Source organism: Flavobacterium granuli, assembly GCF_900129705.1.
Taxonomy (GTDB): Bacteria; Bacteroidota; Bacteroidia; order Flavobacteriales; family Flavobacteriaceae; genus Flavobacterium; species Flavobacterium granuli.
The window spans coordinates 115344-173014 of sequence record NZ_FQWO01000007.1; the positions used below are offsets into that span (position 1 = coordinate 115344).

At 34.0% G+C, this 57671-nt stretch carries 59 protein-coding genes (2 of these 59 cut by a window edge); 46 read left to right on the forward strand and 13 right to left on the reverse strand.

What is annotated here, in order from left to right; translation table 11 throughout:
* From BUB25_RS10670 to BUB25_RS10745, 16 genes are all read left to right on the forward strand, one after another.
* A protein-coding gene (locus tag BUB25_RS10670) for an efflux RND transporter periplasmic adaptor subunit (protein WP_072944095.1) crosses the window boundary here: on the forward strand, nucleotides 1-435 show its 3' end. 663 nt of this gene lie to the left of the window's left edge; the window shows 435 of its 1098 coding nt (coding positions 664-1098); its start codon lies off the left edge, out of view; it ends in the stop codon at nucleotides 433-435.
* Nucleotides 435-1676, forward strand: coding sequence for an ABC transporter permease (locus BUB25_RS10675; RefSeq protein WP_072944098.1), 1242 nt, complete (start codon nucleotides 435-437; stop codon nucleotides 1674-1676). The genes BUB25_RS10670 and BUB25_RS10675 overlap by 1 nt, the downstream gene beginning before the upstream one ends.
* Nucleotides 1673-2353, forward strand: coding sequence for an ABC transporter ATP-binding protein (locus BUB25_RS10680; RefSeq protein WP_072944100.1), 681 nt, complete (start codon nucleotides 1673-1675; stop codon nucleotides 2351-2353). Before BUB25_RS10675 ends, BUB25_RS10680 begins: the two co-directional genes overlap by 4 nt.
* Nucleotides 2354-2471: 118 nt before the next feature.
* On the forward strand, nucleotides 2472-3677 hold the full coding sequence (locus tag BUB25_RS10685) for an NAD(P)/FAD-dependent oxidoreductase (RefSeq protein ID WP_072944103.1): 1206 nt from the start codon (nucleotides 2472-2474) through the stop codon (nucleotides 3675-3677).
* A 108-nt stretch (nucleotides 3678-3785) separates the two neighbouring features.
* Nucleotides 3786-5930: a cbb3-type cytochrome c oxidase subunit I gene (locus tag BUB25_RS10690; RefSeq protein ID WP_084089522.1), complete on the forward strand. Its 2145-nt coding sequence runs from the start codon at nucleotides 3786-3788 to the stop codon at nucleotides 5928-5930.
* Between the two features lie 6 nt (nucleotides 5931-5936).
* Nucleotides 5937-6950 carry a cytochrome c gene (locus BUB25_RS10695; protein ID WP_072944109.1) on the forward strand — a complete coding sequence of 338 codons (1014 nt, stop codon included), beginning with the start codon at nucleotides 5937-5939 and terminating at the stop codon, nucleotides 6948-6950.
* A 5-nt stretch (nucleotides 6951-6955) separates the two neighbouring features.
* Nucleotides 6956-7216: a hypothetical protein gene (locus BUB25_RS10700; RefSeq protein ID WP_072944112.1), complete on the forward strand. Its 261-nt coding sequence runs from the start codon at nucleotides 6956-6958 to the stop codon at nucleotides 7214-7216.
* Nucleotide 7217: 1 nt separating this feature from the next.
* Complete coding sequence (locus BUB25_RS10705) at nucleotides 7218-7616, forward strand: cytochrome C (RefSeq protein WP_072944114.1); 399 nt, start codon at nucleotides 7218-7220, stop codon at nucleotides 7614-7616.
* A 7-nt stretch (nucleotides 7617-7623) separates the two neighbouring features.
* Nucleotides 7624-8508: a helix-turn-helix domain-containing protein gene (locus BUB25_RS10710; protein WP_072944116.1), complete on the forward strand. Its 885-nt coding sequence runs from the start codon at nucleotides 7624-7626 to the stop codon at nucleotides 8506-8508.
* Between the two features lie 60 nt (nucleotides 8509-8568).
* Entirely contained in the window at nucleotides 8569-8985 is a 417-nt protein-coding gene (locus tag BUB25_RS10715) for a DUF983 domain-containing protein (RefSeq protein ID WP_084089501.1), read from the forward strand.
* 6 nt (nucleotides 8986-8991) lie between these two features.
* Nucleotides 8992-10344, forward strand: a complete 1353-nt coding sequence (locus BUB25_RS10720; protein WP_072944118.1) for a cytochrome ubiquinol oxidase subunit I — start codon at nucleotides 8992-8994, stop codon at nucleotides 10342-10344.
* Nucleotides 10345-10365: 21 nt separating this feature from the next.
* Nucleotides 10366-11403, forward strand: a complete 1038-nt coding sequence (gene cydB, locus BUB25_RS10725) for a cytochrome d ubiquinol oxidase subunit II (RefSeq protein ID WP_072944119.1) — start codon at nucleotides 10366-10368, stop codon at nucleotides 11401-11403.
* Nucleotides 11404-11454: 51 nt separating this feature from the next.
* The gene (locus BUB25_RS10730) at nucleotides 11455-12051 is read left to right on the forward strand and encodes a class I SAM-dependent methyltransferase (protein WP_072944121.1); all 597 of its coding nucleotides are present in this window, start codon (nucleotides 11455-11457) and stop codon (nucleotides 12049-12051) included.
* Nucleotides 12052-12224: 173 nt separating this feature from the next.
* Complete coding sequence (locus BUB25_RS10735) at nucleotides 12225-12545, forward strand: hypothetical protein (protein WP_072944123.1); 321 nt, start codon at nucleotides 12225-12227, stop codon at nucleotides 12543-12545.
* A gap of 34 nt (nucleotides 12546-12579) precedes the next feature.
* Entirely contained in the window at nucleotides 12580-14688 is a 2109-nt protein-coding gene (locus BUB25_RS10740; protein ID WP_072944125.1) for a TonB-dependent receptor domain-containing protein, read from the forward strand.
* 380 nt (nucleotides 14689-15068) lie between these two features.
* Nucleotides 15069-15506, forward strand: a complete 438-nt coding sequence (locus BUB25_RS10745) for a hypothetical protein (protein WP_072944127.1) — start codon at nucleotides 15069-15071, stop codon at nucleotides 15504-15506.
* A gap of 391 nt (nucleotides 15507-15897) precedes the next feature.
* Here BUB25_RS10745 and BUB25_RS10750 read toward each other — a convergent pair whose 3' ends face one another.
* Complete coding sequence (locus BUB25_RS10750; protein ID WP_072944129.1) at nucleotides 15898-16641, reverse strand: substrate-binding domain-containing protein; 744 nt, start codon at nucleotides 16639-16641, stop codon at nucleotides 15898-15900.
* A gap of 363 nt (nucleotides 16642-17004) precedes the next feature.
* Here BUB25_RS10750 and BUB25_RS10755 point away from each other — a divergent pair, with 363 nt between their 5' ends.
* The 26 genes from BUB25_RS10755 to BUB25_RS10890 all read left to right on the forward strand — a co-directional run bounded on the left by BUB25_RS10755 (nucleotide 17005) and on the right by BUB25_RS10890 (nucleotide 39460).
* Entirely contained in the window at nucleotides 17005-17649 is a 645-nt protein-coding gene (locus BUB25_RS10755; protein WP_072944131.1) for a peroxiredoxin, read from the forward strand.
* A gap of 228 nt (nucleotides 17650-17877) precedes the next feature.
* A complete protein-coding gene (locus BUB25_RS10760) occupies nucleotides 17878-19293 on the forward strand; it encodes an MBL fold metallo-hydrolase (protein WP_072944134.1) in 1416 nt (471 codons plus the stop codon).
* Nucleotides 19294-19419: 126 nt separating this feature from the next.
* Complete coding sequence (locus tag BUB25_RS10765; RefSeq protein ID WP_084089503.1) at nucleotides 19420-20082, forward strand: carbonic anhydrase; 663 nt, start codon at nucleotides 19420-19422, stop codon at nucleotides 20080-20082.
* Nucleotides 20083-20176: 94 nt separating this feature from the next.
* Nucleotides 20177-21568: an MBL fold metallo-hydrolase gene (locus BUB25_RS10770; RefSeq protein WP_072944136.1), complete on the forward strand. Its 1392-nt coding sequence runs from the start codon at nucleotides 20177-20179 to the stop codon at nucleotides 21566-21568.
* A 31-nt stretch (nucleotides 21569-21599) separates the two neighbouring features.
* Complete coding sequence (locus BUB25_RS10775; RefSeq protein WP_072944138.1) at nucleotides 21600-23015, forward strand: MBL fold metallo-hydrolase; 1416 nt, start codon at nucleotides 21600-21602, stop codon at nucleotides 23013-23015.
* Between the two features lie 48 nt (nucleotides 23016-23063).
* Nucleotides 23064-23363, forward strand: coding sequence for a rhodanese-like domain-containing protein (locus tag BUB25_RS10780; RefSeq protein ID WP_244533820.1), 300 nt, complete (start codon nucleotides 23064-23066; stop codon nucleotides 23361-23363).
* A complete protein-coding gene (locus BUB25_RS10785; protein ID WP_084089520.1) occupies nucleotides 23360-23752 on the forward strand; it encodes a rhodanese-like domain-containing protein in 393 nt (130 codons plus the stop codon). The genes BUB25_RS10780 and BUB25_RS10785 overlap by 4 nt, the downstream gene beginning before the upstream one ends.
* An 89-nt stretch (nucleotides 23753-23841) precedes the next feature.
* Nucleotides 23842-24297, forward strand: coding sequence for a DinB family protein (locus tag BUB25_RS10790; protein WP_072944143.1), 456 nt, complete (start codon nucleotides 23842-23844; stop codon nucleotides 24295-24297).
* Between the two features lie 9 nt (nucleotides 24298-24306).
* Nucleotides 24307-24522 carry a hypothetical protein gene (locus tag BUB25_RS10795; RefSeq protein WP_072944145.1) on the forward strand — a complete coding sequence of 72 codons (216 nt, stop codon included), beginning with the start codon at nucleotides 24307-24309 and terminating at the stop codon, nucleotides 24520-24522.
* A complete protein-coding gene (gene trxA / locus BUB25_RS10800) occupies nucleotides 24509-24814 on the forward strand; it encodes a thioredoxin (RefSeq protein ID WP_072944147.1) in 306 nt (101 codons plus the stop codon). Before BUB25_RS10795 ends, trxA begins: the two co-directional genes overlap by 14 nt.
* A gap of 224 nt (nucleotides 24815-25038) precedes the next feature.
* Entirely contained in the window at nucleotides 25039-26013 is a 975-nt protein-coding gene (locus BUB25_RS10805) for a YeiH family protein (RefSeq protein ID WP_072944149.1), read from the forward strand.
* 387 nt (nucleotides 26014-26400) lie between these two features.
* Nucleotides 26401-26601, forward strand: a complete 201-nt coding sequence (locus tag BUB25_RS10810; protein WP_072944151.1) for a YgaP family membrane protein — start codon at nucleotides 26401-26403, stop codon at nucleotides 26599-26601.
* Nucleotides 26598-26903: a DUF202 domain-containing protein gene (locus BUB25_RS10815; RefSeq protein WP_072944153.1), complete on the forward strand. Its 306-nt coding sequence runs from the start codon at nucleotides 26598-26600 to the stop codon at nucleotides 26901-26903. The genes BUB25_RS10810 and BUB25_RS10815 overlap by 4 nt, the downstream gene beginning before the upstream one ends.
* A 190-nt stretch (nucleotides 26904-27093) precedes the next feature.
* The gene (locus tag BUB25_RS10820) at nucleotides 27094-27666 is read left to right on the forward strand and encodes a TlpA family protein disulfide reductase (protein WP_072944156.1); all 573 of its coding nucleotides are present in this window, start codon (nucleotides 27094-27096) and stop codon (nucleotides 27664-27666) included.
* 100 nt (nucleotides 27667-27766) lie between these two features.
* Complete coding sequence (locus BUB25_RS10825) at nucleotides 27767-28492, forward strand: heavy-metal-associated domain-containing protein (RefSeq protein WP_072944237.1); 726 nt, start codon at nucleotides 27767-27769, stop codon at nucleotides 28490-28492.
* A 464-nt stretch (nucleotides 28493-28956) separates the two neighbouring features.
* A complete protein-coding gene (locus BUB25_RS10835; RefSeq protein WP_072944161.1) occupies nucleotides 28957-29322 on the forward strand; it encodes a hypothetical protein in 366 nt (121 codons plus the stop codon).
* A complete protein-coding gene (locus BUB25_RS10840; RefSeq protein ID WP_072944164.1) occupies nucleotides 29319-30920 on the forward strand; it encodes a hypothetical protein in 1602 nt (533 codons plus the stop codon). Before BUB25_RS10835 ends, BUB25_RS10840 begins: the two co-directional genes overlap by 4 nt.
* Nucleotides 30921-30946: 26 nt before the next feature.
* Complete coding sequence (locus BUB25_RS10845; protein ID WP_072944166.1) at nucleotides 30947-31369, forward strand: c-type cytochrome; 423 nt, start codon at nucleotides 30947-30949, stop codon at nucleotides 31367-31369.
* Nucleotides 31370-31621: 252 nt separating this feature from the next.
* A complete protein-coding gene (locus tag BUB25_RS10850; RefSeq protein ID WP_106357538.1) occupies nucleotides 31622-32230 on the forward strand; it encodes a DUF2202 domain-containing protein in 609 nt (202 codons plus the stop codon).
* A 477-nt stretch (nucleotides 32231-32707) separates the two neighbouring features.
* A complete protein-coding gene (locus BUB25_RS10860) occupies nucleotides 32708-32923 on the forward strand; it encodes a hypothetical protein (RefSeq protein ID WP_072944172.1) in 216 nt (71 codons plus the stop codon).
* Nucleotides 32924-33161: 238 nt separating this feature from the next.
* Nucleotides 33162-33731, forward strand: a complete 570-nt coding sequence (locus BUB25_RS10865) for a YeeE/YedE family protein (RefSeq protein WP_394335942.1) — start codon at nucleotides 33162-33164, stop codon at nucleotides 33729-33731.
* A gap of 10 nt (nucleotides 33732-33741) precedes the next feature.
* Nucleotides 33742-34239, forward strand: coding sequence for a DUF6691 family protein (locus tag BUB25_RS10870; RefSeq protein WP_072944174.1), 498 nt, complete (start codon nucleotides 33742-33744; stop codon nucleotides 34237-34239).
* A gap of 7 nt (nucleotides 34240-34246) precedes the next feature.
* Nucleotides 34247-35344, forward strand: coding sequence for a c-type cytochrome (locus tag BUB25_RS10875; RefSeq protein ID WP_072944177.1), 1098 nt, complete (start codon nucleotides 34247-34249; stop codon nucleotides 35342-35344).
* A 5-nt stretch (nucleotides 35345-35349) separates the two neighbouring features.
* Nucleotides 35350-35775 carry a DsrE family protein gene (locus BUB25_RS10880; protein ID WP_072944179.1) on the forward strand — a complete coding sequence of 142 codons (426 nt, stop codon included), beginning with the start codon at nucleotides 35350-35352 and terminating at the stop codon, nucleotides 35773-35775.
* A gap of 450 nt (nucleotides 35776-36225) precedes the next feature.
* Nucleotides 36226-37926, forward strand: coding sequence for a bifunctional metallophosphatase/5'-nucleotidase (locus BUB25_RS10885; RefSeq protein WP_072944181.1), 1701 nt, complete (start codon nucleotides 36226-36228; stop codon nucleotides 37924-37926).
* 103 nt (nucleotides 37927-38029) lie between these two features.
* A complete protein-coding gene (locus tag BUB25_RS10890; RefSeq protein WP_139256907.1) occupies nucleotides 38030-39460 on the forward strand; it encodes an OprD family outer membrane porin in 1431 nt (476 codons plus the stop codon).
* An 8-nt stretch (nucleotides 39461-39468) separates the two neighbouring features.
* Here the strand turns inward: BUB25_RS10890 and BUB25_RS10895 are convergent, their stop codons facing one another.
* Both BUB25_RS10895 and BUB25_RS10900 read right to left on the reverse strand, forming a co-directional pair.
* Nucleotides 39469-40161: a LytR/AlgR family response regulator transcription factor gene (locus BUB25_RS10895; RefSeq protein WP_072944187.1), complete on the reverse strand. Its 693-nt coding sequence runs from the start codon at nucleotides 40159-40161 to the stop codon at nucleotides 39469-39471.
* Nucleotides 40158-41189 (reverse strand): sensor histidine kinase, encoded by a 1032-nt coding sequence (locus tag BUB25_RS10900; protein ID WP_072944190.1) that lies wholly within the window; start codon nucleotides 41187-41189, stop codon nucleotides 40158-40160. The genes BUB25_RS10895 and BUB25_RS10900 overlap by 4 nt, the downstream gene beginning before the upstream one ends.
* Before the next feature lie 163 nt (nucleotides 41190-41352).
* Here BUB25_RS10900 and BUB25_RS10905 point away from each other — a divergent pair, with 163 nt between their 5' ends.
* Genes BUB25_RS10905 through BUB25_RS10915 form a run of 3 tightly spaced genes read left to right on the forward strand, consistent with a single transcriptional unit; the run spans nucleotide 41353 to nucleotide 47116 of the window.
* A complete protein-coding gene (locus BUB25_RS10905) occupies nucleotides 41353-42738 on the forward strand; it encodes a TolC family protein (RefSeq protein WP_072944193.1) in 1386 nt (461 codons plus the stop codon).
* 54 nt (nucleotides 42739-42792) lie between these two features.
* A complete protein-coding gene (locus tag BUB25_RS10910; protein WP_449403989.1) occupies nucleotides 42793-46035 on the forward strand; it encodes an efflux RND transporter permease subunit in 3243 nt (1080 codons plus the stop codon).
* Nucleotides 46025-47116: an efflux RND transporter periplasmic adaptor subunit gene (locus BUB25_RS10915; RefSeq protein WP_072944199.1), complete on the forward strand. Its 1092-nt coding sequence runs from the start codon at nucleotides 46025-46027 to the stop codon at nucleotides 47114-47116. Before BUB25_RS10910 ends, BUB25_RS10915 begins: the two co-directional genes overlap by 11 nt.
* A 181-nt stretch (nucleotides 47117-47297) precedes the next feature.
* Here BUB25_RS10915 and BUB25_RS10920 read toward each other — a convergent pair whose 3' ends face one another.
* The 10 genes from BUB25_RS10920 to BUB25_RS16455 all read right to left on the reverse strand — a co-directional run bounded on the left by BUB25_RS10920 (nucleotide 47298) and on the right by BUB25_RS16455 (nucleotide 56999).
* Nucleotides 47298-47483, reverse strand: a complete 186-nt coding sequence (locus BUB25_RS10920) for a YgaP family membrane protein (protein ID WP_072944202.1) — start codon at nucleotides 47481-47483, stop codon at nucleotides 47298-47300.
* A 12-nt stretch (nucleotides 47484-47495) separates the two neighbouring features.
* Nucleotides 47496-47801 carry a P-II family nitrogen regulator gene (locus BUB25_RS10925; RefSeq protein ID WP_072944205.1) on the reverse strand — a complete coding sequence of 102 codons (306 nt, stop codon included), beginning with the start codon at nucleotides 47799-47801 and terminating at the stop codon, nucleotides 47496-47498.
* 70 nt (nucleotides 47802-47871) lie between these two features.
* A complete protein-coding gene (locus BUB25_RS10930) occupies nucleotides 47872-51063 on the reverse strand; it encodes an efflux RND transporter permease subunit (protein WP_072944207.1) in 3192 nt (1063 codons plus the stop codon).
* Nucleotides 51064-51259: 196 nt separating this feature from the next.
* Nucleotides 51260-52339, reverse strand: coding sequence for an efflux RND transporter periplasmic adaptor subunit (locus BUB25_RS10935; RefSeq protein ID WP_072944209.1), 1080 nt, complete (start codon nucleotides 52337-52339; stop codon nucleotides 51260-51262).
* A gap of 60 nt (nucleotides 52340-52399) precedes the next feature.
* A complete protein-coding gene (locus BUB25_RS10940) occupies nucleotides 52400-53713 on the reverse strand; it encodes a TolC family protein (protein WP_072944211.1) in 1314 nt (437 codons plus the stop codon).
* Nucleotides 53714-53837: 124 nt separating this feature from the next.
* Nucleotides 53838-54197, reverse strand: a complete 360-nt coding sequence (locus tag BUB25_RS10945; protein ID WP_242497113.1) for a hypothetical protein — start codon at nucleotides 54195-54197, stop codon at nucleotides 53838-53840.
* On the reverse strand, nucleotides 54173-54334 hold the full coding sequence (locus tag BUB25_RS16745; protein ID WP_242497112.1) for an NAD(P)-binding protein: 162 nt from the start codon (nucleotides 54332-54334) through the stop codon (nucleotides 54173-54175). Before BUB25_RS16745 ends, BUB25_RS10945 begins: the two co-directional genes overlap by 25 nt.
* Before the next feature lie 111 nt (nucleotides 54335-54445).
* Entirely contained in the window at nucleotides 54446-55321 is an 876-nt protein-coding gene (locus BUB25_RS10950; RefSeq protein ID WP_072944216.1) for a hypothetical protein, read from the reverse strand.
* A 68-nt stretch (nucleotides 55322-55389) separates the two neighbouring features.
* Entirely contained in the window at nucleotides 55390-56061 is a 672-nt protein-coding gene (locus BUB25_RS10955) for a DUF6799 domain-containing protein (RefSeq protein WP_072944218.1), read from the reverse strand.
* A 731-nt stretch (nucleotides 56062-56792) separates the two neighbouring features.
* Nucleotides 56793-56999, reverse strand: coding sequence for a hypothetical protein (locus BUB25_RS16455; protein ID WP_106357549.1), 207 nt, complete (start codon nucleotides 56997-56999; stop codon nucleotides 56793-56795).
* 448 nt (nucleotides 57000-57447) lie between these two features.
* On the opposite strand from BUB25_RS16455, the gene BUB25_RS10965 reads away from it, so the two are divergent.
* Nucleotides 57448-57671, forward strand: partial view of a helix-turn-helix domain-containing protein gene (locus BUB25_RS10965; RefSeq protein WP_072944222.1) — the 5' portion only. 100 nt of this gene lie beyond the right edge of the window; only the first 224 of its 324 coding nucleotides appear in the window; the start codon lies at nucleotides 57448-57450; its stop codon lies off the right edge, out of view.

Genomic DNA, 57671 nt, shown 5'->3' on the forward strand with positions numbered 1-57671 from the left:
GATATTATTGCGGTGATTGCCAATAACCAAAAAATTTATGCCAATTTGAATGTCGATGAAAGTAATATGGGAAAGATAAAATTGAACCAGCAAATCGTGGTAAAACTGAACGTAAACAGCGACAAAACCTACAAAGGCGTTATTTCAGAAATACTGTCCACTTTTGATGAGCAATCACAATCCTTCGTTATAAAAGCCATTTTCACGGAACCTATGGATTTTGCCATTTCCGGAACCCAATTAGAAGCTAATATTTTTGTGAATAAAAAGCAAAATGCCTTAGTTATTCCAAGAAGTTTTTTGGGTTATGGTAACAAAGTTTTGGATGAAGACAGAAAACCAATAGCAGTAAAAACAGGGATTGTTTCCTCTGATTATGTTGAAATACTAGCGGGTTTAAAAGAAAATCAAATCGTATTAAAAGAACTGTACTGATGAAAAACTACAAACACAATATCAATTCTGAAATTGCTTTTATCCATTTGATTTCCAAAAAGAAACAGACGATGGTCGCTGCATTAGGAGTTACGGTTGGGATTGCCATTTTTATTTTTATGAATTCGCTGATGTATGGTTTTGAAGTATATTCTGTTGAAAGTTTATTTAAATCGACGCCACATTTACGCATTTATAAAGAAGAACACATCAGTCAGCCCTTAATTAAAACCAGCAAAACCGATTTAGCTTTGCTCACCAATCCTAAAATCACGAAAGAAAGCAAAAAATTAATCAATCCGAATTTAATCATTGAAGCGCTGAAAAAACAACCTGAGGTAATCGGCGTAACGCCAAATGTTTCGGCAAATGTGTTTTACAATAATGGAGAAGCACAAGTAACGGGAAGAACTTCCGGCGTGAATATCGAAGAGCAAAATACGATGTTTCAATTGGAACAATACATTGTTGAAGGTAAATATTCCGACTTAAAAGCCAATCAAAACGGAATCATTCTAGGAGTTGGAATTGCTGAAAAACTGAATGTTCGGTTGGCTGATAATATTTCGGTGACTACAGCTTATGGCGTTTCTAAAGTGATGAAAGTGGTCGCGTTATTGAAAACCGGAGTTACAAATACCGACAAAACACTATCGTATACCAACATTTCGGCAGCGCAACAACTCAACAAACAGGGCGCGAGTTTCATAACCGATATATATGTGAATATCAATGATTATGAAACAGCTAAAAAACTAATTCCAAAATTCAAACAGTTAAGTGGATATGAAGTTGAAGATTGGGAAACAGCCAACGCTTCGGCAGCGGCAGCGAATAAAATCAGGAAAATGATGGCTATGGCTATTTCTTTTTCGATCATGCTGGTAGCAGCTTTTGGCATTTACAATATTTTGAATATGACTATCATGGAAAAACTGAATGATATTGCGATTCTCAAAGCGATTGGATTTTCAGGCAAAGATGTCATCCGAATTTTTGTAAAAGAAGCCATTGTTATTGGATTAATCGGGATTGCATTTGGTTTGGTGTTAGCGATGCTTTTAGTGAAAGTAATGGGTAATATGTGGGTTGGCGGCGATATTGGTTTTTTCCCGATTCGATTTTTTCCAAAATTCTTTGGCTTAGGAATAGGATTCGGATTAATCGTAACCACATTGGCGGGATATATTCCGGCTAGAAAAGCAGCTAAATTAGATCCTATAACAATTTTTAGAAAATGATACAATCAGAACTATTATTACAAGCAAAAGGAGTTAGTAAATATTTTTACGAACCCGAAAAATTTAAGGTATTGAATGATATTTCTTTTGACATTCACAAAGGAGAATTTGTAACTATGGTAGGAAAATCAGGTTCGGGAAAATCGACTTTATTATACCTTCTCTCAACAATGGATACAGATTATGAAGGGAATATTATTTTAGACGGTGAAAATTTAACCAAAAAAACAAAAGAACAGTTAGCTGCCATTCGCAATGAAAAAATAGGTTTTGTTTTTCAGTTCCATTATTTATTACCTGAATTTTCAAGTTTAAAAAACGTGATGATTCCCGCACTCAAATTAGGAAAATATTCTAAAGAAGAAATTGAATCAAGAGCGTATTCCATTTTAGAAAAATTAGATTTGAAAGACCAAGCATTAAAACCCGCTTCCAAACTTTCAGGTGGACAACAACAGCGCGTTGCCATTGCCAGAGCCTTAATAAACGATCCGAAAATCATTATGGGCGACGAACCAACAGGAAATTTAGACAGTAAAAATGCAGCAATTGTTTTTGATTTGTTCAAACATCTGACGACCGAATTTAATCAAACGGTACTTGCGGTAACCCACGACAATGATTTTGCAAAAGCCAGTGATAGAATTATTGAAATGGCCGATGGTATTATTTTATAAACAATGACATTTATCAGTGTTTTTTATTTAAAGTAAAAAGTACCATTAAAACCCATTAAAGCACCACATACCTGTTCTTGAATTTGATTTAATTTGTATAATTAAAATTTATAACAAAATGTCAAGTCATTATCAAATAGTAATCATAGGTGGAGGAAATGCTGGTCTTTCAGTAGCTTCGCAATTACTTCGAAAAAGAAGCAATTTAAATATTGCAATTATTGAACCTTCCGAGAAACATTACTATCAGCCAGCTTGGACTTTAGTTGGTGCAGGAGTTTATGATATCAATAAAACGGTAAAGAAGGAAAAGGATTTTATACCAAAAGGAACTACTTGGATAAAAGAAGCAGTAACTAAATTTGAACCGCAACTGAATACAGTCGTTTGTACTAATGGTAAAGAAATTAGTTATGATTTTTTAATTGTATGTCCAGGCATACAATTAGATTGGGGAAAAATTAAAGGTTTGAAAGAAACGTTAGGAAAAAATAATGTAAGCAGTAATTATTCTTTTGAATTTGCACCGAAAACATGGGAGTTCATAAAAAACTTCGAAGGAGGAACAGCAATTTTTACCAATCCGAAGGGCGCTATAAAATGTGGTGGAGCACCCCATAAAGTTATGTATTTAGCGGTCGATTATTGGCGTAAAAAAGGAATCCTCGATAAATGTGATGTTCATTACCTTTCTGGTGGAAGTATCATTTTTGGAATAAAAGAATACGCAAAAACTTTGGACGAAGTAGTAAAAAGAGGAAATATAAAAACTCATTTTAAAGTAGATGTTACTGAAATTGATGGGGATAAAAAAATTGCGTTTTACGAACAGGAAAATAGCAACGGTGAAGTAGAACGAAAATCAATTCCATTTGATTTATGCCATGCTGTACCCCCACAATCAGCACCAGACTTTATTAAAGAAAGCCCACTCACGAATCTGACAATCCCATTAGGATATGTTGATGTTGACAAATATACAATGCAACACAATAAGTTTTCAAATGTATTTTCATTGGGAGACAGCTCAAGCGCCCCTTGCGGAAAATCAGGTGCAGCCATACGCAAACAAGCTCCTGTAGTTGTTGCAAATGTACTTTCGATACTAGACAATAAACAACCTACAGCAAAATACGATGGTTATGCAGCTTGCCCAATTCCTACTCAATACGGAAAATTAATGTTAGCTGAGTTTGATTACAGCAATACTCCGAAAATGTCTTTTCCTATTGATCAAGCAAAACCAAGATGGTCAATGTGGATATTAAAAACAAAAGTTTTACCCTGGCTATATTGGAATAAAATATTGAAAGGAACAGCGTAATAGATATCTTTTTAAAAATAAAAAGTACCACTATTAACTCTTTTTTTTTAATTATCTTTAAAAGAATTCTACAATATAATTTTAATACAAATAATTATGGCTTTTCAAATGAAACATACCTTTTCAAAGCAGATCCTTTTTGTAGCATTAACTTTCCTTTTACCATTAACGGCAAGTGCTCAAACGGATAGTGGAGTAAGTTTTTTTCCAAATAAATCAATAGGTTTTTTAGGATTAATGATGAGCTTAATTATAATAATTGTTGGGCTGGTATTCCTTTTAGTTCTAAAACTAAATACTGTTGCTACTCATTTTCTAAATGATAAAAATTTGGCTAAAAAAGATAAATTTAAAAAATACTTCAATAACTTAAGTGCTTCAGAAATTGAAATTTTAAAAAGGAAACAAAATCAATCCAATAAAATCATATCAGTTCTGATTCTCGGTGTTATTTCACTGCTTCCGCAAGTAACTTTTGCACAAACTGCACCTGCAAATAGAGCACATTTATTTTCTGAACCGGGAGTTATTATTACTTTAGTTTTGGTATTTATTCCTTTATTTTTCGCTCTTTTATATTTAGCGATAAAAGTAAACAAGGGATTTAATCAGTTCTTCAACTCACAAAAAATAAAAGAAGCTGAAGAATTAGCAGCATATCTTTCTAGTCCAGAAAACATTCCTCCAATTGAAAAATTAGAAGAACTGAAACAAAAACTGGATTATAGCCTATCATCAACCGAATTATCCGGCACTGAAATAGCTGAAGACAAAAAAGGATTACTGAAAAGCATTAGTTCAGAAACAAATTATCGTTATTTTGCTATAAAACGTCCCCCAATAAAACGCCCTAAAATTGATCCACAACTGACTAAATTGATTTTATGGTTTTTGGGCACAGCTGTATTTTGGTTGTTTATAGGAAGTAGTGTTGGTGAATATGTAGGTATTAAATTTATTGCACCGGATGCAGATACCTTCAGTTGGTTGAGCATAGGAAGACTTAGAGCAGTTCATACCAATTTAGTTTTTTGGGCTTGGGCTACTATCGGAATCATGGGATTGGGTTATTATATCGTTCCAATGGTGAGTAATGCCCCTTTGCACAGTATAAAAAATGGCTGGACGGCTTTGATATGTGTGAATGTAGCGATGTTGGTTGGTGGCATATCTTTAATGGCTGGAATTAATAATGGTGGTGGTGAATATCGTGAAATTATTTGGCCAATAATGGCAGTATGGGCTTATGGTTTGATGCTTACCGTGATTAACTTTATTAAAACTGTAGCAAAAAGAACCACACATGAAATATACATCTCTAATTGGTTCATTATTGCTTCGTACATTTTCATCCTTATTGTTGCTATAATTGCTTATATCCCAATGGGGCAAGATGGTATTGGTGAAACCATAGTGCAAGGATATTATATGCATCAGGCCGTTGGAATGTGGTTTATGTTTTCTATGCTTGGGGTCTTATATTACCTGCTGCCACAACAACTGAACAAACCTATCTATTCCTACAGTTTAGGAGTGCTGGCCTTTTGGTCACAAATTCTTTTTTATACTGTAATTGGAACTCATCATTTTGTTTTTAGTGCGTTACCTTGGTGGCTGCAAACTGTTGCTATTGTTGGAAGCGTTGGTATGCTTATTCCAGTTACCGCTGGTACCATAAATTATCTAATGACATTTAGAGGTTCTTGGGGAAAAATAAGTAATAGTTATTCCCTTCCATTCTTCTTTGTGGGTGTTATCTATTATTTTACAGGTTCTTTCCAAGGTACTGCGGAAGCCTTCAGATCTACTAATCTAATTTGGCATTTTACTGATTTTACTATTGCTCACTCTCATATAACCATGTATGGTATCATTACCTTTTTATTGTTTGGAAGTATTTATGCCATTGTGCCAAGACTTACTGGTAAAGAACCACCACAGCTGGGTGTTGGTGCTCATTTTTGGTTGGCTTTAATAGGCTTACAATTTTACACCATACCACTTATGATTGGTGGTACGCTCAAAGGATTGATGTGGGCAGAAGGAAAACCATTTATTGATAGTGTGGTAATGATGGGCCCGTATTGGTTGTGGAGAGCTATCGGAGGAACGTTAATGTGGCTTTCTCATATTGTTTTGGCTTACAATATGTATAAAATGATGAAACCTACAATTGAGATTGATATAAAAGAAAAAGCATTTGAATTGATCAATCAAAATATTGACACGAATGCAGTTGAAACTAAAATATAAATAACGATGAGTCTATTTCACGAACATAAGAAACTCTTTTCACTTGCTACAATTCTTTTTGGTACACTAACGCTTTTTGTTGCCGTTCTTCCATCACAATACAATCAAGAAAATAATGCCCCATTATATGGAAGTATTCCGCTTACTAAAGAGCAAGAAGCCGGACGACAAATTTACATTCGAGAGGGATGTGTCGGGTGTCACTCGCAACAAGTTCGAAATGTAGATATGGATAAAACTTGGGGCGACAGACCCGGGATAGCAGCTGACTATGCTCTAAGTACGCGAAAAAGTATCTGGCAAAATGCTGGAACTTTAATGGGTACAGAACGAACCGGTCCGGATTTAACCAATATTGGTGTAAGGCAACCGAGCCAGGATTGGCATTTGGTTCACTTATACAACCCCAGGACTGTCATGCCTCAATCCATTATGGCACCTTATCCCTGGTTATTTAAAATTAAATCAAAAGCAGAAAAAGGGGATATAAAAGTGAATGTACCTAGTGAATTTATGCATGGTAAAATTGGAGATGTAGTAGCTACTGAAGAGGCATTAAATTTAGTAGCGTATCTTCAATCATTAAAACAAGTAAAATTACCGGATGGCACACCTAATCCAGATTTTCTTTATAAAAAAGAGAAAAAAGAAACAGATGGTACGACAGGTGCTGGTGCAAAGGAATTAGATGGTGCCGAATTATATGCTGCCCAATGTATGAGTTGTCATCAGCAAAATGGTGAAGGTCTAAAAGGTGCTTTTCCTCCTTTAAAAGGAAGTAAAATAGTATTAGATGACAATCCTGAAATTATGGTAGGTATCATTATGAATGGCTATGACGCAAGAGAAGATTATGGAGTAATGCCCGCAGTAGGAACTAACGGAAATTTAAAAGCGGAAGAAGTTGCAGCCATAATGAACCATGAGAAAACAAGTTGGGGAAACACAGCTAAAAAGGTAACACCGGAACAAGTACAAAAATTAATGGATCTCGCAAAATTAAGTGCACCTAAACAATAAGTAAGATGAAAAAGTCACTATTTTCTATTCTGTTTTCAATACTATCAATAGCAACTTATGCCTGTCCGATGTGTGAAAAGCAACAGCCCAAAATTTTAAGAGGTATAGCACATGGTGCAGGTCCCGAAAGTAACTTGGACTATGTTATTGTATGGACTATGGTGGCTACCGTTCTTGTTACCTTATTTTTTGCCATAAAATATTTGGTAAAACCAAAAGAAACCGATGCAAATCATATAAAAAGAACCGTTATAAATTTCGAATAAAATGGACAGTAAAAGCAAAATAATTATATTTGTAGATGATGAAATTCAACCCATCGGAGAATTTGATGCCCCTGTAAATTTTGAGTTAGATACTCGAAAACTGACTGATGGTTTACATCAACTAAAAATAGTTAGTAAGGATCCATCTGGTAAAGAAGGCATCAGAATAATTCCTTTTACCGTTCGAAACGGTCCCGCTATTACCCTAGATGGATTAAAAGACAATGATGTTGTTGATGGAATTTTACCTATGATGATTAATGCCTATGGAAAAGGAAATCAAAAACAATTTTTAATTTTTGGAAGCGAGACGCCTAAAAATGTACCGTCTTGGTTGTGGGCTGCTATAATTGTTTTTGTTGCTTGGGCAATTTATTATATAATAACTTCTTTAGGATAATTAATTTATGAATGAAATTAAAAATATCAAATGTAGTGAAGTAACACAAAATGAACTAAAGTTTGCGGTGTATCATACTTCGGATTTTTTACCTTTTATGCAAAAATTAAATATTCCGCACCGCCATAATTATTACATGATTTTGCTTAATGAAAAAAATACAGGATCACAATTGATTGATTTTAAAGAATCTCCCATTGAACCGCTATCTGTAACATGTATGTATAATGGACAAATTCACCAATGGCTGGATTTTGATAAAATTGAGGGATATATATTAGTATTCGAAAGTGATTTTTTTGCACTTCGGTATCAAAACTATCAGTTGAGCGAGTTTTCGTTTCTCACCTATCGTCATAAGCAGCCCTATTTAAAAATTGCTGTAGAAAAATTTGAACGCTTAAAATCAATTGCAATATGGATGTTAAATGAATATAAAACCAATGAAGCTGATTATGAGAAAAGTTTACGTTCCCTGCTTAATTTATTATTAATAGATTTAAACCGATTGTTTGAACCTATACCTAAAAACACTGAATTCAGTCAATCCTTGCAACTTGTTCATCATTTTGAAGAACTGATAGACAAACATTATAAACAAAAACACTTTGTAAAAGAGTATGCTTCCATAATGTATATTCGTCCCAATTACCTCAATTCCGTTTGCAACGATGTTGTAAATATAGCAGCCGGGGAATTAATTAGAAATAGAATCCTGCTAGAAGCCAAGCGCTTACTTATCCACGAACAAAAAACAGTTGCTGAAATTGCTTATGAATTAGGCTTTGAAGACAATTCCTATTTTGGTCGCTTCTTCAAGAAGTATGAAAACATAACCCCTGATGCATTCAAACGGAAATTTATTAATACAAGTCAATTCTACCAACTTTAAACAAACAAGTTCTTGTTAAGTAACAATTATCACACACTACCTTGTCTTTAAAAACTATTTTTGATTAAAATATTAAATATGCTTCAATTCTTAAAAAATATATTTTCATTCAAATGTCCCCGATGCCATAAAGGAAACTTGTTCATAAACAAATGGTATAATATCACCGATGGTAATAAAATGGTCGAAAAATGTTCCTCCTGCAGTCAGCGCACTGAATTAGAACCTGGGTTTTATCAAGGCACTGGTTATGTAAGTTATGGATTAACGGTTGGTATATCAATAGTAACTTTTATCGCATGGATTGCTGCTACAGGTTACGGTTTCAAAAATAAAGAAGTGTTGTTATGGTTTCCTCTAAATGTAATACTGCTTATCGCACTTCAACCGTGGTTAATGCGTTTATCAAGAGTGTTGTGGTTGACAATGTTTTTTCATGGTGATGATAAATTTCACCCCAATAATACTAAAAAATAATTACTTATGGACGTAGAGATTCTTGCTCGAATTCAGTTTGCTTTCACCATTGCTTTTCATTATATCTATCCTCCTTTAAGCATTGGGATCGGTTTGATTATGGTTCTTACTGAAGGACTTTACCTTAAAACCGGAAATAAAGAATATGAAATTTTAACGCGCTTTTGGATCAAAATATTTGCTTTAACATTTGGTATTGGTGTGGCTACCGGCATTATCATGGAATTTGAATTTGGTACCAATTGGGCCGTATATTCAAGATATGTAGGCGATATTTTTGGTAGTGCTTTAGCTGCCGAAGGTTTATTTGCTTTTGGTTTAGAAAGTACTTTTTTGGGGGTTTTGCTTTTTGGATGGAATAGAGTGAAGCCTTGGGTCCATTTTGTTTCTACAGTAGGTGTTTTTTTAGGTTCCATGTTTTCGGCAGTTTGGATTGTAGTCGCTAATTCCTGGCAACAAACTCCAGCAGGATTTCACATTGTAGGTGAAGGATTAATGGCGCGTGCCGAAGTAACTGATTTTTGGGCCATGGTGTTCAATCCTTCCAGTGTAGACCGAATCATTCATACTTGGCAAGGAGCGATTTTGGCGGGAGCATTTTTGGTGTTAAGTGTTCATGCTTATTATATCAGGAAAGGGCGCTATATCCAAATTTCTAAAAAAGCATTTAAAATAGCACTTGTTGTTGCCACTATTTTTTCTTTAGGTCAGTTAGTGTCAGGGCACAGTTCAGCAGATGGCGTGGCGGTAAACCAACCCGCAAAATTAGCGGCAATGGAAGGGCATTTCGAAAAATCAGCACCTGCCGATTTGTATCTTTTGGGATGGGTTGATAAAGACAAACAAAAAGTTACCGGGATTGGTATTCCTGGTGGGCTATCGTTTTTAGTGCACCAAGATTTTAAAGCGCCGATTACGGGGTTGAATAGTTTTCCGGTGGAAGACCGACCAAGCCAGATTAATGCTGTTTTTCAGTTTTATCATATTATGATTGCTATTGGGATGGCTTTAATTGGATTATCATTGTTTGCTTGTTTTATGTGGTGGCGTGGAAAATTATTTGAAACTAAATGGCTGTTGTGGATTTTTTCGTTCGCTGTAATTTTACCACAAATAGCCAACCAAGTAGGATGGTTTGCAGCCGAAATGGGAAGACAACCTTGGGTAGTTTATGGTCTGTTACGAACCGATAAAGCTTTTTCACAAGAAGTGACTTCCAGTCACATCCTCTTTTCTTTAATCTTATTTTTAGTGGTTTATACGATCCTTTTTGTTTTATTCATCTATATGGTCAACAAAAAAATCAAACACGGCCCTTATGAAGAAGCTCAGAAACCGGTAAATTTCACAACCATTTAAAAAACTTAAAAATTATCAATTATGGAATATTTTTTAGGAGTTGATTATCCTACTTTATGGTATTTAGTCATAGGCCTTTTATTTTCAGGTTATGCCATTTTAGAAGGGTTTGATTTTGGAGCCGGTGCCTGGCATCTATTTTTAAAAAAAGATTTAAGTCGCAGAATTGCTATCAATGCAATTGCTCCTGTTTGGGATGCTAATCAAGTATGGCTCGTTATTGGTGGTGGTGCTTTATTTGCTGGGTTTCCGGTAATGTACGCCACAATGTTATCGGCAATGTATGTTCCCTTTATGCTCTTTCTAATGTTTAATGTACTTCGTGCCGTAGCTATCAAATTTAGAAGTGATGAAGAAATGCTTTGGTGGAGAAAAACTTGGGATTACGTATACAGTATTTCCAGTATTATGATTTCATTTTTGCTTGGTGTAGTTTTAGGTAATATTTTACAAGGCTTTGCACTGGGACCCAATTTCGCTTACAAAGGCGATATGTTTTTCTCTTTCTTAAGTCCTTACGCAATAATGGTTGGGTTGACCACTTTATCGCTATTTATGACCCAAGGCGCTATTTATTTATTACTAAAAACAGAAGGAAGACTTCATGCAAGACTTACTTTCTTATTGAAAAAAGGAATGATATTTTTCATCATAAGCTTCGGTATTACCACACTTTACACTTTAGTTTTTATACCGGAAGTTACCGCAAATTTCAGAGCAAATCCACTTTATTTCGTTGTTCCGTTAATTTCTTTCTTGGCTGTAGCCAATGTTCCGCGTTTAGCATCAAAAAAAAGATATATGCTCGCACTGGTTTTTTCCTCTCTGACAATGGCGTTTTTGCTTGTTTTGGTTGCTTTACAATTGTATCCAACATTATTAATTTCTACCATCGATCCAAAGTATAGCGTAACCATTTATAATGCCGCATCGTCGCAAAAATCATTAGGAATCATGTTGACTATTGTGGTGATTGGCACGCCCCTCCTTGCAGCTTATTTTATCTTTTTATACCGCACATTCAACGGAAAAGTGAAACTAGATGATACAAGTTATTAATTCGAAATAGCATTTTATTTTAATCCGTAAAAAAATAAAGAATACGCAAATATGAAAAATTTTTGGAATGAACGATACAGCGAAAGAGAATATGTTTATGGAGAAGAACCTAATGTTTTTTTCGCTGAACAACTCCAACAGTTAGCTCCCGGAAAAATCATTCTACCCTGTGAAGGCGAAGGAAGAAATGCCGTTTATGCTGCTGCCAATGGATGGGAAGTACATGCTTTTGATACCAGTATAATAGGAAAATCAAAAGCAATTCAATTAGCTACTCGTAAAGATGTATCCATTAATTATACTATTGAAGATGCTGTCACGGTAACTTATGAAAAAAATACTATTGATGCAGTTACTTTTATCTATGCCCATTTCCCTGCGTCAATTCGAAAAAAAATACACCAAAAAGCAATCACTTGGTTGAAGCCCGGAGGCAAAATTATAATAGAAGCCTTTAATCCGAATCAATTGCAAAATAACTCTGGTGGACCTAAGGATTTGGCGATGCTTTACACAAAAGAAATGATACTTGAAGATTTTGAAGAATTAAATTGTGATATCAGCGAAATTCAAAGTGTAGCATTAAATGAAGGTGAATTTCATAAGGGCAAAGCCGATATCATTCGATTTGTTGGAACCAAAAAATAAAGAACCAACTAATAACTGAACGTGACTTTTATCACCTTACACACAAAAATTATACTTTAAATTTGTTCAAGATTACAAAAATCTCTTGTTAACTCACTTCTCTTTTGAAAACAGTACTGAAATATACAATTTTAACGGTATTTTTAATATCCATTTTATTTTATAATTTAAGAATGACTTATTCTATTCTTGATTTTTCATTAAATAATACTGACTTTACCGAAAAATATTGCGAAAACAAGGATAAACCAATCTTGAAATGTAATGGAAAGTGTGCTTTGGAAAAAATAGCGAAAGCAACTGAAAACCAAAATCCTGATAAAGATATTAGTATTGAAAAAGAAATAGTACTCTTTTTTCAACCCATCGAAATTATTGAATTCAAATTGTTTATTTCAATAAAAAATAACATCCAAACAAAATGTAAGCTGCATAATTTCAATAGTTTTGGAAATAATTTTCACCCTCCACAAAACTTTTTTTCATTTTCGTAAATTAAAAAAATCCTATCAATTTTAAAACTTTAAAATGAAAAATACATTCATTGTGGCTTTGCTATGGTGTTCTGTTTTATCTTTTGGACAAACCAAAGAAACTACAAACAAGCAAGATACAGTAAACAAAAAAACGATATTATTAAATGAGGTTATCGTTACCGGAAACACAAAAACGGACCCAACACTTACTATCGTAAAACAAGATTACAAGGAAAAAGTAGTCCAACCAAAAAATGCAGGGGAATTATTCAGTGATATCAACGGTTTTTCTTTGATTAAAAGAGGAAGCTATGCCGTAGATCCCGCTTTTAGAGCAAGTCAGTACGAACAGTTAAATGTCCAGTTCGATGGTGGAACCAAAGCATCGCACGCCTGCCCCAACCGAATGGATCCGATTACCACATTAGTAAATCCTGAGGAAGTCAGCAAAATAGAAATTATCAAAGGTCCCTTTTCGGTTCGCTATGGAAATACTTTTGGAGGAGTCGTAAATTTAGTGACTAGAAACGCTAAGGATAGTGATAAAAAAGTATCCGGTTCCTTATCTTCTGGTTATGAAAGTAATGGCAATTCATTAGTAAACATGCTACATTTAGCCGGAAACTTTGGCAAATTTGATATATCAGGAAATCTGAGTTATCGAGATTATGGGAATTATAAAGATGGTGACGGTACTGAAATCCCCTCTTCTTTTAAAAGTACCAGCTATGGACTAAAAGTAGGCTATAATTTTACTGATAATCAAAGATTACAAGCCAATTTTCGTCAGAATTTTGGAAGAGATGTTCTTCATGCCGGATTGTCTATGGATACTGACATTGATGACAGCTCCATTGGAAGTTTAGATTACAAATGGATAAGCGACAGTAAAACATTCAAAGGATTATCTGCTAAAGTCTATTATTCTTTTGTAGATCACTTGATGAGTAATACAAGAAGAGCTGCTTATGCCAGTACCGAAGCGTCTTCCGCAGTAAATGCCACGACTTATGGAGGAAAACTGGAAGCAGAATGGAATTTTACTGAACGTTGGAAACTTTTCACTGGTCTTGATATGGTTAATATTTCTCGTGAAGGCGGACGAGATCGACTGGTCAAAAGAAATATGGCGGGCATGGTATTACCAACTCCAATGGCTTATTATGACAAAGTATGGCAAGACAGTTACAATAATACTTTTGGAACCTTTGCGGAAGCTAAGTGGTTTGCTTCTGAAAAATCAATTTTCAATATAGGGGCAAGAATAGATTTTGTTACGTCTGAAGCAAGGGATCTAGATCCTAATTTTGCAGCATTGTATCCAAATTTAGAACAAAGAAATGAGGCTAACTTCAGCGGAACCATTTCGTATAAAAGATTACTTTCTCCAGATTATACTTTGGAAATTGCCTACGGGAGAGGAACTCGTGCTGCCAATATTGAGGAGCGTTATATTTCCTATTTCAATATCGGTCGTGACCCTTACGAATACATTGGAAATCCAAATCTAAAAGCGGAAACCAATAATCAGTTTGAATTAGGTTTGACAGGAAAAGAAACTATTTCTGGTTTTTTTGAACAAATAAAATTCGGAAGTTCCATTTACTATTCTATCTATGAAAATTATATTATGGGAGTGGTTGATGAAACCTTAATTAGAAAATACAACCCTACTACTCCACCTATCCATCCAAAAGTTTTTAGAAATATTGAAAATGCTTTCAAAACAGGATTCGAAATCTTTGGAGATATAAAATTTGCAACGCATTTTAATTTCCTGACGGAAGTCGCTTATGTTTACACAGAGAATAAAGATTATCAGGAGAGTTTACCCCTTACACCGCCTTTGGTAACCCGATTGAAACTTGGTTTTGAAAAGGACATTTTTTGGGCAGCAATTCATTATACATTGACTGCTGAGCAAAATAAAATCTCAAAATCCTATGATGAAATTCCAACTTCAGGATATGAAATCATGGACATAAAAGCGGGTGTTACTCCTATAAAAGACCTAAATCTAGGAATGGGAATTTTGAATCTTTTTGACAAGCAGTACAACAATCATTTAAGTTATACTTTCAACGGCCAAACTGGATTTTCAAGAACTCCAATAACCGAAATAGGAAGAAATTTTACCGTTTTTGTGAATTATACATTTTAGCAAAATCCAAAGAATAAAACAGATTCTTATGCCCTGACTACTTTAGAAAAGTGGAGTCCTAAAAGGTAGAGATGCTCTCAAAATGAGCTACTCTACCTTTTTAAATTAAAAAACAAAAAAAAATTCAACCTACATACGCTTTTTTTTAAAAAAAATTAAGAACCTCTTACAAAACAGGAAATTGGTAACGATATCGTAAAAATAATTCCTTCAAAAAAATTAATTAGTTTTAATTCTATGATTAACTCAAATAATATGATAAAAGCTATAACTTGAATAAATTATTAATCATTAGTAAAACATAATTTTATTTTGTAATTTTAATTCTTATTAGTTTAATTATCAAGTCAATAACAAATATTAATTTAAAAATTAAATAAATGAAACTCTCAAAAGAATTATTAAATGGAATTATTATTTTCATTGGAATAGGAGTATATTTTTTACTAATTAATATATTTGGTTTTTCTGATATAATGTATTTACGGTACTTTAATGTATTTTTTATTTTTTACGGAATTAATAGAACTCTAAAAATGAAACTGGCAGAAGGCAAAATAAATTTTGCATCTGATTCCATTTCAGCATTAAGTACAGGATTAATAGGAGTGCTCTTAAGCGTAATAGGATTAGTAATCTACAGCTATATAAAAGGAGGCGATGCTTATATGGAAGCATTACCCAAAAATTTTTGGTTAGGTGGAAATTCATCCATAAATGTCTGTATAATTTGTACACTTATTGAAGGTATAGCATCTTCAGTAATTGTTACGATGCTACTTATGTTTTATTGGAATAACCGTCTTAAAACGGAATAAAATTGGCTAAAAATTATTTAAAATTATCCAATCACTGAATTTATTTGCTTTGCTTACTTGCAACTAATTTCTATCATTCAATATGATTAATTTAAATTAAGATTTACGCTAAAAAATAGTACTTTTTTTTTCTGCTCCACTAAAAATTATTGCTAATGGTACTCCAAAATTATTTTAGTTTATAAACTGGGCATGCTAACCTAGCCATCAAAGGAAATTAAAAAATAAAACTTAATTTCAGCTTCTAAAACAAATGCACAAAATTTATGGGAAAGCTCATAAAAAGAAAGCGGTTCAATTAAGTTATTATTTAACATACCTATCAGAACTTGTCAAATAGTTAGGTGAACAGTAGATAAAGAGTTGTCAATTCTTTTATCATTCTAGCTAATTATTCCCATCCCCATTTTTTAAATATAGCATGCCCTTCCTTTGAAAGCATAAACTCAATAAATAACTGTGCCTCTGCCTTTTGTCTAGTAACAGTAGTTATTGCAATAGGAGTACCTCTATAAACCGTATTTCTGGCAGGAATCGTAACTAACGTTGAGACATCTTTTAATCTCAAATACCAAGATGTATAACTAATAAATGCATCATAAGTATTATCTTCTTTCCATGCTTTAATAGCCATTGCTGTATTAGGGAAAGATTTGTAAATATTTTTTTGAATTCCTCCTATCAGATTTTGTCTGCCAGCTAAATCTTCCCACATACCTAATTGCCCTGCACCATTCACATCTAAAATTCGAATACCTACTTTAGTCAGGTCTTTTAATGAAGTAATATTTTTAGGATTGTTTGGACGTACTAAAATTGCAGCGCCTCTTTTATATAATTCCGTTCGTGTAGCGGTATCAATTAAACCTTCATGCTGCATAGTAAATTGTGTAAGCATATACTCTGATCCTCCAAAAATTAGATCAGCATTTTGTTTAGCTCTTTGAATCCATTCCACTTCGGGACCTGCTTTTACTTTTACAGGAATAGAAGTTTTATTTGAAAATATTTTTGCACATTCCTCTATTGCAGCTGCTGGACCTCCAGGGCCATAAACATACAATGTATCCGTTTGAGCTCTTAGTATACTAGAAAAACCAATCAATAGAATTAGAATAAAATACCTGACTTTCATTTTAAAATGTTTTTAAATTTCTAAAAATTGTTTTCTTAAATTCTAAATCAAATTACAGTAAATTGAAAACCCAAACTTCCTTTAAACAACCAAATTTAAAATTTTATTTTTAAACTCTAAATTACTTAGTACAATTTATTATTGATTGAATATTATTTTTAAATAGTATATAGCAAATAACTTATATATTTCTAATTCATAGCTAAATGGCTTACAATAAATTCTACAAATCTAATAATAGTAAAAATCTATTATAAAAAAAATATTATAATTTTTTTCTATTTAATGTGACTAAAGTCACCTTTAGTAAGATTTATCTAAATTATATTTGCATCAGTAAATTAATAATCAAAAAATAATATTATGGAAGAGAAAGCATTTTTAATGCCAAGAATTGGCGATATGGCTCCAGATTTTGAAGCTGTAACAACTACAGGAAAATTAAAATTTTCAGAATACAATAAAGGTAGTTGGGTTGTATTTTTTTCGCATCCTGCTGATTTCACACCAGTTTGTACAACAGAAATGAGTGGTTTTGCTCTTGAAAAAGATTTTTTTGCAGAACACAATACTAAACTGATGGGTTTGAGTATTGATAGTATCCACTCTCATATTGCGTGGGTTAATGCAGTTCATGAAAAAACAGGCGTTTTATTTGAATTCCCGATAGTTGCCGATATTAGTATGGAGGTTTCAAAATTATACGGAATGCTACAACCAGGAGAAAGTGAAACTGCCGCTGTTAGAGCCGTTTTCATTATGGATCCAGAAGGAAAAGTACGTTTGATCATGTACTACCCATTAAATGTAGGTAGAAACATGGCAGAGATTAAACGCTCTCTACTGGCTTTACAAACTTCAGATGAGCATAAAGTAGCCATGCCTCTTGATTGGCAACCGGGCGATAAAGTAATTATCCCAGCGCCTAAAACTGTGGAAGCTTTAGCAGAAAGAAAGAAAAGTAATTTAGAAATGGTGGACTGGTATTTAGCCAAAAAATCACTTTAAATAACTCTAATCTTTCATTAATTAAAACCATCCTTGTGATGGTTTTTTTATTTGTAATAAATAAAAAACAACAGTTGTATTTCCTTCTGTGACTTTTGTCACATACTATATTTACTGATAAAATAGTTATTTTAGTATGATAATTATCACTTTGGAAATTAAAAGTGTCTTCTAAATTTGCCACAATCTTATTGATCTGAAACTATTATTAATTCAAAAACCCTGATTATGAAAATCGAACAAATTTATACCGGATGTATTGCACACGCAGCTTATTATATTGAAAATAATGGAGAAGTCGCCATTTTTGATCCTTTACGCGAAGTACAACCGTATATTGATAGAGCATTTAAAGACAACGCCAAAATCAAATATGTATTTTTGACTCATTTTCACGCTGATTTCGTTTCAGGACATTTGGATTTAGCAAATAAAACGAATGCGAAAATCGTATACGGACCAACGGCTAAACCAGCGTATGAAATTATTTCTGCTGTAGATGGACAGATTTTTGAAATTGGAAACTATAAAGTAAAAGTGATTCATACACCGGGACACACCATGGAAAGTACTACGTTTCTACTGATTGATGAAAACGGAAAAGAACACGGAATTATAACCGGCGACACTTTGTTTATTGGTGATGTTGGTCGTCCAGATTTAGCGCAACATGTTGTGGCTGATTTAACTCAAGACAAATTAGCGCGTCATTTGTATCATTCTTTGCGAACTAAAATTATGCCTTTGTCAGATGATTTAATTGTATATCCAAATCACGGTGCGGGTTCGGCTTGCGGGAAAATGATGAGTAAAGAAACTACCGATACTTTGGGCAACCAAAAGAAAACCAATTACGCCTTGAACCCAAAGATGACCGAAGATGAGTTTGTTACCGCTGTTTTGACCGGATTAACGAATCCTCCTGCCTATTTTCCAGCCAATGTGTTACTGAATATTAATGGCTATGACAGTTTAGATGCAATACTAAAAAAAGCGAAAACACCTTTAAATCCAACCGAATTTGAAGTAGTGGCCAATGAAACCAGAGCTTTAGTATTGGATACACGTGACGCATCTGAATTTGCTAAAGGATTTATTCCGAACAGTATTAACATTGGTTTAGACGGAAGTTTTGCGATGTGGGTGGGAGAAATGATTGCTGATATCAAACAAGAAATCTTATTAGTTACTGAAATTGGTAAGGAAGAAGAAAGTATGGTACGCCTTTCGCGTATTGGGTACGATCATACTATTGGCTACTTGAACGGTGGAATTACTGCTTGGAAAAAGGCAGGTTTTGAATTGGATACCGTAAACAGAATTACGGCCAAACAACTGGAAGACACTATTGATTTTGATGCAACACTAATTTTTGATGTCAGAAAGAAAAGCGAATTTTTATCGGAACATCTTATCGGAGCAATTAATGTTCCCTTAAACGAAATCAACAATCACTTGGCAGAATTTCCAAAAGAGAAAAAATTTATTTTGCATTGTGCCGGTGGATATCGTAGTATGATTGCTGCCTCAATTTTAAAACAACGCGGATGGGATAACTTTGTTGACGTTATTGGTGGCTTTGCCGAAATCAAAAATACCAATCTTTTAAAATCAGACTATGTTTGTCCAACAACGCTGTTGTAAATAATTTATTGTTTTTTATTATAAAGAGATTGTCTAAAAAAGGCAATCTCTTTTTTTGCTATGTGATATAAGTTACAATAAATACAAAATTCACAAGCTACTTTTGAAGAAATATTAGAAAGTAAAATGAGAAAAACAATCCTAGCAATTGCAATTTTAAGTATTACAATAGGTTGCAAGAAAGAAGAAATAGCAAACCCGATTGCTGAAAATCAAGAACCAATAGAGCAACTAATTTCTGGAAATCAACGTTTTATAAACGAAAAATCTATTCATCCGCATCAAGACAAAAAAACAGTGCTAAAAAACCAAAATGAACAACATCCTTTTGCTGTAGTGCTTACTTGTTCTGACAGCAGAGTTTCTCCTGAAGTATTATTTGACCAAGGATTAGGTGATTTGTTTGTCATTAGAAATGCAGGAAACTTAATTTCAGATATTGACATGGGAAGTATTGAGTATGCCGTAGAACATCTTGATGTAAAATTAATTGTTGTTTTGGGACATACAGAATGTGGTGCCATCAAAGCCTATATAGCTGATAAAGATAATTTATATAAAAAACATTTAAGTCACATTGATGATATTGTAGAAACTCTCGCTCAGGAACAAGAAGAACAAGAAGAAGAAAAAAAAATGCCGAAGGATAAAAATTTATTAGGCTCAATAAATGCTAACATTGCACATTCAACAAATTTAATCAAACAAAATCCTATTGTAAAAGAGAAGCATCCAAAAATTGTATCCATGCGCTACGATGTTCATACTGGTAAAATAGTACAATTATAGTTATAAAAAGCTTGTGTAACTTATGTCACAGTTTTTAATAAATGCAATACGTAATTTTGGTTCCTAATTAGTAATTAATCTAAAAATAAAAGATATGTTTTTTCAACACGTTTACGATAAAAGTTTAGCACAAGCCAGTTATTTTATTGGCTGTCAAAAAGCAGGAGTAGCAGCTGTAATTGATGCAAAAAGAGATGTAGATACCTACCTCGAAATTGCAAAGCAAAATAACATGAAAATTACTCATATTCTTGAAACACACATTCATGCAGATTTTCTTGCAGGATCAAGAGAATTAGCCGCTTTAACTGGAGCAGATATGTATCTTTCAGATGAAGGTGGAGAAGGTTGGGAATATGAATTCCCTCATATTGGATTAAAAGATGGTCAAAAAATAAAACTTGGAAATCTCATATTAGAAGTTGTACATACACCAGGACATACTCCTGAAAGTATCAGTTTTCTTCTTACAGATACTCCTGCCAGCGATGAGCCAGTAATGCTTTTCACAGGGGATTTTGTATTTGTGGGTGATATTGGAAGACCCGATTTGCTAGAGAAAGCTGCTGGTGTTGTTGGTACAGCTGATGCGGGTGCTTTACAAATGTACCAATCTGTTCAAAAATTCAATAATCTCCCAGATTTCATTCAAGTATGGCCTGGGCACGGTGCGGGCTCTGCTTGTGGCAAATCTTTAGGATCAGTTCCTAGTACCACAGTGGGATACGAGAAAGTGAGAAATTGGGCATTTCAATACAAGCATGATGAAAAAGGTTTTGTAAAATATTTATTGACGGATCAACCTGAACCACCAAAATATTTTGCAATGATGAAGCACTTAAATAAAGTTGATCGTCCACTTTTGACAGCGGTTCCTAAATTAAGAAAGTTAAATCAAATAGAATTAACAGAAGCATTAGAAAAAGGAATCAAATTGATTGACGCCAGAGACAAATCCGAATTTTCAAAAGGATTTATACCGGGAAGCATCAACATTCAAGGTAATAATTCTTTTGCCACTTGGGCAGGATGGTTTTTAACTTACGAGGAACCTTTTATGATACTTGCTCCTGAGTCCCAATTAGATGATCTCACCAGAAAATTAATGCGAATTGGCCTTGATAACATTTATGGCTACATCCCTTCTACCGAGACTTATACCGGGAATTTGGATCAATCCCATTTCATTTCTCTTGAAGAACTAAAAGCATTAAAAGGGGTTCCAAATGTTCAGATCGTAGACCTTCGTGGCGCTGCTGAATTCAATGCCGGTCATATAGAAGGAGCAGACAATGTTTTTGTAGGGACTATGGTAAATAATTTAGATAAAATAAGCAAAGACAAAAAAGTTGTAATCCATTGCCAAGGCGGTGATAGAGCTTCAATTGGTTATTCCCTATTAATAAAAAATGGGTATACGAATGTTTTAAATTATTCCCCAGGAATGAATGAATGGGTGAGTGAAGGCAATCCGATAATAGCATAATTAATAGCAGTACATTCAAATTAGAAATAAGATGAAAATAGAACAAATATATACAGGATGTTTAGCACAAGGAGCGTATTATATTACCTCAAATGGCGAAGCAGCAATTATAGATCCGCTACGTGAAACAGAACCTTATATGGAAAGGTTAGAAAATGACGTAGTAAAATTAAAGTACATTTTTGAAACCCATTTTCATGCGGATTTTGTTTCTGGACATTTAGATTTGAGTAAAAAAACAGGTGCGAAAATTGTATATGGTCCCAATGCAAAGCCAGAATTTGAATTCATTTCGGCCAAAGACAATCAGGAATTTACAATTGGTACTATCAAAATAAAAGTATTGCACACCCCAGGTCACACTATGGAGAGTACGACCTACTTACTGATTGATGAAAACGGAAAAGACCACGCTATTTTCTCTGGGGATACTTTATTTATTGGTGATGTAGGCCGTCCTGATTTAGCTCAAAAAGTGACACACATGACGCAAGAAGAATTAGCTGCAGTCTTATTCCATTCCTTACGAGATAAAGTAATGACGCTAGCTGATGATGTAATTGTATATCCAGCTCACGGTGCCGGTTCTGCCTGTGGAAAAAACATGAGTAAAGAAACTGTTTCAACAATTGGCGAACAAAAAGCTACCAATTATGCTTTACGCGCTAATATGACGGAAACCGAATTTGTACAAGAAGTTACTGAAGGTTTGTTACCTCCTCCTGCCTATTTTGGTATGAATGTAGCTATGAATAAAACGGGGATTGAAAGTTTTGAAGAAGTATTCAATAATGGTATGAGAGGTATTAATGCAATAGAATTTGAAAGTGTAGTTGAAAAAACCGGAGCTTTAATTTTAGACACAAGAGACAATAGTGATTTTGCAAAAGGATATGTACCACAATCGATAAACATCGGTATTAATGGTGATTTTGCTCCTTGGGTAGGTTCTTTAATTGCCGATGTAAAACAACCGATTGTCTTAGTTACTGAAATAGGTTTTGAAGAAGAAACAGTTACACGTTTAAGCCGTGTAGGTTTTGACAACTTACTTGGCCACTTAAAATATGGATTTCAAGCATGGAAACAATCAGGTTATGAAGTTGATAGCATCAACAGAATAACTGCAGAAAAATTTGAAAAAGAAGTGAAAATTGGAGAAAGTAAAGTCATAGATGTACGCAAAAAAAGTGAATACGAAGCAGAACACGTCAATGAAGCTTATAGTCGTCCATTAGCATCCATAAACGAATGGATAAAAGATATTAACCCAAAAGAACATTTCTACATGCATTGTGCCGGTGGATACCGAAGCATGATGGCTGCGTCAATATTACAAGCTAGAGGGTACAGGAATTTTTCTGAAATTGAGGGTGGTTTTGGGGCCATAGCTAAAACAAATATTCCTAAAACTGATTTCGTTTGCCAAAGCAAAGTTTTAAAATAATAAAAACAAACACACCTTACAATCATTATGTTCAGAATATTAAAAAAAATGTTTTCAAAATCAGATAACTCTCAAATGGAAAACTTAATTAAAGAAGGTGCCTTACTTGTAGATGTTCGCACACAAGCAGAGTTTGCTGAAGGGAATGTAAAAGGTTCCATAAATATTCCTTTAGATCAAGTAGCAAATAAAATTGACCGATTTAAAGGGAAAAAATATATTATTGTTTTTTGTAGAAGTGGAAACCGTAGTGCTCAAGCTAAAGCTATTTTAGAACAAAATGGCTTTAATAATATTACCAATGGTGGCACTTGGCAAGATGTTAACAACCTAATAAATAAAAGATGAATTTAGTAAAAAAAGGAATATTATTTTTTATAATAATTTTTATAAGCAATTTTATAGCTGCACAAAATACTCCAAATGTATTAACTCAAACTTTATCCCAAAAAGCAAAAACAACAGAACTAAAGAGAGTGTTGAAAAAAAGACCTTTCTTAGTAGACGTTCGAACTCCTGAAGAATTTGCTCAAGGCACTGTAAAAGGTGCAGTTAATATTCCTTTGGATCAAATACAAAACCAATTATCAAAGTTTAAAGGTAAAAAAAACATCGTTGTTTTCTGTAGAACTGGTAATCGTAGTACTCAGGCTAAAGCAATTTTAGAGCAAAATGGTTTTACTAATATTACCAATGGTGGTACCTGGCAAGATGTAAATGCAATTATAAACAAATAAATAGCAAATACCACGCGAAAATAGTTCAGTTTGAAACAGATTAATGCCTGTTTTTTTAATTGGACTATTTTTATTAAATACAACGATGTATGAAATCAACATTCAAAATTTGGGAAACTAACAGAAAACTACATATCGAATTTTTAGAACAATTTTCATTAGAACAACTCAATAAAACCCCCACTGGTTTCACAAATAATCTTATCTGGAACATTGGACATATTATAGCTACTCAACAAGGTTTAGTTTACAGATTATCCGGTTTACCGGTAACAATTTCAAAAGAATTTCATAACAAATATAAAATTGGAACATTCCCTACAAAACCAGCAACACAAGAAGAAGTAGATGAAATAAAAAGTCTGTTACTATCTCATATTCAACAAACAAGAGACGATTATGAGGACGGAAAATTTCTAAACTTTAAGGAGTATGTGACATCAATAGGTTTTCATTTGGCTTCAATAGAAGAAGCGATAAGTTTCAACAATTATCATGAGGCAATTCACCTTGGTTTTATGATAAATATCAAAAAATTTATTTAATTCAAAAGTATGCTAAATACAATGTTCACCAATTGGAGTTTCATTAGAGCCATTCGACTGATTCTGGGTATAATAGTAATCTCTCAAGCTATATTTACCAAAAATTATTTATTCGTCATCCCGGGTGTTTTATTTACAGGCATGGCCCTTTTCAACACAGGATGTTGTGGAAGCAATGGTTGTGCTATTCCAAAATCAAAAAAACAGGGCTATGGAAAAGAGTAATTTTAAAGATACTATTCATTCAGAAAACCCAGTTCTAGTTGATTTCTTTGCCACCTGGTGTGGTCCTTGCCAAATGTTAACTCCTGTTTTACAGCAAGTGAAAGACCGTCTGGGAAAACGCGTTACTATAATCAAAATAGATGTTGATAAAAATGTTAAAATAGCAGCAAAATATAAAGTTCGTGGCGTTCCTACATTACTACTATTTCAAAATGGAAAACAATTGTGGAGACAATCCGGTGTTTTATCAACCGATGAAATAATAAATGTCATTTTAGAAAAAAGTGATTAAATAATATAAATAGCAGTCATCATTACTGAAATTGAAATAGTAATCAAAATTATTTCACATATGTATTCTACCTAGATATAGACTGTATTCCTACAACTTATTCTCTACACAAAAACTGTTAATTCAACTTTAAATACTGGATTAACAGAATATCTATTGTTAAATATGACCGTAAAAGCTTTAAAAATACAAAAAACTAAAAATAGTATCATCTAAAAAAAATTATGAAAAAAATAAAAACAAATCCCCTAGGAATAATTTTTTCTGTAGGTTTAGGACTATTTGTATTAGTAGTTTCTAATTATTTTACTTTTTTTAATAGTATTCTTTTGGGTTTATTAGTTGGGATGGCAATTGGAAATTTTATTAAAATTCCATCAGAATTTCATTCAGGAATAAACCTTACAAGTTCAAAAATGTTAGAATATTCAGTTATTTTTTTAGCATTTGGTATCAATTATACACATATTACAAAATTAGGTTTGCAAAGTTTTATTTTAATAACTGTTGTGGTTTTACTTGTATTATTACTTACCATTTATCTCTCTAAAAAAATAAAATGTCCTAGTTCAGCAGGTTTGTTAGTAGGTTTTGGAACTGCAATTTGTGGATCAAGTGCAATTGCTGCATTATCGCCCTCCCTACAAAAAAATAAAGAAGATGTAGGTATTGCTTTGGCAGTAGTTAATTTATATGGAACAATAGGTATGTTACTTTTACCATTTGTTTTAACAACTTTTAATATTACCTCATTTGATAGTAGCATCCTTATAGGAGGAACGCTTCATTCTGTGGGCAACGTAGCTGGTGCCGGTTTCTCAATGTCACAACTAATAGGTGAAGATGCAATAACCATAAAATTAGCAAGAATTGCATTATTATCGCCTGCATTGATACTTTTCAATTATATATCAGAACACAAAACAACAAAAAATTGGAAGCAACACTTACAATTGCCATGGTATTTATGGAGCTTTTTAGCAATTACCATTTTAGTTTCGTTAGTAGACTTTGATAAATCTTTACTTGTTATTATGAATACGATGGTAAAGATTGTTTTAACAATAGCTATGACTGCAATTGGACTTAATGTTAGCATTAAATCACTAATTCAATCCGGTAAAAAGGGATTATTTTTTGGATTAATTATATTTTTGATACAAATTATATTGGTTTTAGTCGGGTTACAATTTATTTGAAAAATATATTAATCAACAACTGTTTCTTTTATTAACTCAAATCTGTGGCAAAAACAATACTTAAGGAATAAAACGCATCTATAAAAAATAAATTGGGTTGCAGAATGGAACTACTTTAGAAGCTGAATTAAAAATTATTTTTCTAAACTTGGATGTCTATCTTTTCCTTGAAAGAATACCATTCGTTGACGATTAACGATTAATAAAGGATAAATACCGATTATCAAAAAATTTCATAAGGGAATGCCCTTGTCTGAAATTATTGGAGATCACTTCATAATATAATAATAACAAAAATTATTATTCTTATTATTTGAAACGATGTGACTTTTGTTACATAGCTTTTTATTTTTAAAAACTACTTTTATAAATCTAAAATAGATTACTATGGAAAAAAATATGGGTACTGTTGATAAAATCATTCGTTCTACATTTGCTATTCTTATTGGAGTACTATATTACACCGGCTTAATTAATGGCACATTAGCAATTGTACTTGGTGCTTTCGCGGGTATTTTCATTCTAACATCGTTTGCCAGTTTTTGCCCTTTGTATTTGCCATTTGGAATAAATACACGAAAAAAATGAAAACCGATAACGCACTTAATAAAGATTTAATCTTAAGAGAAAGGTTAGCTTTACAACGAACTATTTTAGCTAATCAATCTACTTTCTTGGCATTTTTAAGAACATCAATGTACTTCTTGATAGCAGGTTTGAGTTTGAGAAATTTATTGAAAATTGAAAACAGTCTAATTATAGAAATTGTACTTTTTATCACTTCTTTTATGATTTTTATATTTGGGACAATCAACTATTTAAAACATAAAATATCAATTTCAGAAAATAAAAAACATATTGGAGATTACCAACTAGAATATTATAAATGATTCTATCCCATTTTTTTTTAACCTTATAAATATTTATAAAAACAATAATTTAATAAATTGTTCCCCTTTTTACTCAAAAAATACTCCAAGAATTAGTTGGAAATAAGTCTATAAAAATTTGGGTTTAAAAAAAATGAAATAATTAATAATAAGATGATAAATAAAGATTCAGCAATTTAAAAAGAAAGAAATGAACTGGAAAGTACAAAAAAAATCAACACTGCAAAATATTGCTTTAATAGCATTTTTAGCGTTACTACTATTCAGTCCTCTTGGCACCATAGTAAAAGTACAACTAAATCGTATATTTGCTTTTTCGCCTACAACGATTACTGCAACTGATCAAAAAAAACTTTCAAATTACCAATGGAAACTAATTGATGCCGATGGAAAAAATGTATCGTTAGAAGATTTTAAAGGAAAAATAATATTCATTAATTTCTGGGCCACATGGTGTCCTCCATGTATTGCCGAAATGCCAAGCATGCAGAAGTTATATGCCGACTACCAAGATAAGATTGTTTTTTTATTCGTCACGACTGATTCCTTCGAAAAAGCAAATACTTTTTTAATCAAAGAAAGTTTAAACCTTCCGGTATATCAATCTTTATCAGACCCTCCTTCCGAAATGGACTCGTCAACGATACCCGCTACTTATCTTATTGATAAACAAAATAATTTAGTTTTAGCAAAAATTGGTGCTGCTAATTGGAATAGTGATTCGTTTAGAAAAAAATTAGATAGTTTACTGAAAAAAAATTAAAAATTAGTAAGCAAAAAAAACATTAAACTAATAAAATAGAATGATTGAATTTCAATGTAAATTAACTTTTCGGAGGAATTGAATGAATTATAAAACAAGAATGACTACAGAATTTACTATAAATGGAATGACTTGCAATGGATGCAGAACTGCTGTCGAGGAAATACTTTCCAAAGTGGAAGGGGTTTCACAAGCAATTGTAATTTTAGAAACTGAAACAGCAACGATACATTCCAATAATGAAATAAAATTGGATGAATTAATAAGAGCCTTAGCTCAAAAACCAAAATTTACAATTTTAAAGAAAGAAACTATAGTTCCACTAATTGAAAACCCTGAAATTAAAAAATCTTGGTTAGCTACTTATTTTCCATTACTGCTCATTGTAGCATTTATCACTGGAATTTCACTTATCACTTCATATCAAAATGAAACTATAAAATGGATGTCATTTATGAATAGTTTTATGGCTGGTTTTTTTATTGTTTTTTCATTTTTCAAATTATTAAACTTAAAAGGTTTTGCCAGTAGTTATGCTATGTATGATATTTTGGCTAAGAAAATTCCTGCTTATGGATTTATTTACCCATTTATTGAATTGGGTTTAGGACTCGCCTATCTCATCAACTACAACCCAAAATTAATCAATACCATTACTTTAATTGTATTAACTATTAGCATAATAGGTGTTATAGAAAGTAATCTAAATAAACGAAAAATAAAATGTGCTTGTTTGGGTTCCGTATTTAATTTGCCTATGAGTACCGTAACTATTATTGAAGATCTAGTTATGATTTTAATGGCACTCTTTATGATTTTTAGTTGATTTTTTATAAAAAAAATTGATTTAATTGTTTAGAACAATAAATTTATACCATGAAATTTTTTGCGTATATATTATGTTTTTATTTAACTACTCTAACTGCACTCCCATCTGTTAGAGTATTAAAGATGCAATTTATTGAAAGAAATCAATCCGCATGTTCTACAACTAATACAGTTAATAATTCCCAATCAAGTTGTGAAAAGGGAAATTTTATAATGAATTTAAACTTTAGTCCCACACAATGCATTAAGGAGCAATTCATACCATTTATTTCAGTTACACCTTTATTTGAAACGATAAAAAAAGAAAAATCCAATTACGAAAAGATTTTTATCTCCCAATATTTCAACTCCATTTGGCAACCGCCAAAGATTATTTCTTTAGTTTAATACCCCTCTAAATAAAAAGGAACAAAGCCCATAACAGTTTGCTAGTTATGAGGCAATACTATAATATATACCTAAATGAAAACTAAAATAATAATTACAAGCATGATAGCCTTATTCGCTTTTTCAAGCTTTCAACTTATAGACAACAGTCAAAATTATAAGAGTATCATAAAAAATACAAACAAAAATTTTGATTTAAAAAAGCACAAATCCTATTTTTCACAAGCAATGGTGAGTTGCGCAAAGTGTCACGATTGTCAAAACGAGAATCCGATTGTTCAAGATAGTACCAGAATTAGTATACAAGATTATTCTGAAAATTTTAAAGAAAAATCAATTCAGGTTTCAAAAAATCAAACTCAAACCAAACAAGTCAACATCGAAAAAACTAATTTGAACGATGTTCAAAATACGGATAATTTAAAAACGCAAGTAAAATGAAAAAATACATTTTTATAGTCATACTGCTGCTTTCCTTCAAAGCAACAGTAGCACAAAATTCGTTTTCGTATGATGTGCAACTTACCCCCATTGCTATAGCTAATCTACCTGGATTACATTCTTATGTTTTTGCACAACATAATGGTAAATGGCTTGTAATTGGAGGACGAAAAGATGGCATTCATGCCAGACAACCTTTCAATGCATTTCCTCAAACACAAAACAATACCGATATTTATGTGATTGATGTAAATACAAAACAATTGTGGTCAGCTTCTTTAAATTCACTAACAGCTGGAATTGCAGAACAATTACAGTCTACCAATATGAATTTTCACCAAGATGGAAATACATTGTATATTATTGGTGGTTATGCTTTTTCAGCAACTGCAAATGATCATATTACATTTGACAAACTAACTTCAGTCGATGTTCCTAACCTAATTACAGCAGTAATTGCAGGAACTCCAATTACACCCTATTTTAATCAAATTTCTGATCCTATTTTTCAGAATACTGGTGGGCAATTAGGTAAAATCGGCACTGATTTTTATTTAGTAGGTGGACAGGTTTTTACAGGTAGATATAACCCAAATAATGGAGGTTCTTTTGTACAATCCTATTTAAGTCAAATTCAAAAATTTACCATTGACAATTCTGGAATACAATTAAGTTATGATAATTATTCATCGGTTACTGATGCTGTTAACTTGCATCGAAGAGATTATAACTTAGTTCCTCAAGTATTTCCAAACGGAGAAGAAGGCTACACAATTTCTTCAGGAGTTTTTCAAATCAATGCTGATTTACCTTTTCTCTATCCTGTTGACGTTAAAAGCAGCGGCTATTTTCCACAAACACAATTTAACCAATATTTAAGCAGCTATCACTCCGGAAAAGTAGGTTTATACGACCAAACAGAAAACCAAATGCATACTGTTTTTTTTGGAGGAATTAGCCAATATTATTATAATGGAACAACTTTAATCCAAGATAATAATGTCCCATTTGTAAAAACAATCAGTAGAGTTACCCGACTTGCAGATGGTACTTTAACAGAACACAATCTACCGATAGAAATGCCTAATCTTAAAGGTGCAGGCGCAGAATTTATTCCAAACACCAATCTGCCACATTATGAAAATGAGGTTATTAAGTTGAGTGAAATATCGGATGATGAATTTATAATTGGTCATATCTATGGGGGAATTCAAAGTCCGACTATTAGCGCTTTTACGGATAATGAAACTACTGTTACTTCTGCTGACCCCACTATTTATGAAGTTAAGCTAATTAAGAATACGAACTTGAGCGTAGTAACAATTGATGGAAAAAACCCCTTTACTTTTACTGTTTCACCAAATCCTACCGCTAATAAAATCGTTAAAATTCAATTTAATCTACCTTACCTAGCCACTTTAGATTATTTCATTTCATCGCTAGACGGAAAAATATTGGATGACGGTGAAATTGAAGGAGTAAAAATTGGGAATAATACCATGAACTTTAGTTTAGAAAATGCAAATACGCAAATGGTACTACTTACATTTATTTTCGATCACAAATTTTATGTTTCACAAAAAGTACTGGTAAATTAATTCCTCTTTAATATAAAAACACAAAAATGAAAAATTTCAAATATATAATAGCATTATTTACACTTATAGGTTTTACCTCTTGTTCAAATGATAATGAAACGTACGCTACTAATGGAGAAACAATTTTTAGAACAGGAATAAATATACATGGTACTGTTTTACAAGATATTTCGCAATCTGAAATAAAAAAAGTACATGGATGTGCAAATTGTCATGGAGATAACGGTAAAGGTAAATTTAGAGGTGGTGGAGACAAACAAACAGGCTCAATTACCTACTATGACTTGACAAACACTTCCATTTATACTCCCGTTTATAATGATGATTTGATTAAACGCTTTATTGATAGTGAAACCAAGAGCGATAATACTCATGCAAATACTGGCGTGGTGTATGTAATGAAAGAAACAGATAAAATCGACTTAATCAATTTTCTTAAGACTTTGTAAAAAACTATCAAGCATCTTTAAATATTATTTTTCCATTTAATCATGGCACAGTTAAGTCTTTTAAATGCAAAAAAGGAAAAGAAAGTTCTCTTCCTCTCCTAATTATTTTACAATAGGTTTGCTGCTAATCAAAAGTGATTAAAATTAATATTTACTTAAGACTCTTTTTTAAATTCTTTAAGTGACTATTGTTACATTTAAAAAAGAGTTCTTTTTATAAATTTACTTCATACTAATTCAAAAAATATAATTATGAAAATGAAAATATTTATTGCTTTTATAACAGGATTACTGTTTAGCAACTGTACGAATGACAATGTTAACACCGATACTGTAGTTACATTGACACAAAATGAAATAAACGATCTTAAATTTTTAAGAGAGGAAGAAAAACTAGCTCGCGATGTTTATATTTATTCCTACAATAAATACAAATTGGCTATTTTTAATAGCATTTCTCAAAGTGAACAAACACACATGAATAGTGTTTTATCATTATTAAATAAATATGGAATTCCAGATCCTTCCTCTGTTCAAATGGGCATTTTTGTAAATCAGGATTTGCAAGTGTTGTATAATAATTTAATTTCACAATCTAATATTTCATTGATTGAAGCATTAAAAGTTGGTGCAACTATTGAAGATTTAGATATAAATGATATTGATGACTTTATAATAAATACTTCAAAATCAGATTTATTAACTGTATATAATAATCTAACCTGTGGCTCAAAAAATCACATTCGTTCTTTTACAACTGAACTGAGCAATAATGAGGCAAGCTATGAACCACAATTTATTTCTTCAGAAGAATATAATAGTATCATAAATACTCCAAGTGGTGGCTGCGGAAATAATTAATCAGAATAGAAAAGCTGCTTAAACCCGAAGACAAGCCGATATAAATTTTAAATCATTTCAAAAAATAGTACAAAAAAATATTTTATAACTTTTTATAACGATGAAATTTTTGATAACTACATTGTGCTTTTATATCATAATGCTGACAGTGTTGCCAACTGTTAGACTTGTGAAAATGCATTATGCTCTAAAATCTGAATCGGCTTGTCAAAAGAATAATGCTGAAAATAACAGTATGCCATATGGCTGTCAAAAAAAGAGATGTATTTTAAATTTTAACATAGGGCAATTCATAATCAATCAAATAGAATTTATATTTAAAAAAAACTATAATTTTGAGGTTGTAAGTGAACAAAAATTATTTTTCGAAAAAGAACTAATTTCAAATTACATTAATACTATTTGGCAGCCTCCGGAGATTAACTCTTACTTACAAAAAATAAAATTTTACAAATTCAATAAATAAAACATAATAAAATGAAAAAAATAGTTTCATCATTAGTAATAGCAACAGTATTATTTACAATGAATATAAATGCTCAAGAGCAAGAACCTAAACAAAAGAAAAAAGTAAGAACAGAAAAATCATGTTCTACTGAAGAAAAGAAGTCTTGTGGTAGTGATACAAAAGAGCAAGGTAAAGGTAAAAAAGATGGATGTTGTTCATCTAAAAAAGCCGAAAAAAAATCATAAATTCTAGTTTTAATTTGTTAAAAAGTGTTTGAGAAATCAAGCACTTTTTTATTTGACACCATTTCAATAAAACACTTATTTATATTAATACATCAAGATTAATAACTATTTAAGTAAAAATGAAATAGGATAATTTCTCTTATATATGTCATTTTTTACAATTTTTTTTTTCTTGTGTGACATAAGTTACACAAATTATCTTTTTTAAAAGTGAATTTTACAAGAATAAAAAAAACATATGGAAATTTTAGAATTAATCAGAGAACCTTGGCCTTGGTACATTGCAGGCCCATTAGTTGGACTCACAGTTCCGGCTTTGTTAATCATTGGAAACAAAGCATTTGGTATTAGTGCATCATTGCGTCATACTTGCGCCATGTGCTTACCGGCAAACATTAAGTTTTTTAAATACGATTGGAAAAAAGAAATCTGGAATATGTTTTTCGTTTTCGGTATTTTATTGGGTGGTGTAATTGCGTATAGCTTTTTGTCAAATCCTAATCCGATTATCATTGATGGAAATCTACAAACTGAATTGGCAGGCTACGGCATAACTGAAATTTATGGAATGTTGCCAGAACAATTATTCTCTTGGGAAAGTTTGTTTACACTCAAAGGATTTTTTATGATGGTCGTTGGTGGCTTTTTCATTGGTTTTGGTTCTCGTTATGCGGGAGGTTGTACTAGTGGTCATGCGATTTCCGGTTTGTCTAATTTACAATTGCCGTCACTGATTGCAACATGTTGCTTCTTCATAGGTGGATTGATTATGGCAAACATTATTTTACCATTTATTCTTTCACTTTAAATTACGAATTATGAACATTAAAGATCAAAATACAGATTTCGAAACGCGTTCCTTAGATACGGTTTGTATCAACGAGAGTCAATTGGAACACAAATGGTACCACAATTTAAAATACTTAGTCATTGGTATTTTATTCGGTATTGTTTTTATCAAAGCAGAAATTATCAGTTGGTATCGCATTCAGGAAATGTTTCGTTTCCAATCTTTCCACATGTACGGAGTAATTGGAAGCGCCGTTGTGGTGGGAATAATTTCCGTTTTCCTGATAAAAAAATTCAATATTAAAACCATTTATGGAGAAAAAATTGAGTTCCACGACAAAACCTTTAACAAAGGTCAGATTTATGGTGGACTCATCTTTGGATTGGGCTGGGCAGTAACCGGAGCTTGTCCTGGACCGTTGTTTGCACAAATTGGAACGGGTGCAACCGTGATGATTGTAACCCTATTTTTTGCAATAGTAGGAACTTGGGTTTATGGCTATTTTAGAGATAAACTGCCTCATTAATACATTTATGATTCCAGAAAAACAAAATATCGTACAATTTAAATCGCTCGTAAAAAGACTGATTTATCTCTTTATGACTATTATTTTCTTAGTCATTGGGTTGTTCTTGCTAGTGTTTTTCAATTCATCCATCACTTCTTGGTTTCAAAATAGTGATTCAAACCTCGATTCTCTTTATATCGATGCAAAGAAAAAAGTGATGGTGCAAAATGAAACGGCAAAATTCTGGAAGCCAGCTGATCTCAATTTGATTACAGATGCCACTTTAAAACAAGAAGTAGAATATGGCAAAGATTTAATTGCGCATACGGCTAAATATTTGGGTCCAAATGGCAGTGTGAAACAAATCACCAACGGGATGAATTGCAACAATTGCCATCTGGATGCCGGCACAAAACCTTGGGGAAACAATTATGGTTCCGTATATTCGATGTATCCAAAAATGAGAGCCAGAAGCGGGCAAGTGGAAAACTTATACAAAAGAGTTAACGATTGTATGGAAAGAAGCTTAAACGGTCAGCCTCTCAAAGAAGATGAAAGGGAAATGAAAGCCATGATTGCATATATTGAATACATTGGCAGCAATGTTCCCAAAGGAAAAGAAGCAAATGCGGCTGGAATCTATGATTTGGAATATTTAGATCGCGCTGCTAATCCTGTAAAAGGCAAAGCATTATATAATGCCAAATGTGCCAGTTGCCATCAAATAAATGGTGAAGGGATTCTGGCAGCGGATAAAAAAGAATACACCTACCCGCCACTTTGGGGCAAAAAATCCTACAATAGCGGTGCGGGATTGTTTAGAATTAGTCGGTTCGCAGGGTACATAAAATACAATATGCCGCTGGGTGCAACGTACGAAAACCCTCAATTATCAGATGAAGAATCCTGGGATATTGCGGCATATGTGGAAAGTCTGGACAGACCATCGAAAGATTTAAGTCAGGATTGGCCCAATATTTCCAAAAAACCAGTAGATCATCCATTTGGACCTTATTCCGATAAATACACCGAAACACAACATAAATATGGGCCATTTAAAGCCATAAAAATGGAAAAAAAGAAAATGGAAGAAGCTGAGGGAAAATTGAAATCTAAGACATAAAACAAATGAAAAATTTAAAACTAACAACACTCATTCTTCTTGGATTATTTACAGTTAGTACCTATGCCCAAAAAAGGCCGAACAATCATAAAATAGTTTTTCAGTTTACAAATGCTATCGATACTTTACAACAAAAAGCATTTGCTAACCAACTGAAAAATTTAACGGACCATTGGCCTAAAGCAAAATATGAAGTAGTCGTTTACAACATGGGATTAGAATTTGTTATGGCTACAAAATCAAAGCATATAGCAGCAATTAAAGCACTTTATACTAAAGGAGTCCGTTTTGTAGTTTGCGAAAACACCATGAAAAACCGAAAGATAACCAAAGAGCAATTGATTCCAGAAGTAGAATATGTGCCCGCCGGAATTGCCGAAATTGTTGAAAAACAAGAACAAGGTTGGAATTATATCATAGGAGGATTTTAATTAATTCCCATTAGATATCTACAAATTCAATGTCGCTTAGCATTTGTCAGGGATATCAGCGTATTCAAAGTTTATGTTTTGTTTTAAATCGTTATACTAATTTACATGACAACTGCTACGCGACATTTTTTCATTTCCAATCAATTATAAATCGTTCGATATATTTTTAATTTACAATATCGTTTTGAAAATATATAGAGTATTCGTGGCAAAAACACGAAATCGATTTCTTAAATATTAAAATGAAAACCATCTTCCACATAAGGATGAATTCAATTGGTCATTAAATCAGTACTAATTAGCATAAGATGTTGTTAATTTGAATTTAAAGTATCTAGTTATTTTAAAACAAAAAATATGATAACAAGTCTTATTATAATGCAAGTATGCTAATAGTCGCCATTTCATACAAAATATAGTTTTAAATAATAATCATTTTCAACACCTAAAATGGAATCAAATAACAACCGAAGAAATTTCCTGAAATCAGTAGGAACATTAAGTCTGGGAGCGGCGATTATTTCGCCCCTTTCTGCTATTGCAAATACAAATGAAACCGAGGGAATAAAACTGGATGCAGCAATCGACCAAAGCAAACCTCAAACAATTTCTATTCTTCAAACTACCGATGTCCATTGCCAAATTCATCCGCACGACGAATTGTTTTGGGAAAATGGAAAAGCTGTTTTTAGAAAAACGGGGGGTTATGCTTATATGGCAACGATGCTTAAAAAGTTAAAAAAGAATAACCCAAATACCTACATCATCGATACTGGTGATATGTTTCAGGGCAGCGAATTAAGTGTAGAAACAACAGGTGAAGCTTTTGTACCTATTTTAAATGCGTTAGATTACGATTTGTACTTACCCGGAAACTGGGAAGTAATTTACGGCAAAAAAAGAATGCAAACCCTTTTGGGTTCTCTGGATGCACCAAAAATTTGTACCAATATGTACCACGATTTAGGCGACGGAAAACGAGGCGAACTTATTTTTCAACCCTATACGATTTGGAATATAGCTGGAGCAAAAATTGGTTTTTTAGGCTACACAGATCCTTTGGTACCCTTGAGACAGAGCCCAAATTACAGCAAAGGAATCATCTATACCAATCCCGAAGAAAATCTGGCTCATTACGTGGATGTACTTAAAAATCAGGAACAATGCAGCTATGTAATTATGATTGCACACCTTGGTTTATCGCAACAAATAGCATTAGCAAACCACCCTGAATGTGAGGGTGTCAATTATATTTTAGGAGGTGATACACACGAAAGAGTCCGCAAACCTATAATTTGTAAATATTCAAAAGTAGTAGAACCAGGAGCATTTGGTTCATTTATTGGAAAATTAGATTTGACCGTTGTAAACGGAAAAGTAATTGATGATAGCTATGAACTGCTGGAAGTTGATTCGCCAGAAATAAAACCAGATGCTGCAATTGAAAAATTATTAATAGAAAAAGAGTCTGTTTATCAAGAACAAATCAATCAGGTTATTGGATACAGCACAATTCCTTTGTACCGCTATTTTGTGGTGGAAAATCCTATTGACACAATGATTCTCAATGCCTTGAACTGGAAATTTCCGGAAATTGATATTAATCTTTCTAATGGATTTCGTTTTTGTCCGCCCAAAACAACTCCGGATCGAACCGGAAATATCCCCATCACAAACGGATTTATTTTTGATATGTTGCCCGTGGATAGCACGGTAAGAACAGCAAAAGTAAGCGGAAAACAATTGAAAAACTGGTTAGAAAAAGAATTAAACAATGTTTTTGCCGAAGACGCATCTAAACGTTTTGGTGGTTGGGTAGTGAAGTTCAAAGGAATGGAGGTGCAATTTAATGCTTTTGCCGAAATGGGGAAAAGAGTGCAAAGTATTACGGTTAAAAACACGCCAATAGATCCTGAAAAAATGTATTCCATAATGGCCTGTGAACGTGACGGCGACCCTGTGGACATGCTCTGCAGAATGAAAGGAGTTATGGATGCCAAAAACACAAATGCAACCTTGCATTCGGTAATGAAAGAATATTTAAAACAAAACTCTCCCGTTACGCCTACACCGCAAAAAAATGCGATAATTCTTGATGCTCCAGAAACCCTATTAACTCAGGTTACTGGTGTTGATTATACCTTCAGATAGTATTCTGACCATTTAGTTTTTATATAATTTGCCCAACTGTGATAAATGTTACATTTATTTATCACAGTTGGGTTTAATTTTGTCAAAAATTAAAAACTTACAAATGAAATCTTTTTTCTCTATATTTATTTCATCTTTTTTACTTTTAGTAAGCATCCAATCCTCGGCACAACATCAAGAAATTTCCGATAAACCAACTGTTTGGAAAGAAAAAAGTGATGAAAAAATTGATTCCACATCGATTCTAAATGCTTTCAAAAACGGAAACTTCAGTGGTCATTTTCGCTATTTTTTCATGGCGACTAACAATGAAAGTGGCTTATCTGATTATTATGCCAATGCCCTTGGTGGCGGTGTGAAGTTTGAAACGGCCAAATTTCATAATTTTCAATTTGGTGTCAGCGGCTATTACATTTATGATATCGGTTCCTCTGATTTTTCTAAAAAAGACCCCGTAACCAATTTATCCAACAGATACGAAGTGGCGCTGTTTGATTTTCAAAACGCGTCAAGTAAAGGTAATTTAAGCAGGTTAGAAGAATTGTATTTAAAATACAACTACAAAAATTCTAATGTAACCCTAGGAAAACAGTTATTGAACACTTCTTTCATAAACCTACAGGATGGCAGAATGCGGCCTACAGAAGTGGATGGAATTTGGATCGATTATAATGAACTAAAAAAAACTAAAATTAATGTGGGTTACCTCTACGGAATTTCGCCACGAAGCACCATGAAATATTTTAGAGTTGGAGAATCCATAGGGATTTATCCAACTGGTGTGAATCCTGATGGAACAAAATCGGGTTATGCAGGAAATTTAGACAGCGATGGAATTTACATTGTTGGTGTACAAAATGAATCCATAAAAAATCTAAAAGCACTATTATGGAATCAATACGCAGAAAATATATTCAATTCGGCATTGTTCCAAATGGATTATAAATACGATTTAAATCCAAACTCAAAATTACTTTTAGGTTTTCAGACGATATACCAAAACTCTTTGAATTCTGGTGGTAATGAGGATCCCAGCAAAACTTATTTTGAAAAAAATGGCAATTCTCAAACTTTTGGAGGAAGATTAGGATGGCAAAATAAAAAAATAGAAATTACTTTAAATTACAACCGAATAACGGCTAAGGGAAGGTATTTAATGCCCCGAGAATGGGGACGAGACCCATTTTATACCTTTATGGCCAGAGAACGAAATGAAGGTTTTGGAGATGTACAAGCGGTAATGACCAAAATACAATATACGAATCCTAAAAAGACATTCAAATCTCATTTGGCGGTAGGTTATTTTGATTTACCTGATGTAAAAAACGTAGCAATGAATAAATACGGATTACCTTCTTATGTGCAGACTAATGCTGATGTTCGTTACCAATTTCAAGGAATTCTAAAAGGGTTTGATGCGCAATTATTGTATGTATACAAGTTCAATGTGGGAGAAACTTACGGGAATAAAAATTATATTTTCAATAAAACAAATATGAGTAATATCAATTTCATACTCAATTTCAATTTCTAGTCTGTAGACTATTTTAGATTTAATCGCTCCGTCAATGCCCTTCTATAAGTAATACCCACCGGGATTTTCTCGTTATTGATGATGACCATATTCCGCTCCCAATCCTTAATTTTAGCAATGGCTACAATATAGGATTTATGAACTCGCATGAAAAGTTCCGAAGAAAGACTATTTTCCAGTTCATTTGTCGTCATCGAAGCAAGATAAACTTTTTTTAACGTAAAAATTTTGACATAATTACCGCAGCTTTGGGCAAAAAGAATGTCATTTACATTCAAATCGAGTATAAATCCATCAATTTTTACTGCAATAATCGGATTTATTATTTCGGCCTTTTCATCAGCATAAGCGGAAAAGAAGCGCTCCATAGATATCAAAAAACGCGGAAAATAAAGGGGCTTCAATAGATAATCAAAAACACCGAATTCATAACTTTCCAATGCAAATTCTGAATATGCTGTGGTCAAAATTGTTTTGGGTGGATCTGTCAAGGTTCGTAAAAGTTCCAGTCCGCTAATCTCAGGCATATCAATATCCAAAAACATCAGATCAACTGGATTCGACCGAAGATAATTTAAAGCTTCAATACTGTTGTAACACTGCTGCACCAGCTCCAACTGCGGGTTTTGGCTGATATAGTTCACCAACACATAATGCGCAGCAGGTTCATCATCAACAATAATACATTTTCTTACGGTCATGTTTGGCGGAGTTCAATTACTAAATTAACGGTATACTCTTGGTCGTTATGAGTAATTTCAAGTTGGTGTTTTTTCGGATATACAATTTCCAATCTTTCTCTAGTATTTTTCAGACCAATTTTGGTAGAAACCACTTCTTTTTTATGGTGAGGAACCGAATTGGCTACTTTCAAATGCAATTTTCCTTTGATCACCTTTATATGAATAGTTACAAAACACTTTTCGATGGTAGCGGTGCCATGCTTAAAAGCGTTTTCAATAAAAGTGATTAAAACCATCGGTGCAATTTCATACTTTCCTTCCTGATTGCATTCGTAATCAAAATCAATACGGCAGCGGTAACCTACTCTTTCTTTTTCCAGCTGGATGTAACTGGAAATAAAAGTGATTTCATTTTCTAATGAAACGAATTCTTTGTTCCCCAGCTCTACCTGATACCGCATCAGCTGCGACACTTCCATAATCATTTCCGAAGTGCGTTCCGGATATTGAAGGCTGATTCCGTAAAGTGTATTCATCGTATTGAACAAAAAATGGGGATTAAACTGGTTCTTTAATGCATTAAGCTGAACTTGATTGGACAACAATACTTTGTTGGCTTCTTTTTTTTGTGCTCGGTAATGATCTAAAATCTGTATGGTTCCCAAAATACAAACCAGCGTTCCAGTCAGGGTAGCAAACTGAAACTGATACGTTTTTTGATGGGAAGATTTGTATAAAAAGCAATTTTTGTAAATAAACTCGGTTGAAACTTGATATAAAAAGACCGTAAAAAATGCTATTAACCCAACGGTAAGAATTATATATAATACTGGCTGGTGTTTTTTTAATAAAACCGGAAGCAGAAAAACACGATTGAGCTGGGCATGAAAATACAGCACAAAAAAATAAAGCAAACCGTTACTAAAACCTTTCCAACTTTGTATGAAAACCCAGTCGTTGAGTGTAAAAAGGATAAAAGAAAAGACCAAAATAGCCATTTCCTGCTCCCATTTATTTTCTAAAATCGGTTTAAATCTCCATTTCATTGCTCTTTAATTAAAGTATCAAAGGAACGACATATAATTTGAATAGGCACCGATTGAGTGACCAATTCAATTCGTCATTTATAAAAAGTGTTCGTCATTTATAACCGTCCAAAAAGAAGTACTCCGGCTAGTTTTGCATTTCAAATTTATTCATAATTTAATAATGAAAACAAAAAAACTAACCCTTTTTCTATTTCTGGTTTTCTTTTCTCAGGGTTTTTCTCAGACGCTTCCGCTAAAAGAGGCTTTGGAAACCGGAATTTCCAATTTCGGAACAATAAAAGCAAAAAGCAACTATGTCGATGCTTCCAAAGAAACGATCAAACACGTTCGCAGAGAATATCTGCCCAATGTTATGCTCTCTGGACAACAGGATTTTGGAACCGTTAACGGTCAAAACGGACCGCTTTATGGTTTTGGGGGACTCGGAGTGGCTTCTTCGGGACTTCCTTTAGAAAAGCAAAATTGGAATGCGGCCTTCGGTGCTTTATATCTGGTCAATGTCAATTGGGATTTTTTCACTTTTGGGAGAATGAAACAAAAAATCAATCTGTCCAAAGCGGATTCCCAGCGTTACGAAAAAGATCTGAATCAGGAAAAATTCCAGCATAAAATTAAAATTGCCGCTGCTTACCTCAACTTATTGGCGAGTCAGCGATTGTTGATTTCCCAAAGAAAAAATCTGGAACGCGCTAGGATCTTTCAGCATATTGCTGCAGTCAGAGTAAAAAACGGACTCTTGGCCGGAGTAGATTCTACATTGGCTTCCGCCGAAGTTTCCCGATCCAAAATCACACTGAATCAGGTGAAAGACCACGTGAAGGAACAAAACAACAAACTCATCGCGCTGATGGGCGTTTCCATACAGGATTTTGTGCTCGACACTACTTTTGTCACGACAATACCAAAGGCAATACTGTCGCAGGAAACCTCAAATGAAAGTTTGAATCCGATATTGGAATATCATAAAAGCAGGGTAGCTTTCAGCGAACAACAGCTTCGTCTTTTTAAAAAGGAATACTATCCCACCTTCAGTTTATTTGGAATATACCAGGCCCGGGCTTCCGGATTTAACTACGATTATGCCGCAAATCAGAACTCTTTTTCCCAAAATTATTTAGACGGTATTGATCCTTCAAGACAAAATTATCTGTTCGGAGTTGGTGTTACTTGGAACCTGACCACTATTGCTCGGGTGAGCAAAAAAGTAAGTGCCCAGAAATTGATTTCCGAAGGTTTACAGGAAGAATACAAAGTAATCGACCACCAATTAAAAATTCAGTCGGATGCGGCTGATGCCAAGATGCAATATGCTTTGGAAAATTATGTTGAAGCTCCAAAACAGGTTCAAGCCGCACAACGGGCCTATTTGCAGAAAACTACTTTGTATAAAAACGGAATGACCAATCTCCTCGATGTTACACAGACTTTATACACATTGAACCGCGCAGAAACTGACCGTGATATTATTTACACCAATGTCTGGCAATCGCTTTTGATGAAAGCGGCAGCCACAGGAGATTTTGACTTATTTATGAATGAATTTTAATTATTTAAAACAATGAATTTAATACGTTTTGCCCTTCGCAAACCCATCTCGATAATGGTTTTGGTTGCCGGATTATTCTTTTTCGGAATTGGTGCCGTCCGTGATATCAAAGTGGACATTCTGCCCGAAATGAATCTTCCCGTTATCTATTTGGCCCACTCCTTTGCGGGTTACACGCCCAATCAGATGGAATCCTATTTCGCCAAAAATTATGTCAATGTAATGATTTTAGCCAATGGTGTAAAAGATATCGAGACCAAGAATATTCAGGGACTCACACTGATGAAAGTGACCTATTATGAAGGTACTAATATGGCTCAGGCCGCTTCTGAAATCAGTGCGTTGTCCAACAGAATTCAGTCCAGATTTCCTCCGGGTTCCCAGCCTCCGTTTATTATTCGGTTTGATGCTTCCTCGTTACCCATCGGTCAATTGGTTTTGAGCAGTAAAACCCGTTCTAATAATGAACTTCAGGATTTGGCAAACGTGTATGTTAGGGCTTCGTTCACGGCTATTCCGGGATTGTTGTCACCTCCACCTTTTGGTGGAAGCCCCAGAACTATTGAAATTAATGTAGATCCTGATTTGCTTCGTTCGCATCAGCTGACAGCAGACCAAATTGTGGAAGCCATCCGTACCAACAATCAAACGGCTCCTTCGGGAAACCTGAGAATTGGAGATATCAACTACATTATCCCTACAAACAATACCATTAAAGAAGTCAAGGATTTTGAAAAAATACCGTTGTTCAAAGGCGGTGTCCAGAATTTATATCTTGGCGATGTGGCTCAGGTAAAAGATGGCGCCGATATTACTGCAGGATACGCTTTGGTCAATGGAAAGCGTTCCGTTTATATCAGTATTGCCAAAGCCGGTGATGCATCGACTTGGGATGTTGTTCAAAAATTAAAATCACAACTCCCAAAAATCCAGAGTACATTACCTGATGATGTCACACTATCGTATGAATTTGACCAGTCGGTTCATGTGATTAATTCCCTGAAAAGTTTAATTATCGAAGGAATAATTGGTGCCGTTCTTACAGGGCTGATGGTTTTATTGTTCCTTGGAGATCGAAGAGCAGCATTGATTGTCATACTTACTATACCCATTGCGATTATTTCTGGTGTGTTATTCTTAAAACTATTTGGGCAAACCATCAATCTGATGTCTTTAAGCGGCTTGGCTCTTGCTATTGGAATCTTGGTTGATGAAAGTACGGTAACCATCGAGAATATCCACCAACATTTGGATATGGGCAAACCCAAAGCCTTGGCTATTTGGAATGCCTGTAAAGAAATAGCTTTGCCCAAGTTGTTAATCCTGCTGTGTATTCTGGCCGTCTTTGCACCTGCATTTACGATGACCGGAATTCCCGGTGCGTTGTTTCTGCCATTGGCATTAGCGATTGGATTTTCGATGATTGTGTCTTTTTTACTTTCGCAAACCTTTGTTCCGGTGATGGCCAACTGGCTGATGAAAGCGCATCCAAAAAAAGCGCATCCGTCGAATATTACCGATGATGAAGCGGAGTTTAATGCGTCAGGACTGACGATAGCATCCGAAGAAGACACTTTTGACCAGAAAAAAATCCTTGTTCAAAGAGCCGATTTTAACAATGATGGCAAAATCAACTTTTTTGAACGATTCAGAAACCGATACATGCGATTCATCAATCGGCTTTTTAACTATAAAAAACCGGTTACACTGGTATATCTTTTCCTATCGGCCTGTTTAGTGTTACTACTGTTGAATACTATCGGGCAGGATGTTTTTCCTAAAGTCAATTCAAGTCAATTCCAATTGAGACTGCGGGCGCCGGATGGAACCCGTTTGGAAAGTACCGAAGATAAAGCAATAATGGTGCTCAACGAACTAGAAAAAATGATTGGCAAAGAACACGTCGCCATATCCTCCGTTTATGTGGGTCAGCATCCCGCCATATTTTCCGTTTCACCCATTTATTTGTTTACTGCCGGACCTCACGAGGCGGTTTTCCAAATTGGTTTGAAAGACTATCATGTGGATATGGATGTTTTCAAAGATGAATTCCGTCAGCGCATTAAAAAAATATTACCCGATGTCAAAATTTCTTTCGAACCTATCGAACTTACGGACAAAGTGCTGAGCCAGGGTTCCCCTACTCCAATTGAAATCAGGATAGCCGGAAAAAATAAAAAGCGAAATGAAGCCTATGCCAAGAAACTCATCGCAAAACTGAATAAAATTGACTATTTGAGAGACATTCAGATTGCCCAACCCATCAAATATCCAGCGCTGGACATTACTATTGACAGAACTCGTGCCGCTCAATTAGGAATTGACATGAACGACATTTCGCGTTCCCTGATTGCTTCCACTTCTTCGTCCCAATATACCGAAAAGAATATCTGGGTAGATGAAAAAGCTGGGTTCTCCTATAACGTTCAGGTTCAGGTACCTTTAAACAAAATGAAAAGTGAAAATGATCTGAAAGAAATTCCGTTGCTGAAGAATGCATCCCGTCCGGTTTTAAGTGATGTAGCCACGATTACCCCCTCTTTTACATATGGGGAAAACGACAATATTGGTGCCATGCCTTATATTTCAGTGACCGCAAATATGGATCATGTTGATTTGGGAACCGCTTCCAAAGCTGTTCAGCAAAGCATTGACTCTCTTGGGGAACTTCCCAGAGGATTGTTCATAGAGCAAATTGGTTTAAGCACGGTTTTAAAGGAAACCATGAGCAGTCTGCAGACTGGTTTATTGATTGCCATTATGGTAATTTTCCTGATGCTTGCTGCAAATTTTCAGTCTTTCAAAATTTCATTGGTCATCTTAACTACGGTTCCTGCCGTTGTTTTAGGTTCTTTGTTGCTACTTGTGATTACAGGTTCTACTTTGAATTTACAATCGTACATGGGAATTATTATGTCGGTGGGTGTTTCTATTGCCAATGCCGTTCTAATCATCACCAATGCAGAACAGCTGCGAAAACACAATGGCAATGCGTTACAATCGGCACGTGAAGCTGCTTCGTTAAGGCTCCGTCCCATTATCATGACCAGTATTGCCATGATTGCCGGAATGCTCCCGATGGCCATTGGACACGGTGAAGGCGGCGATCAGATTTCCCCGCTAGGAAGAGCCGTGATTGGCGGATTGGTATTTTCCACCTTTACAGTACTTCTTATTTTACCGCTCATTTTCGCCTGGGCAATGGGTAAAACTCCGGTACACTCTTTATCCTTAGATCCAGAAGACAAGGAAAGCCAACATTATATCTCATCTTTACACCCTCAAAATGAAAAATAATTTATTTAAAATATCGTTTCTGTTTGTAGTCCTGACCACTGTTTTAACTGCCTGCAATACTTCTGAAAAGAAAGAAATTGCCGCTGTAGAAACCGCTCCGATTATCGAAACCTTTACCATCAGTAGAGAAAAATTAGCTACCGAACTCCGCATTCCGGCAGAACTGACCGGTTTCCAACAAGTGGATATTTATGCCAAAGTGAGCAGTTTTGTCAAAGAACTGAAAGTTGATATTGGCTCGCAGGTTAAGAAAGGGCAGTTATTACTAATTTTAGAAGCGCCTGAAATCAGTTCACAATTGGCGGCAGCTCAATCCAGACAACTTTCGCAAAAAGCCATTTATACGGCAAGCAAAAGCACTTTCGACAGGCTTTTTGAAACCAGCAAAATAGAAGGAACGATTTCCAAAAATGATCTGGAACAGGCTGCAGCCCGCAAAAATTCAGATTATGCCCAATATCAGGCAACCCAAGCCGCTTATAAAGAAATTGCGATTATGAAAAGCTATCTGTTAATCCGCGCGCCTTTTGACGGAGTCATCTCGGCCAGGAATGTAAATCCGGGTACCTTTGTTGGATCTTCCGGAAAAGGATCGGAATCCCCTTTGTTTACGCTTCAGCAACAAAGTAAATTGCGTTTGTCGGTCTTTGTACCTGAGATGTATACCGGGTATCTGACAGTTGATGACGAACTAATTTTTAGCGTAAAATCAATCAACAACGAGACCTTTCGTGCCAAAATAGCTCGTATGTCCGGCGCTTTAGACAGCAGGCTTCGATCCGAACGTGTGGAACTGGATGTTGTGAATACCTCTAAAAAACTGTTGCCAGGAATGGTCGCCGAAGTACTCATGCCCTTACAATCAAAAGACAACAATTATGTAGTACCCAAATCAGCTGTGGTGACTTCCAGTGATGGTGTCTATGTATTTATAGTAGAGAATAATAAAATGAAAAGAACAGCCGTTCAGAAAGGCCGAGAATTGGAAAAACGCGTTGAAATTTTTGGAAATATTCCTGAAAATTCGATACTGGTAAAAGTAGCTTCAGAAGAAATGAAAGACGGTACGGCGGTAAAGTAATCAAAAATAAATTTGTAATAATTGAAAAATCACATCCATTATCTTTGAACCCGTCCAATTATAAACAAAATGAGCCCGATGCAATATCGAGCTCATTTTGTTTAAATTAATTGCAAATTTTTCCAGACTTTAGGTTTCCTTCATATTAGCATTCCATTTTATACAGTGATTGAATTGCTTATTAATCTTTTACTCCTAGTTTTTCTAATATAGTATCCATCAAACACCATTTGCTGATAGAAGACTGTAATAAATTGGCTCCTACAAAAGTGGTAAACCACAACCAGTTCTGGTTGACATAGATTGCCAAAAGTAAACTGATTAATATAAAACTCCCGGCTACGGCTCTTACAATTCTGTTTTTCATTATTCTTTATTTTTAAATTGATTTTTCGATATTTAGAACAGCAACATGTATTTTTGATAACGTTTCTTGCTTTTCATTAAATTCGGTAATCAAATCAAATAGTTTGTCTACGTTATCTTTTTTTACAAAAGCATAAAATAATATCGATTCGGTTTCATTTAATTCTGCCGAAAACCAATTGCTTTCTATAGCTTCTTCAGAAATATCATTAAAGCCTTTAACCTCTTTATACGTGAAGGTTTTTACATTGGCCTGTTTCAGCATTTGTTTGATGTCTTTTTCAAATGCTATGACTGCAGTTATAATCAGTAGTTTCATTTTTGTTTTGTTGTTTAAAGTTCCAAGTTTAAGATTCTGGTTTCAAAACCTTAAACTTTACACCATTTTTTTATTTTTCCCATTTCTTTCTCTCCGTTATGTAATAAATCAGTGGCACTACAATCAATGTTAGAATAGTAGAAACTATTGCTCCAAATACCAATGAAATAGCTAATCCTTGAAACAAAGGATCAAACAGTATAATAGAAGCTCCAATAACCACAGCACCAGTAGTCAATAAAATAGGAGAGGTTCTCACTGCACCTGCCTCGATAATCGCTTCTTTTAGTGGAATGCCATCATTCAATCGGATTTCTATAAAGTCAATCAGCAGAACCGAGTTTCTCACCATGACTCCAGCCAATGCAATCATTCCGATGAAAGAAGTTGCTGTAAAATAAGCGCCCAATAACCAGTGGCCAAACACAATCCCGATTAAGGAAAGCGGTATAGCAAGCATCATCACAATCGGGGTTTTAAAGTTCTGGAACCATCCCACGATCAACATATAAATGATTACAATTGCGACCATAAAGGCAACACCTAAATCACGGAATACTTCCAAAGTAATTTGCCATTCACCATCCCATTTTACGGTAAAATCACTTTCATCTGTGGGTTGCTCCATATACAATTCATTGACTTTGTACCCTTTTGGGACTTTCATTTCAGTCAGTTTTTCACTCATTCCTAAGATTGCATAAACCGGACTTTCTAATGCTCCAGCCATATCAGCCGTTACATAAACCACACGTTTCTGGTCTTTTCTGTAAATGGTTTTTTGTAATGTATCTGTTTTTACTTTTACCAAATCACTCACCGGAATCATATTTCCCTGACTTCCTTTGATTTTTAGGTTTTGAATGTCTTGCAAACTGGTTTTGTCTTTATCGTCAAGCGAAAGGACAATTGCCACGTTATCATTTGAATTTTCATCATACAAATTAGAAACTGGGTATTCTTTGAGTAAATAAGTCAAATTCCCAACTACTTGTTGCGGTGCAATTCCGTTCAGCATGGCTTTCTCTTTATCTACTTCCAGTTTGTATTCCGTTTGATTGTCTTCTACCATCCAATCGATATCCACAACATCGGAAGTTGTTTCCAAAATAGTTTTCACCTGTTGGGCTACTTTTATTTGGTCTTTATAATTGGGTCCATAAATCTCAGCGACTAAGGTTGACAAAACTGGCGGTCCTGGCGGTACTTCAATTAATTTTACGTTTGCCCCATATTTCTTGGCAATCTTCTGAATATCGGGACGCATCGCTCTGGCAATAGCATGACTTTGTATATCTCGGTCTTCTTTGTGCAATAGATTCACCTGAATGTCTGCCATGTTGCTTCCGCCACGCATATCGTAATGACGTACCAATCCGTTGAAAGTAATTGGAGCAGATGTTCCTATATAATTTTGATAATTGACCACTTCTGGTTTATTTGATAAATACTGGGCAATTTCTTTGGTAACCGCTGCAGTTCGTTCGAGTGTTGTACCTTCGGGCATATCAATTACCACTTGAAACTCATTTTTGTTATCGAAAGGCAGCATTTTTACTACTACTGATTTCGTGAAAAACATCAAAACAGAACCAAATAATAACACAACAGTTACGGCAAGTAGCACTCTTCTTTTTATACTGCTTTCTAAGAACGGTCGTTCCAGTTTGTTGTATATTTTATAAATATGACTAGTTTCTAATCCTTCAGCTTCTTTATGTTTTTGATCGTCTTTTTCCTGAAGCAAATGATATCCCAAATAAGGGGTCACTGTCAAAGCCACAAATAGAGACAAAATCATCGCAATCGAAGCGCCAATCGGCATTGGACTCATATAAGGCCCCATCATTCCAGATACGAAAGCCATTGGCAAAATAGCCGCAATAACTGTAAATGTTGCCAAAATTGTTGGATTTCCTACTTCGTTTATCGCATAAATAGCCGCTTGTTTAAAGGGCAGTCGCTTCATCTTAAAATGCCTATGCATGTTTTCGGCAATAATTATACTGTCATCCACAACAATTCCCACCACAAAAACCAAAGCAAAAAGTGTAATCCTATTCAACGTATAATCCAATAAATAGTAAGCGAATAAGGTCAGTGCAAATGTCAACGGAACCGAGAAAAATACAACCAATCCACCACGCCATCCCATGGCTAACATCACTAAAATAGTCACCGCAACTATTGCGACACCTAAGTGTAACAATAATTCGCCTACTTTGTCGGATGCCGTTTCACCGTAGTTTCTCGTTACTTCGACGTGAACATCATTTGGAATTATATTTTTCTTTAGTTGCTCTACTTTAGCAATAATTTTTTCCGAAATTTTCATCGCATCGGCACCTTTCACTTTACCAACAGATATGGTTACGGCAGGATATTCCGATTTTGCGGTTTTAAATTTTTCATTGGCTTTGCCATAACCAAAAGCCACATAACTTCTGGGTGTAGCCGGTCCATCTTGTACTTTCGCTACTTGCTTCAAATACACGGGCATATTTTTATTCACGCCAACTACCAAGTTTTCGACATCATCGGCATTCGATAAAAACTGCCCTGTTGTAATCAAATATTCTTGGTCATTTTGTACAAAACTCCCCGATTGTGAACTTCCGTTATTGGCTTGAATCATTTGCATAATTCCCAAAGCATCTACGCCATTTTCGGCCATTTTATCTTTGTCGAGAATCACTTTCAGTTCGCGATTGCTTCCACCTATTTCTTTGGTTATCGCCACATCTTTTATTTTTTCAATTTCCGATGTTACTTCTTCGGTAATTTGTCGCAACTGAAAACTATCTTGTTTATCACTCCAAAGCGTAATCCCCAACATAGGAACATCATCAATAGAACGTGTTTTTACCATAGGTTTATACACGCCTTTTGGAAACATATCTTCGTGTTTTGCTAATTCGTCGTACAATTTTACATACGAACGCTCCACATCCTGACCTACATAAAACTGTACAATCAACATCGCCTGACCGTTCATCGCCATCGTATGCACATGTTCAACCCCTTTGATATTCGAGATTATTTTCTCCAATGGTTTTGCCACACGACTTTCTACTTCTGTAGGACTTGCTCCCGGATAACCCACCATCACGTCGGCCATTGGAACATTAATTTGCGGTTCTTCTTCCCTAGGAATCAGAAACGAACTGTAAACTCCAATAATCATCAAACCCACCATAAGCAAAATAGTCAGTTTTGAGTTGATGAAAAATTGGGCTATTTTACCTGAAATACCTTCTTGCATTTTCTTTTATTTTTTTGGGCGTGACCCTCTCAAAAAGGTCGGGCGGGGCTTTCAGCAGTATCTTTTGTTCCGCTACGCTTCACAAAAGGATGCCGCCTCAATCCCTCACGCGGAATTAACAATGACATTTATTTTATACATTTTCAGTTTTTGGTCTTCCGTTTTTCTGCTTTAAACCTTAAACTTTCAACTTTTTTTACTGAATATGAACCAAAGCTCCGTTATACAACTTCCCATCTGCCGAAACGATATATTGCTCGTTCGCTGATAAACCAGATAACACTTCTACTTGATTCCCAAACGTTTTCCCTATTCGTAACCATCTCAGAATGGCAATATTTCCAGTTCCAATTGTATAGATTCCGCTTAATTGTCCTTTTTTTACCAAAGCACTTTCGGGAATTAAAATTCGATCAGACGCAACAGTTTGCGTTTTGTTTGCAACAGGAAATTGCACATTTACAAACATTCCTGATAATACGGAATTATCGGTTTTATCTAAATTTACCTTTACCAAATATTGTCCTCCGGTATTCGTAGCCGAAATACTCACTTCGCTTACTTTTCCAATTAGTTTTGCATTTGATGATTTTACCAAAACATGTACAGGCATTCCTTTTTTGATTTCTGCAATATCATTTTCAGACACCATGGCCGTTACTTGTAATCTTGAAGCACCTTCAATACTTACCAAAGGCATTCCGGGATTTGCCATATCACCTTCTTTTACGAAAGTATTAGTCACTGTTCCTGAAAACGGAGCCCTAATATTCGAATAGGAAAATTGAGCTAAAATCTCGTTTCGCATTTGTCTAGCTCCTTCCAATCCTGCTTTTGCCATTTCGTAACGCGCCGTCATATCATCTAATTCTTTTTGCGAAGCACTTTGTTGTTTGAATAAATTCACAAAACGATCGTAATCTTTTTTAGCATTGTTGTAACCCGCAGTCGCTTGAAGAATACTGGCATCGACCTGTGCTTTTTTGGCTTGCAAATCAGTGTTATTAATGCTGACCAATAATTGTCCGGCACCTACTTTTTGGCCTACTTGTACATGAAGTTTAGTGACATAACCCATCATTCTCGTGCTGAGGTTGGCGCTGTTTTCTGCTTCAATTTTACCGCTGGCCGTTACAAACGGACTGTTGCCATCAGCTGAAATTCCGCTTACTTTCACTGCAATTGCTGGTTCTGTCTTAATTGGTTCTTTTTTGTCGCCTCCGCATGAGGTTAAGAAAACTGCAGCTATTGAAAGGATTGCTATTATTTTTTTCATGATTTTTTTATTGATTATTTTATGTCTTTCTTCTTTGTTTTTTCTTCTATTTCTTAACTCTTACTTGGTCAAAAATTGTAAATATTCTTGAGTAAAATTATATTCGAAAACGGCTTGCAGGAATTCCAGTTCTTTTTGAGACATTTGGGTTTCTGCTTGTAATAAATCAGTTGTTTTTTCCAATCCCTGCGTAAAACGATTACTACGGATTCTGTAGGCTTCTTGTGATTGTTCTAATGCTAATTTGGAAAGATTAACCTTATTCTCAGCATCTTTTAACTGACGGTTGGTTTTGTTTAATTCCAATTGACTTTTGGATTTATATTGCTGGTTTTCCATTTCTGACTTTTGGAAATCTGCTTTGGCTTTTTCCATTTTTCCAATAGATTTATAACCGTCAAAAACATTCCATGATACTTGTGCACCAATTAAATATCCTTTGGCATTGGTTCCAAAAAGTTTATCATCATACAATTCATAACTTCCAAAAGCATTCAATCTCGGCAAGAAATTCATTTTGCTCGATTGTACCATTTTTGCGTAGGCTTCAGATGATTTATCCATTGCTTGAATGTCTTTCCTATTGCTGGAAAGCGTCGTGTTGATGGTTTGAATAGCTATCGCATTTTCCAATTCCTCGATAGGTTTATATACTTTAGTGCCAGTATCTTCATTTAAAAGAAATCCCAAATAATCGGAAGCATTTTGTACATTGCTTTTTGCATATTGCAACTGATTTTTAATTTCATTTACACGAACCTGTACCGAAAGCAAATCGGTTTTTTGAAGAATCCCTTGTTTAAAATAATTTTCTATCAATTTCAAATTCGCTGCAGCAGTTGTGTTGGCTTTTTCCAAAACTTTTACCGCTTTGTAACCCAATTGCAATTCCATGAAAGCTTTATTGACTTCTAGTTCAAGATATTCTTTGGTGCGCTCTGTTTGCAATTGAAAAGCTTGCATTTTTGCTTTGGCAGCTTGTCTTCCGTACAATCCATCTACATTGATTAAGGGTTGTAAAACCTCAATTTTAGTAGCAAAATTTTTCGTTCTTGCAGGATTGTTTAATAGAGCGGGATTAAAATCAGATTGCGTTAAAATTTCCTGATTCAATTTGGAACCAAAAGCCATCAAAGGATTTGTTGTTGAAATCGCTGTATGTGATGCCGAAATACTGGGTAAGAATAACGAATTAGATTGTCTGTAATCTGCTTGTGCCGATTTGAAGTCCTGATTAACGATTTTGATTTGCAGGTTTTTATCGGAAGCCTTTTGCCAAATTTCTTTTTTAGAAATAGTCAAGGTATCCTGACTGAATCCTACAGCAGAAAAGGAAAGAATTCCAAAGAGTAGTAATGTGTTTATTTGCTTCATAATAGTTTTTTCTAAATTAATGCAGTAAAGGTAAATATCAGAAAATACGTAAACAGTAACTAATGTCACACTCGTCCGATAAAATAAAAAAAGCATCTTTAAATGGTTTTAAAGATGCTTGAGATTAATTAGTTGTTTTTATTTCTCTAATTAAATCATGTGGTCCTGTTGATGCGTGTGAAGCATGGTAATAAGTACAAGCAGAGAAGGTTATATTAGTTCCAGTAATCAAACCTTCGGTCATGTAAAACGCTAATTTTAGACCCGTTTCATTGATGAGGAAATCATAGCGTAATTTTTCTCGAATGCCTTTTCGTTCTGCAAAAACATATTCGACGAGCACATATGGTTTGGCTTCGGAAGGATCGCCTTCGGGATGAAACGAAATGACTTGTGCTTTTTTGTAGCCGATGTCATTTTTTTGTACAAAGGCTCTAAAGGGAAAATAACCTCTTTGACTCACATACGTCTGATGCCTACCCAAATGTTAGAAGGAACCCATTGGTAATTTCTATTAGGAGAAACTACGAGAACATCGTGATTTTTTGAAAGTTTTTGTCTCAAATGAGCTGCTGCGGTTTGACCGGCAATTCCTGCTCCAAGTATTACAATTTTTGACATGGTGAATCATTTAATTTTTTCAAAATTTGGTCAAATCTATTTTGCAATCAGTAAGTAATATTAGTCGCAACTGGGTAAGTCTAAAAGCTATTTTTGTTATACAATTATTGTTTATTTCCTTTTTTTGGTATTGAGCCAATAACTAATGCCCCCTGACCAGTAAAATATATTTTTGAGGTCTTCTTTTAATATTATTTCATTAGTAGTAATGGTTGCATTGCTTTGGGGAAATGCCCAATGAGGAGAAATTGAAAATAGAAATGAATTACTTTGAAATTGAATGGGTAAACTAATTTCAAGATTTAAAACATTAAATTGGTTTACTTCCTTTATAGCAATAGAATTGTTAATGGATGGATTTTGCAGATTACTCTTCCCTTTTCGGTTTCCCAAACGATTGTAAGTGTAGTACTCCTGATAAAAGTATTGTGATCCTCCAAAAATATTAAATGTTGGAGTTATTTCAAAATTATCATCTAATGCGTATATTGATTTATCTAATTGTATTCCTCCGAAGAAATCAGTAGAACTATTACTGCTGAAATAGCTGCTTGCAGTTAATGAAATTTTAAAAAGGCTTAAGTCATAACCAAGAGTGGCTGTAAGATCACCTTCAATTTCCGATTGTATGCTGTAACTATCTTTACTAAAAAAATATTTTGTACCTGAGAGTAAGCCACTTAATTTTTTAGAATTAAATTGGTATCCTGCAGTTAATAAAAACAGGTCTATTCTGCTTTCTTCCGATTTAGTTAAATAGGATAATGACGCATCTGCAAAAAAACCCGATCTGTCATAAAATCCTAATGAAGGTACTAAGTATGGCGCACGGACAGAATCGTTTCTTCCCATAAATACGGCATCGCTTTCATAGTTTAAACTAAATAAGACGTAGGAATTTTTATCTTTGTTTTTTAGGTTTTGTCCCATTAATGAAATTGGGAGTGCTACTAAAAGCAAATAAAATAAGAGTGGTAAGTTTTTCATTTTAATAGAATTTTGAATTAAAAAATTAAAGCAACTTTGATTTTTAAAACCAAAGTTGCTTTTGTTATTTATTGTACTCTACCTCTTTTTTGGATGTTTGGTTTACTTTGGATTTTTTTGTTCATCCTAACTTTGTTTGCATCCATTTGTTTTTGAATAGTCATTTTTCGATGCGTGTATGCATTTTGAAATTTTTGCCCATCCATATTTAAACATTCCCCTTCTTTGAGACGTAATTTATTTTGGCTACGAGTTTGGTAACTTCCGTCAGGATTTATAACTACACCGTTACCCAAATTAAGTTTTTCTTGAATTCTATTTTGAGATTCATTTCGTACTTGAAATACAGTTCCGTTTAAGAGCATAAATTGAGTTCTGTTCTGATTTTTTTCTCGTATTTGTGCTTCCGAAAGGTTTTTGTTTTCATTTTGTATTCTTTGTCTGTATTGGTATTCATTGGTGTATTTTACTCCGTTCATATCCAGACATTCTCCATCTCGAAGACGCAATTTTTTCCCATCACTTGTTTGATAACTGCCATTTGGATTTATAGTTGTACCATCAGTAAGCGTTACCTTATCTTTTAGACGTACCTGATCTCGGTCTCTTATTTGTAATACATCACCATCTACGAGCATGATTCGGTCCTGATTACGATCCTGATCTTGATCTTGAATTTGACTTGAACCTACAGTAGCTACTAAGACTACTAATGCGATTGAAAAAAGTATTCTTTTCATAATAAATATATTTAATTGGTTATAAATACAAATTGATTATATAAAGATTTGGAGGTATTGATGCAACAATTAAGTGTTATAAAATATAGGTTAATACTTAATTGTTTTATGATTCAAAATTAGTTTTTTTTTGGGGTTTTTTAATCACAAACATCTGATTTTCTGATAATTACATTTTTTTTAGACGAAATGTATTAATCTGCCGATTAAGGGCATATTTATATTAAGTATGTGTACGAAATTAATCGTTAATTATATACTAATTGAAATTTTATATTTAAGACGGTAATGCTATACAAGGATTTATATAGTAAAAAATAGGGACAAATCAGCAAAAATCTGATTTGTCCTAGTATGTGAACCTGATTGATCAACAATACTTTGTTGGCTTCTTTTTTTTGTGCTCGGTAATGTTCTAAAATCTGTATGGTTCCCAATTTACAAACAAACCTTCCAGACAAGGTAGCAAACTGAAACTGATACATTTCTTGATGGAATGATATGTATAAAAAGCAATTTTTGTAAATAAACTCGGTTGAAATTTCATAGAAAAAGACCATAAACAATACTATTAACCCAACAGCAAAAATTATATATAAAGCCGGTTGATATTTTTTTTTATAAAATTGGAAGCAGAAAAACGCGATTGAGCTGTGCATGAAAATATAGTACGAAAAAATAAAGCAAACCATTACTAAAACCTTTCCAACTTTGTATAAAAAACCCAGTCGTTAAGTGTAAACGGATAAAAGAAAAATCAAAATAGCCGTTTCCTGCTCCCATTTATTTTCTAAAATCGGTTTATTAGCAAATTCACCACTAAGATTGAATGCCGATTGTATTCGCAATTGTCTTGTGTCACCCGTCAAAGGAGAAGTTAGTTTGGCTTCATCATCTTTATGGAATCGTACATTTTTAAAATAGCGTGAGATAAGCACCTGACGACTTATAACATTACTAAGACAGGTTTTCCTGTATTAGTAATCAGTGTCTTTTCTTCGAAGAGAACGAGTTTAGGTTTTTCAACAAGGAACATTTTGTCATGCCCTTTGATTTTTTACACTCTTCCTTACTACCAATTATCCAATTAGAAAATTACTAGCACACCTAAAATATTTAAGTCTTCGTATCTTGCACCCGTTTCATCACATCTAGGGATTGACAATCAATCCCTTCTAGCCCTTTGATATTTTTCTCTCGGGATTTTCTGTTCGGACAGGGTTACTAAACCGACAGTTCTAACCAACATTTATCCTCAATGGATTCTTATGTCTTATAAACGACAATAATTAGAAATTAAAAGCCAAACTCTCCCTTTTAAGGACATCTTTCATCTCCAAAGTCGGTAATAAATACTTTTACATGAGATTTAAATAACCGATCACCATGAAGCCATTTACTTTTGACCAAATACCTGTAATGATGAACAAAATTCATGATAAATTGGAGCATTTGGAAAAACTTATTCTAAGAATCTCTATTGTAGAGGAAAATGAGAACGAAATTCTAAACATTCAAGAAGCATCAAAACTTTTAAATCTATCGGTATCAACAATCTATAGTAAAGTATGTAAAAGGGAAATCCCCGTCAATAAACAAGGTAAACGCAT

Bases quoted from the DNA above. Each gene is read 5' to 3' on its own strand.
- BUB25_RS10905 (WP_072944193.1), top strand. From the start codon at position 41,353: ATGAAAACAAAAAAACTAACCCTTTTTCTATTTCTGGTTTTCTTTTCT.
- BUB25_RS10805 (WP_072944149.1), top strand. From the start codon at position 25,039: ATGAAAAAAATAAAAACAAATCCCCTAGGAATAATTTTTTCTGTAGGT.
- BUB25_RS10740 (WP_072944125.1), top strand. From the start codon at position 12,580: ATGAAAAATACATTCATTGTGGCTTTGCTATGGTGTTCTGTTTTATCT.
- BUB25_RS10885 (WP_072944181.1), top strand. From the start codon at position 36,226: ATGGAATCAAATAACAACCGAAGAAATTTCCTGAAATCAGTAGGAACA.
- BUB25_RS10795 (WP_072944145.1), top strand. From the start codon at position 24,307: ATGCTAAATACAATGTTCACCAATTGGAGTTTCATTAGAGCCATTCGA.
- BUB25_RS10930 (WP_072944207.1), bottom strand. From the start codon at position 51,063: ATGCAAGAAGGTATTTCAGGTAAAATAGCCCAATTTTTCATCAACTCA.
- BUB25_RS10705 (WP_072944114.1), top strand. From the start codon at position 7,218: ATGGACAGTAAAAGCAAAATAATTATATTTGTAGATGATGAAATTCAA.
- BUB25_RS10675 (WP_072944098.1), top strand. From the start codon at position 435: ATGAAAAACTACAAACACAATATCAATTCTGAAATTGCTTTTATCCAT.
- BUB25_RS10695 (WP_072944109.1), top strand. From the start codon at position 5,937: ATGAGTCTATTTCACGAACATAAGAAACTCTTTTCACTTGCTACAATT.
- BUB25_RS10950 (WP_072944216.1), bottom strand. From the start codon at position 55,321: ATGAAAAACTTACCACTCTTATTTTATTTGCTTTTAGTAGCACTCCCA.
- BUB25_RS10875 (WP_072944177.1), top strand. From the start codon at position 34,247: ATGATTCCAGAAAAACAAAATATCGTACAATTTAAATCGCTCGTAAAA.
- BUB25_RS10910 (WP_449403989.1), top strand. From the start codon at position 42,793: ATGGTTTTGGTTGCCGGATTATTCTTTTTCGGAATTGGTGCCGTCCGT.
- BUB25_RS10860 (WP_072944172.1), top strand. From the start codon at position 32,708: ATGAAAAAAATAGTTTCATCATTAGTAATAGCAACAGTATTATTTACA.
- trxA (WP_072944147.1), top strand. From the start codon at position 24,509: ATGGAAAAGAGTAATTTTAAAGATACTATTCATTCAGAAAACCCAGTT.
- BUB25_RS10690 (WP_084089522.1), top strand. From the start codon at position 3,786: ATGAAACATACCTTTTCAAAGCAGATCCTTTTTGTAGCATTAACTTTC.
- BUB25_RS10935 (WP_072944209.1), bottom strand. From the start codon at position 52,339: ATGAAAAAAATAATAGCAATCCTTTCAATAGCTGCAGTTTTCTTAACC.
- BUB25_RS10780 (WP_244533820.1), top strand. From the start codon at position 23,064: ATGTTTTCAAAATCAGATAACTCTCAAATGGAAAACTTAATTAAAGAA.
- BUB25_RS10835 (WP_072944161.1), top strand. From the start codon at position 28,957: ATGAAAACTAAAATAATAATTACAAGCATGATAGCCTTATTCGCTTTT.
- BUB25_RS10785 (WP_084089520.1), top strand. From the start codon at position 23,360: ATGAATTTAGTAAAAAAAGGAATATTATTTTTTATAATAATTTTTATA.
- cydB (WP_072944119.1), top strand. From the start codon at position 10,366: ATGGAATATTTTTTAGGAGTTGATTATCCTACTTTATGGTATTTAGTC.
- BUB25_RS10870 (WP_072944174.1), top strand. From the start codon at position 33,742: ATGAACATTAAAGATCAAAATACAGATTTCGAAACGCGTTCCTTAGAT.
- BUB25_RS10685 (WP_072944103.1), top strand. From the start codon at position 2,472: ATGTCAAGTCATTATCAAATAGTAATCATAGGTGGAGGAAATGCTGGT.
- BUB25_RS10730 (WP_072944121.1), top strand. From the start codon at position 11,455: ATGAAAAATTTTTGGAATGAACGATACAGCGAAAGAGAATATGTTTAT.
- BUB25_RS10775 (WP_072944138.1), top strand. From the start codon at position 21,600: ATGAAAATAGAACAAATATATACAGGATGTTTAGCACAAGGAGCGTAT.
- BUB25_RS16745 (WP_242497112.1), bottom strand. From the start codon at position 54,334: ATGTCAAAAATTGTAATACTTGGAGCAGGAATTGCCGGTCAAACCGCA.
- BUB25_RS10815 (WP_072944153.1), top strand. From the start codon at position 26,598: ATGAAAACCGATAACGCACTTAATAAAGATTTAATCTTAAGAGAAAGG.
- BUB25_RS10845 (WP_072944166.1), top strand. From the start codon at position 30,947: ATGAAAAATTTCAAATATATAATAGCATTATTTACACTTATAGGTTTT.
- BUB25_RS10735 (WP_072944123.1), top strand. From the start codon at position 12,225: ATGACTTATTCTATTCTTGATTTTTCATTAAATAATACTGACTTTACC.
- BUB25_RS10745 (WP_072944127.1), top strand. From the start codon at position 15,069: ATGAAACTCTCAAAAGAATTATTAAATGGAATTATTATTTTCATTGGA.
- BUB25_RS10765 (WP_084089503.1), top strand. From the start codon at position 19,420: ATGAGAAAAACAATCCTAGCAATTGCAATTTTAAGTATTACAATAGGT.
- BUB25_RS10700 (WP_072944112.1), top strand. From the start codon at position 6,956: ATGAAAAAGTCACTATTTTCTATTCTGTTTTCAATACTATCAATAGCA.
- BUB25_RS10810 (WP_072944151.1), top strand. From the start codon at position 26,401: ATGGAAAAAAATATGGGTACTGTTGATAAAATCATTCGTTCTACATTT.
- BUB25_RS10710 (WP_072944116.1), top strand. From the start codon at position 7,624: ATGAATGAAATTAAAAATATCAAATGTAGTGAAGTAACACAAAATGAA.
- BUB25_RS10750 (WP_072944129.1), bottom strand. From the start codon at position 16,641: ATGAAAGTCAGGTATTTTATTCTAATTCTATTGATTGGTTTTTCTAGT.
- BUB25_RS10850 (WP_106357538.1), top strand. From the start codon at position 31,622: ATGAAAATGAAAATATTTATTGCTTTTATAACAGGATTACTGTTTAGC.
- BUB25_RS10895 (WP_072944187.1), bottom strand. From the start codon at position 40,161: ATGACCGTAAGAAAATGTATTATTGTTGATGATGAACCTGCTGCGCAT.
- BUB25_RS10925 (WP_072944205.1), bottom strand. From the start codon at position 47,801: ATGAAACTACTGATTATAACTGCAGTCATAGCATTTGAAAAAGACATC.
- BUB25_RS10770 (WP_072944136.1), top strand. From the start codon at position 20,177: ATGTTTTTTCAACACGTTTACGATAAAAGTTTAGCACAAGCCAGTTAT.
- BUB25_RS10915 (WP_072944199.1), top strand. From the start codon at position 46,025: ATGAAAAATAATTTATTTAAAATATCGTTTCTGTTTGTAGTCCTGACC.
- BUB25_RS10890 (WP_139256907.1), top strand. From the start codon at position 38,030: ATGAAATCTTTTTTCTCTATATTTATTTCATCTTTTTTACTTTTAGTA.
- BUB25_RS10720 (WP_072944118.1), top strand. From the start codon at position 8,992: ATGGACGTAGAGATTCTTGCTCGAATTCAGTTTGCTTTCACCATTGCT.
- BUB25_RS10840 (WP_072944164.1), top strand. From the start codon at position 29,319: ATGAAAAAATACATTTTTATAGTCATACTGCTGCTTTCCTTCAAAGCA.
- BUB25_RS10920 (WP_072944202.1), bottom strand. From the start codon at position 47,483: ATGAAAAACAGAATTGTAAGAGCCGTAGCCGGGAGTTTTATATTAATC.
- BUB25_RS10755 (WP_072944131.1), top strand. From the start codon at position 17,005: ATGGAAGAGAAAGCATTTTTAATGCCAAGAATTGGCGATATGGCTCCA.
- BUB25_RS10680 (WP_072944100.1), top strand. From the start codon at position 1,673: ATGATACAATCAGAACTATTATTACAAGCAAAAGGAGTTAGTAAATAT.
- BUB25_RS10820 (WP_072944156.1), top strand. From the start codon at position 27,094: ATGAACTGGAAAGTACAAAAAAAATCAACACTGCAAAATATTGCTTTA.
- BUB25_RS10760 (WP_072944134.1), top strand. From the start codon at position 17,878: ATGAAAATCGAACAAATTTATACCGGATGTATTGCACACGCAGCTTAT.
- BUB25_RS10880 (WP_072944179.1), top strand. From the start codon at position 35,350: ATGAAAAATTTAAAACTAACAACACTCATTCTTCTTGGATTATTTACA.
- BUB25_RS10790 (WP_072944143.1), top strand. From the start codon at position 23,842: ATGAAATCAACATTCAAAATTTGGGAAACTAACAGAAAACTACATATC.
- BUB25_RS10955 (WP_072944218.1), bottom strand. From the start codon at position 56,061: ATGAAAAGAATACTTTTTTCAATCGCATTAGTAGTCTTAGTAGCTACT.
- BUB25_RS10940 (WP_072944211.1), bottom strand. From the start codon at position 53,713: ATGAAGCAAATAAACACATTACTACTCTTTGGAATTCTTTCCTTTTCT.
- BUB25_RS10865 (WP_394335942.1), top strand. From the start codon at position 33,162: ATGGAAATTTTAGAATTAATCAGAGAACCTTGGCCTTGGTACATTGCA.
- BUB25_RS10825 (WP_072944237.1), top strand. From the start codon at position 27,767: ATGACTACAGAATTTACTATAAATGGAATGACTTGCAATGGATGCAGA.
- BUB25_RS10900 (WP_072944190.1), bottom strand. From the start codon at position 41,189: ATGAAATGGAGATTTAAACCGATTTTAGAAAATAAATGGGAGCAGGAA.